Consider the following 49,774-nt stretch of genomic DNA (forward strand, 5'->3'; position numbering starts at 1 on the left):
TCGCCGCTATGCATTGCTGCACCGCTCGACTTGCATGTATAAGACACGCCACCAGCGTTCGTTCTGAGCCAGGATCAAACTCTTCATTAATTTTTAAAGTCTTGGTCCCGTTAATCACGTTCGTATAATTGACTATTCCAAGAAATCTCTTGGACCCGTCACTAAGCACATCTCCGATTCCTTCAATCTTCCCGGCGGCCTCGCGGGCCTCCGTTCTCGTCCGTTTGAGCTTTTCGGCTCTCTCGTTCGAGGGTGAGGCCAATTATAGAACTTTACGCCGTGTCCGTCAAGGGGTTAAGGAAAAAAATTTTGTTTTTTTTCACTTTTTTCGCTAATGACTAGCTATAGTCTGCGTCGATCACTAGTTATCAACAATCTATAAACCAAAATTTTCCCTGAACTACAATTCCACCGTCATTCCGGCGTGCATTTGTTCGGCGCGGTCGCCCAGGACCTCGTGCAGGATTTCAAATGCGCGATTTCCGGTGCAGTGCCCGGTATAAATCTTCTGGACATCCAGTTCGCGCAGGCGCTCGGCAAAGGCGCGCACGACTTCATCTTTATAGCGGAACAAATGGAATCCGCCGAGAATCGCATAAATCTTTTTGCCAGGGAACATCGCCTCAATTTCTTTGACAATGTTGTCTGCGCCGCCGTGGCTGCAGCTGTTCATGACAAACAAACCCTTGGGCGTATCGAATACGAGACTTTGTTCGTGATCGAAACTATCATAGCGATACTTGTCATTTTCCTTAACCGAAAGATGCGCACGTTCGCCAATGCTTTCGAGCCCGGGCGTCTTGTGCGGCACCAAGTACACATTCGGTGCAATCTGCATATCGCCTTCAGCAAAGCGGATGCGGTCTGCGAAACGCTTTAAAAAGCCCTTGTGGATTCCAATGTATTCGTGGTAAGTAAATCGCCCCAGCAATTTGTGTGCATGGTAGCAGTTTTCGCCCGCACCCTTGCGCAAGTAAAAAGGAGCAATCTTGTTCAGCGCAAAGAACCTGGCCATGCCATCGCTATGGTCAAAATGCGCGTGACTCAAAATGCCCATGTCGATCTTCGAAAGGTCCACGCCCATTACGCCCGCGTTTTTTGCAAACAAGTGCGACGCTCCCGTATCGAGCAGATAACGCTTGCCTTCGAATTCCACGTACACCGACAAGCCCCATTCGCCAAAGAGCTTGCGGGGGCCACAGCAACTAGCGATGTTATCGATCAGAACTCGAATTTTCATATTGCAAAAGCCGGATTATTCACAGTCGAGGCAAGTCCATTCAATGACGCCATCGCAGCCGTCTTTAGTGCCGGAAAGGCGTTCGCAGGTATAGCTTTCGATGTCGATAAGGAACCCGAGTTCGCCCGCGTTCTGGGTGCAGCACCCGTCGCAATCGCTATCGGCGCACTTGTCATAGACAACGGCATCTATAGTGCGGTCATTCTGGCGGAGTCTAAAAGTCTTCAACTTGTACTTGCCAAAATCCTTTTCGTGAATGGATATGATATTGTGTTCGCGCACCCATTCTTCGGTTTGCTGGTCAGACAGCGCTGCAAAATACCCGGACCATTCGCAACCATTGTACACCACGCATTCTTCGCTGCCCGGATCCGGCCACGATATGTACCAGGTAAGGTTCGCCTTGTTCCACACCGTGTCAGTAGCGGGCTCGACAGCTGAAGACTCCATGGCAGAACTTGACTCCGGAGCAACCGCTTCGGAGCTGCTGGATTCTACAGGTTCGTGCGATGTGCTAGAGGTACCACCGCAAGCGCCCAGCAAGGCAACCACCGCAACACACAAAACATAATGAAGACTCTTCATACTCCCCCTCAAACTAACCCAATAACTTTCCGTCGCTAAAGGCGTTGCCTACGCGGCGTTCCATTACATAGTAACCGTGGCCTGCGGAATCGTAGCACACCGGCGCGAGCTTTTCAACTGAGAGCTTGCCGGATTCATCGAGTACGGAATCGTCGACAGACACATTCACGATTTCCCCGAGCAAAAGTTCCGAATCTTCGTTGTAGCTTACGAACTTGCATTCCAATGCGAGCGGGAGTTCTGCAATCAGCGGGGCATCGACATGAGCACTCCTGATAGAGGTGAGTCCAGAATGTGCGAACTTGTCGGCGACCTTATTGCCCGACGTAATTCCCAGGTAATCGATGGCCTTGATGTTCTTTGCCGTCGCCATGCTCACGGTAAACGCCTTGCGGGCCAAAATATTCGGCATGGTCTTATGGCTGTGCGCCACGTAAATGGCAACCTGGTTCGTATCGCTAATGGAACCCCAAGCAGCGACCATCGCGTTCGTGGAGCCGTCTTCGTTATACGTCGCAATCACCAAGGTAGGCTGCGGGTACAAGTAAGCTTTAACACCGAGATCTTTACGCATTGTTTACTCCTTTTAAGTTCTTGATTTACAAGATATAAAAATTTTCTGATTTCATCGCTATTTTTCTCTATAACACAAAGTGTGTTATTTAGAATCAAAAACTTGAATTAACCGACTAAAAATCAGTGATTTTCGTAAAATTCAGCGATTTTTGTGTTATAAAAACATTGACTTTTGCAACTGCAGAATCTAGTTTTATAGATATGAAGTCGGTCCTCGAATACAGAGATTACCACGCATTTATGCAGGATTACTACGATTCCCGCAAAAAAAGCGGAGCATTTTCGTGGCGTGAATTCAGCAAGAATGCCGGTTTTTCGTCTTCAAACTACATGAAACTGGTTTGCATGGGCAAAAGCAAACTGAGCAAAGTCAAAACAGCCCAAGTTGCCAAAGCCATGGGGTTGATTGGTCACGAAGCCGAATACTTTGAGCAACTCGTTATTTTCGGAAATGCCATAAAGGATAGCGTCAAAAAAACAGCTTTCTTGGAAATGTCAAGGATTGCCCAAGAGCACAAGGTTCGCGTTATCGATAGCGATGCATTCCAGTACTACGAATCCTGGAAATACCCCGTCATTCGTGAACTTGCCCCCATGATGCCCGACGCTCAGCCACGAAAAATCGCCGACGAATGCAAAGAGTATGTTTCGGCTGAAGAGGTCCGCGACATTCTCGCTTTCTTAGTGAAAGCAGGATTCCTCAAGAAAGACGGCGATAAAGTCTATTCGCAAACTGAAAAAGCAGTCGTCGGTTCGCCAGAAGCCCTCCCGATCGCCATTCGCGAAATGCACAAGGAAATGGGCAGCATGGCCGTGCGTGCAGTAGACCGATACAACGCAAGCGAGCGCTACTTTACTGGAATGACGATCGGTGTTAACGAAGAAACCTATTCACGAATTGTTGACGAAATCAACATTTGCGCCAAGAAGATTGCCGCCATTGCAAATGAAAGCGATAACTTAAACCAAGTCTACGGACTGAATCTTCAACTTTTCCCTTTCACAAATAAGATTGAAGGAGAAAGCCATGCTTAACATTAAACAAAATTTCTACATGGCGGGAGCAATTGCCCTTATTGCGCTGGCCGCCTGTTCCTCTGACAGCCCTACCACTGCGGGCTCCACGACTATTCCGAATGCGACCGCCGAAGTCAGCAGTTCTTCGAACGTCACATCCTCAAGTTCGTCTGATGCAATCATCAATGGGCAAGACATCGTTTTCACAACAACAGCAACCGCAAAAAAGGCTATCCCCCAAGGAGAAATCACCATCTATGGTTTGGAAAACGGTGCACAAGCATCATGTTCTATCGGTAAAAATGCCAAAACAAAATCATACACAGCAAAAATTAGCATCATTAACGGGAACGCCATGGAGAGCACACTCTCTCTGCGAAACTTCGGTGATACCTGTAAGGATCTCCTGAAATCATTCAAAGAGTCCTGCTCTTCAGGCGTGGCATATGCAGCCCCCGATGCAGAATGTAATCAAAGAGGGGACCTAAAAATATTCTGTAACGCCTCCAAGACCAATTCCGTAAGAATATGCAATGGTTCCGACGATAACTGCGCCACTGCAGAAGCAGACTCTACACTCAACTTCAACGATATCGTTGATGAATTCTCAAGACAAGCCGGCGCAATATGCGAGAGCATTGCAGATGGCTTTGACACTGCCACATACAACCCGCAGACATCGAATTCCGACAGCAGCCTAGAGGTAATCGAAGATTCCCTTCCCACTTTACCCGTGGCAGCAGACGTTCCCGTATTTCAGAACCTCCTCGCTCCTTTTACAGCCAACAACGAAAAGGTTCTCCAATTCGACAGTCACGTAATCGCATATAATACGGCTCTTTCTCCCAGTTGCGAAAACATCATGGTTTCATACGACGAAAATGAAATGATTATTCCCGTGAAACCCATCTCCGGCGAAGCCATTGCCGAATGTTTCCCCAAAACAGCACCGGTTCTAGAAGAGAACCATCTGACTGAAGACGGAAAGACAAAATTTTACGCCGTAATCACCAATATGGGCGAATCTCCGCTGGTTCTGGTTTTGAACAAATTTACAGCCGAAGAAATCAACATCTATGTGGTGTATCCCGGGAACAACTGTTTCCTTAACGCAACCGGTCCCATTGTCATGTACCTAGTCGCCGACACCGAAAATACCGCCATAAATAAAAACATAATTATAACCGGCAAAGAACTCCATAGCGAATCATGGAATTGCGACGAAAAGGGAAATTTCCCTGACAATGTCAAGCCTTACGGCGAATGGTACCGAACTGATTTAGCCCTTTAACTACCTAGAGCCATCCCTCAGTCTGAACGCCACGCAGGCGATGTCGACGACACGCGGCAGGCTCATTTCGCGGCTCATGCCCTGCGGCAAGTTTCGGAAGCCCACGTTCTGAATTTTTTCGTAAAGCTTCTGGATAGTCGCAGCAACAGAATCACCAGCGGCAGAGGCATCGGACGATTCCGAATTACTGGCCGCGTTCTGCAACAGATTCAAAAGCACAAAGCCCGCCCCCAGGCGCTGCTGCTTGTCGACAAGCGTGTTGAGGCGAGAGGTGTCGGACACCAGGAACCCGATTTGCAACAAAGTATCGCCCGCGAGTTTCACCTTGACCTGGCGCTCGACCGGCGAGGTGGGGCGCACCGATTTTTGCAAAGGTTGCATGTAGGCTACAAACGGACGCGCACTTGAGGCCGCGACTGTAGACTGTTGCGATTCCGGCGACTGCGAAGACTTTGCGCATTCGGCCTTGTAGTTTGCCATGATGACGATGTTGTCGGCAAGGTCGAGGTAGTCGCCGCAAGCACCTGCCACTAGAATAAAACTGTAGCCCTGCGCCGAAATTTCGCGGATGCGGTCAGTCAAGGGAATCAAAGGTTCGCGGTCATCGCCCAGGAGCTTGCGCACGCGAATGTCGCGAATCAGGAAGTTCACCGCCGAGGAATCTTCGTCGATCAAGAAGGTGCTGGCCCCCGCTTCCATAGCCTCGAGCAAGTTCGCGGCTTCGCTTGTTGAGCCCGACGCCGAAAGCGTATTGAAATTCTTGGTGGAAACGCCGCCCGGCAAGTCTCGCACAAACATCGACAAGTCTGTGCCACGCACGCTGCGGCCGTCTTCGACGCCCACGCGGAGTGCAGATTCATCAATCACGATTCCTTCGCGGCCATCACCCGGAATATGCGGGTAGACCGCGCGGGTCAAGGCCTGCAGCAAAGTCGACTTTCCATGGAAGGCGCCACCGGTAATCACCGTGATTCCCTTTGGGACTGCCATGCCGCGGATACTGCGCCCGCACACGTTCAAAGTCACCGCCATCTGTTCGGGAGCGGTAAACGGCACCGCGCCCTCGAGCGGCAATTCGCTCAAGCCCGATGCTCGCGGAAGCACAGCGCCATCGGGCACGAATGCACACAGCCCGCGGGCTTCTAGCTCGGCCAGAATCTCCTTGCGTTCGGCAAGTACGCGGTAATAATCTTGCAAGGCAGCCTCGTCGGACTTGCTGTAATAAAGCCCTGCCGACACCAAGTCCGGCAAAACCATCGTCAAAATTTCGGCAGCGGTTTCGGCCTGGATCTTGCGACCCTCGCCCGGGAGCCTTACCTGCAGGCAAGCCCGGAGTTCGCCGTTGTCAATCCACAAGGAATTTCGCACCAGCATCTCGGGTCCAGCCGTATCGAACACAATTGCGGCGTCTTTCTCCGGATACTTTTCTTTAACCAGTCGCGAAAGCTTGCGGTGCAAGAAATCGCTTAGCGCCAGGCGACGCTCAAAGGTACCGCCCCATTCGCCCGCGTAACCGAGCATCGAAAGATTCGCCTTGATCACGACTCTAGAGGCCGGTGCATACGGGTCGCCCTGCACATGCAGGAATTCCAGCGCAAAGTCGCCAAAATCCCAGGGTTTATCTGCAAGAGACTTGTAGAGGCCATAATTTTTGCCGTTTAAAGTGCGAATTTTCTGGTAAAGGGCTTTCATGCGATTGAAGATAGAAATTAGTAGAAGTTGGTAGAGCTTAGTTGGTAGAACTTAGAGAAAAGAGCATATTCCTAAGATCTAAGTTCTAAGCTCTAAGCTCTTTTTTGCCTTATTTTCCCCAGGTATCCAAACTTTTTCATAAAAAAAAATTAAATTCCTTGAAAACTTTATATTTTTAGAACAAACAAACAGGAGAAATCCATGAAAAAGCTTTACGTTTTTGCGCTTTTGGTCGCATTCCTCTTTACCGCCGCCGTCGCTGACGACGATCCACCTCCGCGCGGTAAGGCCGCAACCATCACCATCATCACCAACCCGCCTAACAGCGACGTGTTCCTCGGTGGCGAACCCCTCGGCAAGAGCCCGATCGAAAACGTGAGCGTCAAGTCTGGCCGCCAGACTCTCGTGGTGATTGACCAGGGTTACGAACTGGTGAACCAGCGCGTGAACATTTGGCCGGGCAACGACAAGCGCAATGTGTTCGACTTCGGCACCAAGATTCCTAAGGGTGCTATCAAGGTGACCACCATTCCGGGCAAGTGCCTCATCTACATCGACGGTGACAACGCCGACAAGACCGACGGTGCCGCACTCACCATCAACAACCTCGATGCCGGTGACCACGTGATTCGCGCCGAATGCTCCAACCGCAAGTCTGCCGAAGCTCTCGTGACCGTGAAGGGCGAAGAAACTGTCGAAGTGACTCTCGACGCCTCCGGCAAGAAGAAGAAGAAGTAATTTCTCTCTCAGTGGTTTATGCCATCAGGCCTCCGACTCGAAGTCGGAGGCTATTTTATTTATATTTAATTGCAGATTCATTTCTGGAGTTTTCATGAAACGCCTTTTATTGCTCGCAGTATCTGCACTGCTTTTGTGTTCTTGCGCAAACAAGTCCATGACTCGTTACGAAACGCTCGCCCCCGTCCTTAAAAAAGAAGGTTTCGAGGGCACTATCGAAAAAATCGAAAAAAAGAAAGACGACCTTTACGGCGAAAAGAGCGCTTTCCTTTACCATTTTGACGAGGGAATGCTCTACCATTACGCCGGCAAGAACCAGGAAAGCATCAAGCACTTTGCACAGGCCGAACAGATTTACGAAGACCTGTACACCAAGTCGGTTACTAACGAAGCCGCGGCGATTGTCACCAACGACAACATTCGCCCCTACCGCGCACGCCCCTTCGAAGTACTGATGATGTACCAGTACCAGATTTTGAACTACCTCGCCATCGGTGATTTAGACGGAGCCTTAGTCGAAGTCCGCAGGGCGCAAATCGCTTCCGAAGCCCTTTACCAGAAAGACAAGGAAAAAGTGAACGACAACGGCTGGCTGCGTTACCTGAGCGCTATCGTTTACGACATGGCCGGCGAAGAAGATGACGCCGCCATCGCCTACCTGAAGGCAGCCAAGGCGTTCGAAGAGGGCAACGTGAAGATGCCCAAGGAAGTCTGGGAATACATCAATGAAAGCCTCACCAAAATGGACCGCGCAGACGACCTGAAGAGTCTCAAGACCGAAGCGCTCACGAGCACGCCCAAGGCAACAGCCGCCCGCACCAAGGGCCAAGAAATCATCGTGGTGGGTTACGCTGGCCACAGCCCCATTTTGGGCGAAATGTACCTGTCAGGCACCTATGTGAGCGGCACCGCCATGAACCTCACCTATAAAGACGGCAAGACCGGAAAAATCAACTCGTTTACCGTTTTCGCACCCCCTGTTGCAGGTGCCGGCAGCAATACATTCCATGTCGGGTTCGCCCTTCCCGAAAAGAAGGAATTGCCCCAGCGCACAAGCATGTTCAGCGTAAATCTGGACGGAACCATGCGCGTCACGCCCGAAAAAGTGGCCAATATCGATTCTGAACTCGAGCAGAACATGAAAGACGAGAACGCGACCACCGCGGTCCGTACCATTACCCGCGTAGTGCTCCGCACCATCGCCGCCCAAAAGGCCAAGTCGGCAACCAACACGGGCAACGGGATCTTCGACCTCGTGAAAAACATCGCCGTAGACGTGGGCCAGAGCCAGTTGGAACAGGCAGACCTACGTATCGGTCTATTCATGCCCAACACCATCAACGTGACCCGCATTCCGGTCGATGCCGGGGACCACGACGTGACCATTTCTGCTCTGGACAGTCAGGGAAGAGTCATCGGGGACTACAAGTTGGGCAAAATTAAGGTCGGTAAAGGGCAGAAAAAAATTGTCGTCGTTCCCTCGATTGACTGATTTTAGTATTTTATGAAAAAATAACATCCGCTTTTTGAAATAATAATGTAGTTTCAAAGGCAAAGTTTAAGGAGCAAATATGAACTTAAAAGCTTTAGTCGCTGCTGGCGCTTTGCTCGCCACCCAGTCCTTCGCCATTGTGGGCGTCGGCTTCCACTATGCCCCTGGTTTTGGCACCAAGATGAAGTCTGCCGAACCGGCTCCTATCGCCAACAACATTAATCTGAGCCACGACGGCTTCGACGGCATGATGCAGGGCTTCGGCTTCAAGGCATGGATTGACCTCCTCCCGGTGATCGACATCGAAGCTACCTTGAATATCCAGTTCGGCTCCTACGACGCATCTCTTTGGGTCGATAATCCGGCAGACGGAACCGTCAACGAAATTCCTCTCGAAATTGAACTGGGCGGCACCCCGTTCGGCAAGGCAAACCCGAAGTTTGTCGCCATGACCGGTGACCTCTCCATCACCTACCCCATTACGACTTTGCCTATCATTCGACCCTACATCGGTGGCGGTCTTTCTTACCACCTGAACAGCTTTGTCTTGAACCAGAAGTTCGCTTCTAGCTTTATTCAGCCGAGCACCTTCGACGAAGTCGCAGCAATTGTGCTTGACCAGACTATGGACAACGACGCCAAGTCCCAGGCTCTCCAGGCCAAGGGTCAGGAAATGAAAGCCCAAATCCAGGACAAGGCTCTTGACGAAGGCCTGAACACCAGCATCGGTGGTCACATCTTGGTGGGCCTCCGTGCCAAGCTCCCGATTATCCCGATTGCCGCTTACGGCAACTTCAAGTACTACATCGGCGGTGACTATCCGAGTGAAGTGGATCCCGGTAACATGACCGTTGAATTGGGTGTCGGACTCGCAATTTAATCATAATCCCAGGTAAAATAAATGACGACTGAAAACACTAGCACGACCAAGATTCTTATCATCGAAGACGAAATCGCCATTGCCGAAGGCCTGATCGACCTTTGCAAGTTGAATGGCTACAACGTTAAGCATTGCGCCGACGGCGAAAGCGGCCTTGCCGAAGCCCTCTCCAAGCAGTACAACCTGGTTCTTCTGGACTTGATGCTCCCTGGCATGGACGGCTTTACCGTCTGTGACAAAATCCGCGAACAGGACAAGAGCCTCCCGATTATCATTCTTTCCGCAAAGAACGCCGATGACGATATCATCAACGGTCTCAAGTACGGTGCAGACGACTACATTCCGAAGCCGTTCTCCGTCCCGATGCTTTTGGCCCGTATTGACGCCGTGCTCCGTCGCAGCCGTCAGACCATGGAAAACGAAGGCAAGCTCGTCGCTGGCAGCCTGCGCGTGAACTTCCGCGAATACACCGGCACCCGCGGTACCGAAGAGCTCGCCTTTACCCGTAAGGAAATCGAAATCCTTGAATACCTGTGGCGCAACCGTGACCACGCCGTTCCGCGTTCCGAACTGCTCCGCAAGGTCTGGGGTTACGAAAACGCTGATTCTGTGGACACCCGTACCGTGGACATCCACATTACCAAGCTCCGCAAGAAAATCGAAGACGATCCTTCGCATCCGAAACTCTTGGTCACCTTCCGTGGAGAAGGCTACCAGATGCGTTCTGCACCTGAATGCGACAAGTAAAAGCTAAAGTAGCTTCGGCTCTAACGTACTTTAAAAAACACCAGGCAATCATCATGGAACGCCTGGTGTTTATTTCCATTTTCTTGGTCATCGCAATTCCTCTGACCATCTTGTTCATCAAGACTTACGAGCAATCCACGGCACTCGAAGAAAAGAAGGTGGAAGAACGCATTGACTCTGCCTACGAGAGCCTTCGACTCAGACTGTCTTCGGACTTCAACCTGGAAAACAGCCGTTCCTACAAGGACTACGGCATTTTGAACTCGATTACCGTGATTGGCGGCAACAGCCGACTCTTCTCGGAATTCTTCTCGTTCCCGGATTCCAGCGGACCGTACTGCGACTTCGACTCGCTGTACCGCCAGTGCCGCAAGGGCCTGCTCGGACACTTCCAGATTTCGCACAGCGGCGAACTCCTGACGCCGTTCTACCCCGACACCAGTACCGGTATCGGCAAATCCATGTGGGACAACTTCTCGTTCGACGACCAGGAACAACGTAAAAAGACGCGCGACCTGATCCAGTACTTGCTCATAAAGCTCGACATTCGAAACGGGCTTCCCAAGCGCACTGTGCAGACGGTGGACTCTACCGAAGCGATTGACCAGCTTTACGACGAGATTCCGGACTTGCAGATTCCCACCCGCGTGGAACTCACGTCTGAAGAAGAAGCCCTGACTTACATGGCCGAAACTGCCAAGAACGATACGACCATCACGCCGGACATTCCCGTATTTACCGGTAGCAACACGAACGTCAACATTAGCGACCTGAAAATTCGCATGACGTCGGACTACATCGTGTTCTTCCGTACGATTTACATCGGCATGCTCCCGATTGTGCAGGGCTTTGTCGTCGACAAGAACATCTACCTGAACTACATGACTCAGGAAGAACAGATTGCGTATGCCAAGTTGCCTTACGCCATCGAGCTTGTTTACGAAGACAACGTGCTCTTGACTATCGGCAAGAAGAACGCCGAATACGAGCTTAGGACCAAGCGCCCGCTGCCGCCGCCCTACGACAAGATTCTGTTCAAGATGTACTCCAGCGAAATCAGCGGATCTGCAGACTTGACAATCCTGTTTAGCGGCCTGATTCTCTTGATCGTGATTGCGGTATGCCTGATTACCATTTACCGCTTTACGCAGAGCAAGGTGGCCCTTGCCGCCAAGCGTCAGGACTTTGTGTCGGCCATTACGCACGAACTCAAGACTCCGCTTACCGCTATCAAGATGTACGCCGAACTATTGCAGAATTCCTGGGTGGCAAGCGAAGAAAAGAAGCAGCGTTATTATGGCCAGATTGCAAGCGAAGCGGACAGACTTTCGCGCCTGATCCAGAACGTGCTTAATTTGTCTAAACTCGATGGCAACCGCTGGAACGTACAACTGCGCAAGGAACGCCCGAAGGCCGTGCTTGACGACTTTGTGGCGACCTACAGCAAGAACATCGAAAAGCAAGGGTTTGAGCTTACGGTTTCGACCGATACGGATGCCGACAACGTGGCGCTCCTGATTGACCGCGACGCCGTGATGCAGATTCTGATGAACCTAGTGGACAACTCGCTCAAATTCTCGAAGAACGCAAGCTACAAGATGATCAGCATCGAGCTGCGCGTGAACAACGGCGACATGTACCTTGCCGTACGCGACTACGGCCCGGGCATTCCGGCTTCCGAAATGAAGAAGGTGTTCCAGGAATTCTACCGCGTAGAAAACGAAATGACTCGTTCTACAAGCGGAACGGGTATCGGCCTTTCGATGGTGAAGAAGCTCTGCACGCTCACCAACATGAAGATCGAAATCGAAAACGCGGGTCCTGGTCTGCGCACCAAGATTCACTTCCCGCCGCTCGACATCTATTAATTCCACAATTTGAACATTATTTAACAAGCATTGTAAAATTCGCCCCGGATTTATGTCCGGGGCGTTTTAAGTAACAATTATCTAAAGAAAATATTTCATCGCGGCGATGCAATTTTTAGTATTTTTTAGGACGCCAAAATACATTCTTATGGCAAACCGAGGAGCATGTCATGACTCAAGAAGACATTCTTAATAATCCGGAAAAGTACGACCTTTCCATCGAAACCGTTGGCAAGGGAACTTTAAAATCGCCCATGAAGGGCGTTCCGTTTGTTTCGGAGTCTGACCGAGTAAGCCTTACGGCCGACATTGGCCGAATCCAGAAATTCTGCGAATGCGGAAAGGCGATTCCGTCGCTCGAAGCGGCCGGCCCTCGCGAAACGATTTTCCACGACCCCGCCTGGACCCGCGCAGGCATCGTGACTTGCGGCGGCCTCTGCCCCGGTCTTAACAACGTGATCAAGGGTCTTGTTCAGGTACTGTGGTTCGACTACGGCGTCAGAAACATTTTCGGCATTCCGTACGGCTACCGCGGTTTGAACCCGGCCTACGGATATTCCCCGATGATCCTGAACCCCGACGTGGTAGACGCCATCCAGGAAGACGGCGGTACCATTCTCGGGAGCTCCCGCGGAAACCAGGACGCCAAGGTCATGGTCGACACCTTGATGCGCCTCAACATTAACGTGCTGTTCTGCATTGGCGGTGACGGCACGCTCCGCGGCGCCCATGACATTGCCGAAGAAATCAAGAAGCGTCACCAGCCCATTTCGGTGATCGGCATTCCGAAGACTATCGACAACGACTTGAATTTGATTGACCGCACCTTCGGTTTCGAAACCGCCGTGCTCAGCGCCACCGACGTGATTACCAGCGCCCACAACGAAGCCAACGGAGCCTTTAACGGCCTTGGTCTCGTGAAGCTCATGGGCCGCGACTCCGGCTTTATTGCCGCCTACGCCGCACTCGCCACGACGGTCGTAAACATTTGCCTGGTACCCGAAGTACCCTTTACGCTCGACGGACTCTTCAAGGCACTCGAAAGCCGCTACAGCAGCGGCAAGACGCATGCCGTGATCGTTGTTGCCGAAGGCGCCGGACAGGAACTGTTCAAGGACCAGCCCGAACGCAAGGACGCGAGCGGAAACATCTTGAAAAACGATATTGGTGAATTCCTGACACGCAAAATCAAGGAACATTTCGACAAGGTCGGCAAGGAAATAAACATCAAGTACTTTGACCCGAGCTACATGGTCCGTAGCATTCCGGCCCAAGGTACCGATGCCATTTTCTGCTTCCAGCTCGCCGAAGCCGCCGTACACGCCGGCATGGCCGGCAAGACCGACATGGTCGTCGGCAGCATGAACAACGCATTCTCGCACGTTCCAATCGAATACGCCGTCAGCGAACGCAAGAAGATCAACCCGAACGGAGTGCTCTGGCACGCCGTTCTCGGCATCACGCGCCAGCAGGACTACTTCTCCGGTAAGGGGAAGGGGAAGTAACCCTTCGCGCATTCCTGACCCCGGCACCTCACGCCGAAGTCACGGAATTTGATGTTTGGACAAAAAAAGAGGAAACAAAAAGCAATGCTAAAGCAAGAAGACAAGGTGTTAATCCGCACTGCACTCATGGAATATCGCTATCTTTTATTCAAGACTTACCACGGTACCGACGACGAAAAGTCGCGGATCGCCCAATTGAATAAAGTACTGCAAAATTGGCGAGTGTAGTTTCTGTTAAGGGGAAAATGAAAAAAATCCTGGTCACATTGCTGATGTCTGTTGCAAGCGTCGTATGCCTTGCAAACGAAGACCTGCGCATTGCCGATTCCTGCTATAACGCCCGTGCAGAACATGCCATTGGCGACAAAGCGAATCCCAAGAACGCAAGGCTCATGATTGACAGCTACCGCAAAGCCATGAACGACGTCTCCGTCGAAGAAAAGGCTACCGAAGGCTACGTGAAGAGCTTGTTCTTCGCATTCCGCTTTGTGCATTTCGAAAAGCACCAGCGCAAGGCAAAGCTCGACAGCCTAAAGACTATCAGCGAATCCGCCTACCAGAAGTTCCCGAAGAACAGGGAAATCGCCCACGTATACGCAAGCGCCCTTTCGATGTGGGGCAACGAGCGCGGTGCCCTCACCTCGGTCAAGGAAGGCGTGGCTACCACCGTGCGCGATGTGGCCATTATGGCCGAAGACTACCAGGTGCTGGGGCGTGCCCACTTCGTACTGCCCTACGTGCCGCTGGTGCTTTCATGGCCCGACAAGAAACTTGCCGACAAGTACTTGAGCCTCGCACTCGAAAAGAACCCGCGCGACTTGTACAACTATTACTTTTTGGCAGAACTGCGCTTTGACCAGAAGCGTTACGCCGACGCGCTGAACATTATTGACCGCGGCCTTTCGCGCGGAATCCGCACCAACTTTTTTCTTGAAGACAAGCGTGGCCGCTGGCACCTGAAAGAACTCCAGAAACAAATCAATGCCAAACTCGACAAGAAATAACCTAAATCCTTTAGCGAAATATATAACGCAAGAAGGCCGCACCCCCAAAGGTGCGGTCTTCTTTTTGCCGAGAGAGTTTCTTTGTTCTAATACAGGGACCTAGAGGCCCAAGTCAAGCGCGTTTGCCTTGCCGCGGCGCACACCCCACAGGAAATCCTGCGTGCGGTCTACCACGGTCTTGCTGCCGACCTTGATGCGGTACGCAAGTCTTGCAATGTACACGCCGGTCGATACCAATCTGCCGTTCTTGGCGCGCATGTTCCAGGCGAGGAACAGCTTGCCGTTGTTTTCGAGGCAGGTGCCCTGGCCATGATTTTTGAACACGTCGTCATTGCAAGTAATCACGTTAGAGTAGCTGTTCACAAATTCACCGAGGCTAGAGTAGTAGGTCGCTTCGTAGCGAAGTTCCGTACTCTGGGCCACTGCCTCTACGATTTCCTGAATGTCCCTTTCGCTTCCGCTGTTGTACTTGCTGACATTCTTGGAATCGATCATGTGATTCTTGTAGGCGTCGACAATGACCGGGTCAAGGTCGAATTTCTTCTTGGCGTCGTCAATCGACATCTGGCCCGCATCGACGGCGGCGATAATCTGTTCGATCGAGTAAGACTGCGTGGCGCCGGTTGCCTGGTCGACGACAATCACCTTGTCTTCGAAATTCTGGACGGCGTTCTTGATGCCTTCGATTTCGTTTTCGACCAGTTCGGCCATGTTCAGGTCACCCAAGAAATGCCCCTGCGTGCCGTAAGCGGCTGCGGCCTGTTCTGCGTTGAGAATCGAGGGATCCTGAATCACCTTCGGCACGGTTGCAGATTCGCTCGTGATAATCGTCTTTGCACTGTCGTAAGAGGCTGAACCAGGGTCAACCTTCACGACACCCGGGCTGGTCACATTCACCTTCTGTTCGCCGGTAATGCGTACCCACGGGTTGTTTGCGTGCGGCCCTACATTCATCATGTCCAGAGCGAAAGCGGCGCTCATTGTCGGAGCGAAACGCACGGAGTCGCCCACGGCCGGAATAAAGTCGTTATCGTTTCCCTTCGGGAAGATGAGCGTCCACTGGTTCGGAGCAGTCGCAGAGATATCACTTGCAGACTTGACGGCGGTGCTCATGATTCCGTTATTCCATATATGGAAATTAAAGATGTCAGAAGTCTTTTCCTTGTTCTGAATGGCTTCGCTGAAACTGAGTTCGAGCTGCGTGTTGCCATCCTTCATGTAAGAAACTTCAGCCTTGGTGACGATAGGTCCGATCTGGTCTTGCAGCGCGCCATCTGCCGGGAACACGGAGCGCTTGCCGTTGTCGGTATAGGTGTACCAGACCTTCACAAGGCCGGTGTACACCTTACCGGTGGAATCACCCGTAAAGATTGCGCTGTTGAAGCCGCTGCCATTTGCAACGATAGAAGCTTCGTTAGAACCGTCCCTGTAAATAGCCTTGTAGGCGTTGCTGAATCTTGCGTTCTTGGCAGAATTGAAGATGAACTTGACAGAGTCGAGCGCATTCTTGCCACCGAGCGTGCCATCAAACTTCATCCAGATACTGTCGCCGCGACCATCGCCGTCGCGGTCAAAGATTTGCGCAAGCTCGATCTGCGGTACCGGCGGCAGCTGGAAGTTGATGCTGTTCCAGATTGCAGTGTTACCTGAAGCCTGGCCCTTCACATACAGGGCGCCGCCCCAAAGTTCGCCGACAGCCTTCACGTAGAACGAACCCTTGCCGTTTACGAGCTTGACTTCGGTAATCGGGTTACCCAGCGAGTCGCAAGGAATCAAGGCGGCATCGTTGGTGGTCGGGTAAACGATATTGTCGTTGGCCCAGTCTTCGGCATATTGCACATAGACCTTGTAAGACTGACCCACCCACATCACAACATTCTTGTTCATGTTGAGCGGCAAGGAATCGCTACGAACAGTAGAACCGAGGACCTTGCCAGTGGAGTCGGTGTACACGATGTTCGGCAACGCGTAGGCGCCCACCACAAAGTACACGTCCTTGTACTGGGTGTTGTCGGAACGCAGCGTTACGCGCAGGTAGTACGTGCCCGGAGCAAGTCCGCGGTTATCCTTGATGGATTCCTTGTCGATTCTGAAGGAATCGAATTCCTTGTTCACGGTAATACCGCCGAACCACATGCCGGCCGTATCGAGTTCTACACCGTTAGAGGGCAGGTTACCGCCGAACAGCGTAAAGATGGAAGAACCGCGTTCCAGCGTGAGTTCCTTTCCGCCTTCGGTAAAGTCGCAGGCGAGCTTGTTCTTGCGGATCTTCTGCCAGACTTCCCTGTCGATCACGGACGGGTCGTTGGTCGGGTTCTTGAGCATAATGCTTGCTTCGGTCTTCAAGTCGATCGAAGTGTGCATACGGAAGTTCGAAGAACTGGTATGGCGTTCAGCGTAGAAAATATGGAAGGGATAGGTTTCACCCGGAGTAAGGCCGAGGGTATCCAGATCCACGGCACCGCGCACCTGTGCGTGCTGGCCGCCAATGTCCACCACCAGTTTGTTGTTAATGAACACCCACACGTCGTCATCGCCCAGGAAGTCGAAGTACTGGCCCGGAATGTATTCGAACGTGGCGTGTACCTTCATGGTAAAGCCGAAGTTGTGACGCTTGTTGTCGCTACCGCCAGTCAACTGGTCGAAATAGGGGTTCGGAATGGTACCGGCCTCGTCGAGGTACTGGAAGTCGTCGAGCAGGAACATGCCGCCCCTGTTGGCTTCGTTACCCTTGGAAATTGCATCCTTCGAAATTTCGGCCAGCCAGAAGCCCTCTTTATCCATAGAGATGTAGAGGTCGCGGCAAGTCATGTTGGTGAGCTTGTTGCCCTGGGCATCGACTGCCAAGGATTCCGGCACAAACCAATAGGCCAAATGATCGGTAATCGTACACTTTTCGGGGAACGGAGTTGCCGGAACCGGGACGCCGTTCGGACCGAGCTGGGTGTCGACCATGCCAAGCATGGGGCTACCGCTACAGCCACCGGAACCGAAGTCTGCGCTAATGCCGTATTCAGGGTTTCCGTTACCACGGACGCCATCGCCCTTGCTGCCATGCAGCCAGTCGAACATCATGACCGGGAGTTTCTTGACCGGGCAGTCACCCAGAATGCCGGCAGGGTGTTCCGCGTAAACGCCGGGTTCGCCTTCCTGGTTGCCCTTGACCCAAACGGTATCGCTGAGGGCGGCCACGGAGTCGAGCTTGATTTCAGTTGCAATGGTGGGTTCAGTAGCCGTAAGACCATTCGCACCGACAAAATTGCCGCCGATGGTCTGCTTAAAATAAACCCCAAAGTTTTCGGCGGGGACCTTGACAGCCGCAATAAACCATCCGCAGTAGTTGTCCAGCGGAATCATGGCAGTCGGGGCGCCATCCACGTACACCTGCGCGTTGGTGTTGGTCCAAGGCGTAAAGAAGGCGACAACCTTCATGCCTTCGCCAACGGTGACATCGCCACCCGGATTGTCTCCTCCCGGGTTGCCCGGATTGTCGCCGCCCGGAATGCCCGGATTAACGCCGGGGCCAGTGGGAGTACGGCCACTGGTGAACGACCAGGTACCATCGTTCGAAATGGTGATTCTTGCCTGCTGCGAAGTCGGGTACAAGTCGCTAAAGGAAATGCCCTCCGGGACTAAAAGGGTCTGGCAGTCGACATCGCTAAAGACATACAAGTCGTAATTAGGCAAGGTCCTGCGACTATCAATATTGAATCGTTGATCCCGCTGAAGGCTAGAGCATTCCTTGACCCAAGAATCTTCTACATTGTTGTAAATAGCGTAATAAAGTTCACCTTCGTGAGTAGCTGTAAGCGTATACGTCGCCGCGAAAGTCACGGGGACAAGCAAAGCGAGCAACTGAGTTGCTCTCTTGAATAAATTACACCTCATCCACATCTCCTAGGGCCATAGGCCTAACTGTACGTACTTTTACAATATTGTATTGTAGAAATAAATTTTTTTTTCAAAAAAATCAACTGGACGAGAACGGAAAAGAGTTAATTCTGCTTAACAATCGTGTAAAGGGCGTGTTTTGGGGACAAAATTCCCGAAAAAGACAGCGTTTTTTTTTGAGAACAAAAAAACGCCCTTTCGGGCGTTTTCCAAAAAATTTGCGATTTTAGCCTAAATTCCGAGGTCGATAGCGTTCACCTGGCCGCGGCGCACACCCCACAGGAAGTCCTGGGTGCGGTCGGTAATGACCTTGGTGTTCACCTTGATACGGAACTTGAGGCGGGCGATGTAGACACCCGTGGCAGCCAGCCGGCCGCTATCCGAACGCATGTTCCAGGCCAAGAAGAGCCTGCCCTCGTTTTCGAGGCAGTTCTTGGAACCGTTTGCCTTGAAGATGTCATCGTTACAGGTAATGATGCCGGAATGGCTGTTCACGTAGTGACCGAGGCTAGAATAGTAGATCGCTTCGTAACGCAATTCGGTCTTGTCGGCGACAGAGCTTACAATCTTCTGGACATCGGCCGGAGTGCCGCTCTGGTAGTTCTTCAGGTTTTCCTTGTTCAAAAGGCCGTTTTCGTAGGCGTCCACGATTACCGAGTTCAAGCCGAACTTCTTCTGGGCATCCTTGATCGACATTTCGCCGGATTCCACCTTGGCGATAACTTCTTCGATGGTGTAGGTGCGCGGAATTGTACCTTCCTTTTCGGCAGCCTTGGCTTCGTCCTTGTTGACGAGCTTGCCGTTGTCCGGATTCTGGACAGCCTTCACGATTTCGGCGATTTCGTTTTCCACGAGTTCGGCCATGTCGAGGTCGCCCAGGTAATGGCCCTGCGTGCCGTACTGTGCAGCCACCTGTTCGGCGGTAGGCACCGTTTCACCACCCACCAACTTGGGCACGGTCGCCTCTTCGCTACGGATAATGGCGCGGGCGCTGTCAAAGGCTTCAGATTCTGTCGAGAGGCTTACCACCTTCGGGCTGGTTACCGTCACCTTCTGTTCGCCGGTAATGCGAATCCAGGGGTTCAGTTCGTGCGGGCCGACCCCCACAAGGTCAAGCGCCATGCCGAGCTGAGACGGCGGCATAAAGCGCACGGAGTCTCCCACGGCGGGCACCACGTCGGTATCGAGGCCCTTCGGGAAAATCAACTTCCACGCGTTTTCGGGAGTGGTCAAGATATCGCTTGCGCTCTTGACGGCGCTGTCTTGCACGTTGTTTTTCCAGCAGTGGAAGCGGAAGAATTCGGTGTTTGCATCGGAGCCGTTAACGCCTTCGCTAAATTCAAGGGCAAGTTGTGTGTTGCCGTCCTTAAGGTACGAGACTTCGGCAGCGACAATAACAGGGCCGACCTGATCGGTGAGCGAGCCGTCTACCGGGAATATGGAAGGCTTGCCGTCATCGCCGGTATAGGTGTACCAGATGTTGACCAGGCTGAACAAGTCGCTAGAGTTCGTCCTGCGTCCGGTAAAGATGGACGGTTCAAAACCAGTCCCTTCGGCGGAAAGTGAAATGGAAATATCACCGACCTTGTATTTGCTGATCTTGTAGGCGACCTTGGTCTTCTTGTAGTCTTCGTTTTCTTCTTGGAAGATATACTTGACAGAGTCGATGACCGTGCGGTTGTCGATAGCCTTGTTCAGCTTGATCCAAATGCTGTCGGCGCGGCCATCGCCGGTGCGGTCGTAAATGTAGGCGGCCTCGATTTGCGGAACCGGGGGTACGGCAATATTGATCTTGGTCCAGTGAATTTCCTTATTCTTGGCGCCGGCAGTAGTCAGGGTAAGCACGCCGTCGACCACTTCGTCGGTCGCCTTTACAAAGAAGTTTGCGCGGCCTTCCATCAACACGATTTCGGTAATGGGCTTGCCAGTAGAATCGCAAATGGTCAGATTCGGAGTCGAGGCCTTGACTTGCACCGCGATGCCGCTGTAAATGGAGGCCCATTCTTCGGCGTACATGATGTGCACGGGGTAAGAGCGGCCAGCCCACATTTTTTCGGTCTTGTCGAGGTTAATAGGCAAGGTATCGCTAGACACGTCGCGGCTGAGTTCGTTACCGAAGGCACTCCAGTATTCCGTAAAGTGAATCGTATCTTGCGTGTCGAAGTCTACGATAAAGTAGGTGGAATCCTTGACGCTTGCAAACGCGAGGTTCGGCAGTTCGTAAGGTTCAATGGTAAACGGAATATCCTTGTAGTCATCCGGATTGCTCTTGAGGCGAACGCGAACATAGTAGTTTCCCGGCGGCAGGGCTTGCGCCTTCGTGATCGCCTTGGTATCGATGGTGATCATGGTGAAGTCGTTTGTCACGGTAATGCCGCTGTAGTAAGCGGAATCGAGTGTCTTGAGGGCGACGCCGTTCTTGTCGAGGCTCTTGCCGTAAAGGGTAAAGTTAGACGGGCCGCGTTCGGTGTGCTGCTTTTCGGGGCTTGTAGAGAAGTCGCAAGCGAGAACCGTTTCGCGCACGATCTGCCATACTTCCTTGATAATCAACTTCGGGTCATCCGAAAGGTCGGTCAGGAACATGCTGGCTTCGGCCTTCAAGTCCATGGAGGTACGCATCTTGAAGTTCGATTCGTTGCGGTGACGTTCGGCGTAGAAGATGTGGAAGGAATACGTTTCGCCAGGAATTAACTTGTCTGCAGGATTGTTCTTGCCGATGGTGTCGAGTTTGACCTTGCCCTCGATCTGCGTATGCTGACCGCCGATGTCCACCACCAGCTTGTTGTTGATGAACACCCACACGTCGTCGTCGCCCAGGAATTCAAAATACTGACCGGGCACGTATTCAAAGGTGGCCTGGATCTTCATGGTGAAGCCGTAGTTGTGCGTCCCATAGTCAGAGGAAATATTGTCGTACATGGGGTTCGGCACGGTACCGGCCGAATCGAGGAACTGGAAGTCGTCCAAGAAGAAAAGACCTCTTTCAGGGCTTTCCGTATTTTTCTGGCCGAACCAGAATCCGTCGTCGGTCAAGGAAAGTTCAAGGTCACGACAGGTGGCGTTGGTGTAGCTATTGCCGGCGGCATCGGTTGCGACAACTTCGGGCAAGAACCAGTTGCCGAGGTGTTCTGTAACTTTGCAGTTGCTCGGGAAGTTTGCAGCAGGAACAGGAACGCCGTTGGGGCCCAGTTCTCGTTCGACCATGCCCTTCATAATCTGGTGACCATTGTCATTCTTGCATCCACCGGTACCGAAGTCCTGGCTTGTGGTGCCGGCCTGGGCCTTGGTGTTTTCTTCGTCGCTGCCATCGCCATGCAGCCAGTCGAACATCATGACCGGGAGCTTCTTGATGGGGCAGTCGCCGAGTTCGCCAGGGAATTCCGTATAGAGTTCGGGTTCGCTGTACTTGGAACCCACAATCCAGACGGTATCGGAAATTTGCAGCAGGGAATCCAGCTTGATTTCCTGTTCCACGGGGATTTCTTCCTTGGAGGCGCCTTCGGCACCGATATGCAGGTCACCGATGGTCTGCTTGAAAGAAACAAAGGCGTCTTTGGGGGTCAGTACGGCGCGGTATTCGAACCAGCCGCAGTAGGGACTACCCACCGGAGTGGTATAGTCGGCCTTGCCGTTCAGCATGATGACCACACCCGTATTGCTCCACGGAGCAAGGAAACGGATCGTCTTCTTGGCAGGTTCCACAATGACCGGTTTGGTCGTTGACTTTGTCAACGTGCCGTCGGGGTTAATCTGGAGCCAAACCTGGAACACCTGCTGGCTGTCTACGCCGTTCTTGTACTCGGGGAACAGTTCGGCGAGGAAGGGTTCATGGCCTTCGTTCAAGTACGAGGCGCAGGTATCCTTGCCCTCGGCGCAGAAAGATCCGAAACGCAACTGGCGCACGTCTTCTCTACCCTGTCGGTCGGAACCTTCAAGACGTTCCTGAGTGAAGCAAACTTTAAACGTACCGTCGTCTTCTTTGCTCAACTGCTTGTACTTGAAATTGGCTTCGTTATCGGCGTAGAAAAGGTTATTGCCATCGTAAATAACATGGGCTATGGCAACACAGTCCTGCGCAAATGTGTTAACAACTAAAAGGGCCAAGCATAATGCTAAACCCCGGAAAAAGTTTTTGCACTTCATCCGTTCTCTCCATAAATGTCCCACACACAAGACACAACCGACATAAAAATAGGTTTTTTCGCAATACCTATCTGCAAATATTCCTTTACTAGGTGGTCTTTTTGCGAATTCTATAAGATTTATTGAGAAAAGTTCAATAAAATCCACTAATTAAATACAAAAAGCGAGGCCTGCGGGGTATCAAAATCCTAATTTTTAGGAGGAATTTACAAATCAACAGGAGTTTTTTATGAATCGAGTTTATCTGGTCGCCTCCGCCAATATGGAAGCCAAAGTCAAGGAAGTCATGGACGCAGTTGCCGGTGCCGGCCTGATTGCCGCAGCCTACAAGCCTTGCGTAAACGGGGCAGACGCCGTCAAGGAACTGAAGGCCCACAATTCCGCCGTGCTTATGGAAAAGATCGCGGCCGACTTTCTTTCGCAGGACTTTGATTCCGTAGACGCCGTGGTTGTCGAAGGTGCCCAGGGTATGAGCGATGTGATGGCCCAGAAGTACAACGATACGCTCGCAACCGCCCTCGATGCAAAGATTTATTCCGACAACGAAGACGCTGACCTGTTCTGCCCGAACCGCATTCTCTTCTGCCCCAAGTGCCTCGCCAAGGACCTGGCCGCAGAACCCGCCGAACGCAAGACCAGCCAGGCCATGTTCCGCGCAGGCCTTCTGTTGAAGGCATCCAAGGCCAAGAAGCGCATTGTGCTCCCCGAAGGTTCCGAGCCGCGTACCGTGCAGGCCGCCAAGCTCGTGATCGACCGCGGCATTGCCGTGCCGGTACTCATCGGCAAGAAGGACGAAATCCTTGCCGTCGCCAAGGAACAGGGTGTAACCCTCCCTGCTGATATTGAAATTATTGAACCCTCTGCAGAACTTGCCGAAAAGTACGTGCCGACTCTCGTGGAACTCCGCAAGTCGAAGGGCATGACCGAAGACCAGGCCCGCGCAGCCCTCGCCGACAACGTGATGCTCGGCACCATGATGCTTAAGATGGGCGAAGTCGATGGCCTTGTTTCTGGCGCCATCCACTCCACCGCCGACACCTTGCGCCCGGCCCTGCAGGTGATCAAGTGCGCTCCGGGCGTGAAGTCCGTGAGCTCCGTGTTCTTTATGTGCATGCCGGACAAGACTTACATTTACGGCGACTGCGCCATTAACCTGAACCCGACCGCCGAAGAACTCGCCGGCATTGCCCAGCAGTGCGACGACACCGCCAAGGCCTTCGGCCTCCCGAGCCGTGTCGCCCTCCTCAGCTACAGCACTATGAACAGCGGCAAGGGCCCGGATGCAGACCTCGTGCGCGAAGCCACCAAGATCGTGAAGGAAGCCCGCCCCGAAATGCTGGTGGATGGCCCGCTGCAGTACGACGCCGCGACCGTGCCGAGCGTCGGCTCCCTCAAGGCCCCGGGCAGCACCGTCGCCGGCAAGGCAACCGTGTTCGTGTTCCCGAGCCTCTCTGCAGGTAACATCGGTTACAAGGCGGTGCAGCGCAGTGCCCATGGCACGATTGCCATCGGCCCGATGTTGCAGGGTCTCGCAAAGCCGGTGAACGACCTTAGCCGCGGCGCCCTCGTGGAAGACATCGTTTACACGATTGCTTTGACCGCTGTCCAGGCGGGTTAATTAAAAATTTAATTTACATACAAAAGCAAGGACAACTCTATTGAGCGGTCCTTGTTTTTTCAGAATCCAATCAAAATTTAATCCCTTATGCAGCGGATAGACAAATAATCCCAGGTATCGTAGTACGTCATTGTCCGCGCCGTCAAAGTCTGCGTTTCAAAAAACACGCCATTCATAGTATAATCATCATCCGTTCCGCGGCTACTTGTCCATAGCAAAGCAACGTAGCCATCATTTTTCTTTCCGCCAAGGCCGTTACTAGCAATCCCCGAAACAGGTATTGGCAGCAAAGTAAAGCCACAATCGTCTGTCCCATTAGAAAGTTGTCCCGGATTCATGGGAGTCCATCCGGCAGCAGCCTTTAGGCGCATACCTGCACTATCGGCGCTCCCAACGTTATTGAAAAGTTCTTTCCATTCATCGGAACTAGGCAAATGCCATCCTGTGGGACATGCAACCAACGCATTCTGCATCCCGTAAATACGACCCTTCAATGAACAAGTATCTTCTGCACACCAAGATCCATCGTCATAGTTCAGATTCTCGGCCATCCACACCTGATTTCCAATAATCGTGTACTTATACACTTGACCGTCTCGTACATCCGTAAACGTACCACGCATATTTTCTGGACAGACTACAGATGCATCGAATACATATTCCGCAGAGGAACCATCATCGGAACAAGCGGAATATAGCGAAGCAAACAACGCCGCAAAAGCAATTAAGCACTGGTTCTGACATTTCATATTATTCACCACGTCAAATATTTAAAAATCAAACAATGTATCAGGGGCCTTATCAGATTTTTGCATACGAAGGATTTCTGTTGTCACTACACTCTCGTACCCATTCACAATTACCGACACTTCCATCTTTTTCATTTTATTGTTAGCATCGTAACTAAAAACGGTCAAAGTGTTCGCCCGCCCCTTTACGGCCTCAACCTTCTCAATGCGATTCTTTTTTTTGTTATAATAAATCGTCCCAGCAGAACCTTGTATTGTATAAACATCTTCTGAATAAAACTTGGGTTCACTCCATTCACCAGAATCTAGCGGATTAAAATTAGCATAAGATTCAGATTTTAACGATTCTTCATTGTAATCCACAATTTGAGTCTTACTTGTTTTCAAATCTACGATTTTCATCTTGCCTTTATTCACAATGCTCCGTTTTTTTAAGAAATTGCTTTTAATTTCAGTGTAGCTCTTACCGGTCCCTTTTTTGACCATATAAACATCAGTCTGCTGATACACACTTGGTGCCTTCACCGTAACGCGAAGATTCATCTCAACAGAATCCTGCGGTATAGCATTCTCTTTAAGAGCAACCTTAACCTGTTCTAAAGTCAGAGCAAATGATTGAGTGGCTAGGAAAAGAAGAAGGAAAAGTTTTTTCATATTCAATCCTTTAAGCAACGAATGGACATTTTAGGATGAGTCCACCCAAAATTAAAACCATCTAAATCAAATACACAAGAATAAGAGAATTCCATATCATGAGCCACAGATGTCCAATATAACGAGAGTTCATATTCAAAAGAAAGATTTCCATTCATAAGCCAATACCCAGCAGGCAATGAACTGAAATCACAATCATTGCTCCCCGGCAAATAGCGCGGTCCAAAACTATCGGAACTGTATAATCTAGAAGCCGCTTTTTCTAATCCACCCATACTTTCTGCCAATTGAGTCCACTCTTCAATAGAAGGCACATGCCAACCAGCAGGACAAATTGTATCTAACAACTCTTGGTCAAAAAGACCCAAATTTTCAGCATCTTCATGCAACGAATAAAACCTTCCGAATGTATCGCAATATCCATCTATTTCATCGTAGCACAAACTGTAAGGTGCATCGAACTTCAGGTTTTCGGCCATCCATACCTGTTTGCCGATAGTCGTGTATTTATAAACCTGGCCATCGCGAGCGTCGGTAAAAGTTCCACGATTCGGTTCTCCGTAGGCGTTCATACCGTCTGCCGGGCAAACAATGTTTGCATCAAAGGTATCGGTAGGTTCATTTGCAGAAGAACTATCTTCAAAGCACGATGTTAACAACAAAGCCCACAAACCAACACCGATAAACAAGAAATTTGTTTTAATTTTCATTGTTATAACCTCTAAAGCAAATTTAACTTTTTTTTAATTTAATAGACTCCACGAGAGTATCTCTGTTCCCTTACGGAGTACAATGAAACTAGAAGGTTGCAGGCTATTCAAATCTATTGTCACAGAATGTTCACCAACATTCCATATACCCTTGTACAAAGTCTTCAGCGGAATACCGATGGCATTCACCGTTTCAAGGGTGTAGTAGCCGTTTTCCTCGATATCCACATAGATGACATCGCCATCTCTACGCACAAGGTCTGCATAAGTTTCTTTGGTCACATATTCCGCACTGAATTTCGGTTGGGGCACTCCACCCCACAGCAAGTTACCACGTCTATCCAACACCACTATAGAATCCGCTTCAACCATTCCGGAATTGTTCAGGTTATGGTGCGAGGGATCATCTGCAGCGTTAAAATCATTTGTCCTGTTCGGATGATGCAAGGCAAACTGAACGCCGCTACCATAATCGGACTTGTCACCGGAATTCAGAATAACATCGTACATGAACGAAATATAGTACAAATCACCACCCGCATTCACCTTACTGTTCGTGGCAAAGGCACTCCAGTTAATATCCAAATCCGTCTTTGCGGTATCCCTAAAGTAATAGCGCATCTCAAAGCCATCTACAGGGGCGTTACCGATATTTTCGACATACGCCGCAATATCGCTCACGCTAGACGAACCATAGCTGTTGTCTTTAGCCATTACGCGAACCTTGATTTTCGCCTTCTGCATCGGGCCGTCTTCATCGTAGCAAGCAAACTCATTGAGCAAGTTCCCTTCGCCATCCAGCAAGGCTACGCCTGTTGCCTCGACATATCCGGCTTCTGCACCATTGAGATAGCTCGGGTCATCCGTCTTGTCCCAATACGGGAAATAGTTGTTTGGCGCGGTAAGACGATGCAAGCCAATCAAGGGCCCCTGACCAGAATACACCGTACCGTATGCCGCAATGGCCTCCGGTAATGCGAATTCGGCATAGAATACAGAACCGGCATCGTTGACAACGCTCATAGGAGCGTTCGGATAGAACGAAACCGCATTCACGTTTTCACCTTCGCCCTTGTAATAATAACGGATTTTCGCATTTTCTAACGCTTGGTCAGTTTGGTTACGCATGTCGAAACGTACCTGAGCCCATTTCTTGTCATCCATGGCTTCGTATTTCATGAACACCTTGGCTTTAGGTTCCGGATTGGTCCAAGATTGCTCATTGTAACCAATCTGGTTGCCGTCAATATTCGCGCTTGTGCTAGCCAACGCCAACGCAGCAATACCGAGATTACCCAACGGACGAATACCGATTTCGTTGACGCCCGTTTTCAGGTTCAAGGTAACGCCTGCTACTTTTTCACTCTTCCACAAACCCGTAGAGGTCAGCTTATACGTTCCGGTACTATTCCCGTTGACAAAGATTTCCACCTTAGAATCTTCAGAAACGTAGTTCCGATGTAGTATGTAAAGAGAATAATTGTCAGATTTTAAATCCGCATGCCAAGTCATTACACCACTGTTGTCAGCCGACTTCTGGCGGAGATAAGCCTTACCTGGAGCCGAGCAGGACTGATCAACAATCAGGCCATTCCTGTCGGCAAGCGCCACAGCACGAACAGCCCCAATATTGATTGTTTCATCACTAAGAATTCCATTATAGATACCCTGAATTTGAGTTGCCGTAAGAGCAGAAGAATAGAAGCGCAAATTGGAAATATTACCCACAGCACTGCGCAATTCTCCACGCGCACCGATAGAAAGTCTTCCGCTTCCACCATACAGAAGTTCACTACCAAGTCTTACAGTCTCAACATATTCGCCATTCTTGTACAGACTTACATTTTTCCCGTTTACGACAACAGCAAGGTGTGTCGGGATATTGGCATCACGCTTTGTATTGAAATAATACAACTCGTCACCAACCTTAAGGAAATAACGATTATAGGTTCCGACGCCAAACGTCCATTCATTTTTTCCAACAAAGCTAAGAATAGCCCAATTAGCATGCTGAGTGTTACCGGCACTATAATTGAACTCGAATGTAAACGGACGCAGGGAATCCAACTTAGCCAATTTGTATTGACGACTACTTGCAGAATCCGCAGCCTTGAACAAATGCACCCCATACCGGCCATTCCACGGATTGTCAACAGAAGTAAGGTCCATATGCAGTCTTTGAGGTTTATCCTTCGTCATCAACTCATAACCAATTTTACCCGATCCTTCGGCAAACGGATACCACAACACCAAAGACAACGGGTAAGGATACAGTTTTTCGGTCTGCTTCACAACTTCGTCCGAATTATGCCCCTTGTCCTCTACGATAACCTTGATTGTGGCCATGCATCCAACGCAGCTGTACAGGCTTTGCTTATCCACCATAAAGTCGTACACCGGAGCTTGATTTTCTGGAATAGTCACACTGTGCAGGAGGTTTCCACCCAAGAACAATTCCATGGTAGTCTTTGAAACACCACTGCCAGATTCTTCTATTTCCGTTTCCACATGAACGACACGTGAACCATCCTCATTTTCAGAAACTGAGGTTTCCAGGTTTTCAATAACAGGGGCAACAGAATCAAGCCTTACGACCGGACCAAGTTTTTGTTCCGTATTGCCATCGATGCCATAGAACACGACAGAGGACTGATACATAGAATCCAGAGCATACATGTCCGTATTTTTCGCGGTCCACACAATCGGCCTAGTAGAGGCACCACGATGTTCCGCAGACACATTACCTTTTGCGTTTAACTGTAAAAGATAGTTGCTCCTTCCCGTACACAGATACGGGAATTCAAGCCATCCATTTGCAGTACCCATCCAGAGTGTATCCATCCAAAGAGTGTCCATTTGGCTACAAGAAAACTGCTCTATCTTTTCAGGAATGGAATCAGCGACCATAATGCTATCCGCTTTCAACGAATCCAAGATTACGAACTCTGAGAAAGTCGGCGTCTTAGCATTGATTCTCACAAATTTGCAAGAATGCTGCCAATCGGAAGAGTCACAACGATTAAGATTAGCATCAAGTAGTATTTTTTCATTGCCAATTTCTAGCGGAACAATTTCCGGTTTCCGAGGATCCAACTTGTAAATTTTCAAGTTGCTATAATCGATACCATCATCCACCAAAGTCTTTACAGAAATATCCACCGTAACAAGCGGTTCCTTTCCTTCAGGGAACTTATGCGAAGGCTGTATCTCCAATACCGGCCCCACAGGCACCATGTTCCGGAACAAATCGCAATCGTAACATTCCTTCGGATCCATGGTGCGTACGGTAACATCTTCATCCTTTTCCCAAGCATTTTTCTCAAAATGGATATTGACATTGCCGTACATGGAATAGACAAAACCGCCATCGCTAGCCACAACGCGATTACCGACATGAACATCCAACTGACGATAATAGGTCATATCACCCAATACACTATAAGTCAGGAAGAAAGACGTATTACCCTGGAGTTCATTCACGTTCATCGTCGCCTCTATCGGCAATTGTTTGCCATCCCCAACCTTGAAGCGCATTCCATTCCGGATGTAGGAAATATTCCAATCGCTGATGTCGTATGGGACACTGCCGCGAAGAGTCACGATTTCGTCTTCGCGGGAAGCATAGATATCCTTTGAATTGCGATTTATGGAGAACTGCTTGGCGGCAGAGTTATAACTGGCTTCAAGATACGGATGTGGCGTCAAGGAAGTGTCTCCCAGCATTTTTCGCTTGTATATACCAACCGAAACCGACTGGTTTTTCGCCCACTTTGATACAAGGATTGTATCAGCAGGATCCTCACTCTGGGCAACAACACTTGCAAGCGGAATATTTTCACTTCGCTGACCATCGTTCAAACTTCTCTTAGATGTATAAACTGTATCATTGGAACGGAAGAAATTAACCAGCGTTGGTCCAACCGCTTCACCTTTATTGAATATCGTATATAGGCCTTCTTTAGGGTTTGACTTTGATGTATCGATTGTCCAAGTAGAATTCGTGCCAAGTAATTTAAGAATATAAGAATCAATATTGACTTCACGGAACAGTTCTCCACTGCCAACGACATTACTCTTATCGATGTCGATTCTCCAATCATTATTTTGATCGTTCCAGTCTTTTTGACAGTCCACCTTACGCGACCCCTTACCAACCACGGAGGCATTCCTAGGAGCAGCAATTCCAGTCAAGCCGAAAGAATCAACACTTGCATCTGTAAGCGGATTGCGGATATGTCCAGTCCCTGTAGTCAGGGTATCTATCCATTGCGACTCGTTCCAGTCGTTTTGACTATAATGAACATAGGACACCCACTTGTCACAGCCATAGAATTTATAACCACCGGACGTATCCGAAGAACAACCTTCTGATTTGAAAGGATACGGAATTGGACCAGGAGCATTTTGTACAATTTGCGCACGCTTGGCATCGGGCAACTTAATCTCAGGAGCCACTTCAAAATAAATGTCGAGGGGATTCTCCTTTCTTCCTATGGTCTGATCACCACCATTTTGTGCAATTTTACTATCGCTATTGAACCTAGACCATATTGACCCATCCCGATTCTTGGCAACAGCCTTATAGGGAACTTTACATTTAGCGCAATAAAAGCGCCATGTATACAAAGACGGATAATATTTCACCACAGAATCCACATGGTTATGAGCGCCAAGTTCGTCATTAAAGAGCAGAGGATTCTCAGGAACCGTATCCATAGGTAAGCGTAACGCTTCAAATACCGTCGGCCCATTGTTAAAAGACCCGTCAGGAACCCAACTTGTACCATTGTAGAAATTAAGGACACCACTGTTTGCAAGTTTCGTTATATAGCCGTTATTTCCATACAGCGTTGTACTTAGTGGATCAAAACGAACATAACGGTTCGCAAGATTGTTTGTACCCCATGCAGGAGGATTCCAATAATTAGAGTCTATTTGAAGCACAAACTTAACTTTTATGTCTGTGCCCGACCCATGATACGAACTACAACCTTCTTCATAATAATTTCTATTGACAAAGTCTGTTTTTCCTTCTACGGGAACAGCTCGAACCTTCATCATAAATGCATGTGGTTTGAATTGTGCGACAACATCTTTATTTACCTCTTTAAACGCTTGATCTGCCCCGCATACAAAATGGGAATCATTTTTGGCCAAAACTGTATCCAAAACATCATCTGTTTCACAGGATGGTTCTAAGTCAGCAGAGTTAGTCAAGCCAGCAATATTTGCCAAAACCTTAAAATTCTTGTTCACGGCTTCATAATATAGTGTTTGGCCCCAATTGTTAAACCAATCTCTCATATAGTTCACAATATTATTGCTGTTCATATATGAACTTTTTTTGTATACACCATCCCACGAGAAGTCACTTACATCAGTGTCAAAAATTGCATTCCATGACACCGATGTTTTATTACCACCAAAACTCGCAACAACAGCACCAAACGAACTCGCGGGCAATATTTTAATAGCAAGTAAAGCATTCAGATTCAAAGTATCATAGCACAACCTATTCTGATTGTATTGGCCTACAGAAATACAAGTATGTCTAAATCCATAAATACGTCGTGCATCTTCGAGCAGTTCGTTCTCCGGATCCAAGTCCATACCAAACTCAATATTCTCACCTTTTTTGAAAAGTTTTTGCTGAACTTGAATATTGTAATGATATTGCTTATTATCTGGAAGATATTTACACTCTTGCGATCCAGCCCCATATTTTTTATAGCGGCCATTATAATCCAAAGTTTCTCCCATTACCAGCGTCACCACTGTCGCCCAGAATTCATCCCTATGTCTACGGATTCCAAGGCTCGGTCGAGTTTTCTTGTACCTCAAGGGATGTTGTAATCCATAAATGTCCCACTCGTAATCAATCGTTCTTTCATTTTCCTGCAACACTGTAGCGCTGATGTTTGCTTTAAGCAAATAGTCGGGCCGTCCCACATAACGGTATTCCCCATTGGAGTCTCGGAACGCTTCATCCATCTTTAATTCGGCAATACGACCCACCGAATCAATTCTGGCTTCCTTAATATTTTCGCCCAAACTTACTTCAAATGGGTACAGCGTATCTATAATTACCCCAGTCTCGTTTTCTACAAGAACATGAACATTGTATGAACCTTCCTTGTAAAAATGGTCCTCTTTTTCACCATTCCACCGAAGAGTCTTCCATTGGTTTGCAGTTGTCGCCACGACAAGTTCACTATCCAACAGCGTACACACTTCCCCGTTTGCAGAATCAAGAATTTTAGCAGTCACATACGCAGAGCGACCCGTCAATTTGAACTGGAATCCATAATCAGCCATTCTTATCGCAGCCGAATCCGAGCCCGAGCCCAAGAAGTTGATGTAATATTTCTCCAGGTTATTGGAAGAAAACTCGATTCCCGTTTTTTCGTATTCTAGGTACCAGGACTCACTACCGCTGACAATATTTCTTTCGTTTCCTTTTTCGTAGGCAACCACGTTTACCTTTGCAAGGCTGCCACTGGGAACGGCGCCATTCACCAAGCCGTTCCAGGCAACATGAGCCTTGTATTTTTCTGGATGGATATAAACAACCGGAGAAAGCGTATCCCTGAACATTACCGAATCAATCGTGGAGGCATCAACCGTAAAGGGATGAGCCGTCTTAAAGATCAAGTGAACACTATCCGCCCCTACATTCCAGATTTTGGTTGTATTATAACGGGGAATAACCACATCTACATACTCATTCTGGACCTTCACACTATCCATGACGAAACCCAAATATTTTACAGAATCGGGCTCCAATGTAGAAAGCCAGTCAATTTCCTTATCGACATATCGAATCGCCAAACAAGGCGTTCTCCTTAAACCAGTTGAATCCGCCCCCATTTTTACACCATGGGCATTTCCTACATAACGGACATGCCATTTATCACCATCATTTTCCTGCCAAATGGAAAGTCCCGTATCCGAAGCTACTGCAGGAGTTCTAAATGGAGAAACCATCATTGGATCAAAAGTCTTTTCAACAGTCCGTACATAAACAGAAGTATCCTTCGGGGACGATGCTTCGATAAAAGCCTTTACTACCCATTCAGATGTATCCGGGACATTCTGCAATTCGACAGAAACATCCTTGACATGACCAGCCACATGGCTTCCAACTGGCGGAACAATCACCAACTTCGGGGAATCCGCCGAATCCGGTAACACGAAGTCATCTACAGAAACAATACGATCACTGGAAATCCATTTGCAGCTATCGCAGCTCCTTACAGAAAGTCTCAAGACATAGCTACCCTTGTCCAATTCGTCCAAGTTCCATACGGCAAGATCCCTTTCCGAAGGCAAAAGGCTCCTATCATATACCAAGTACTCAACGCCTTTCTCTGACCACGCCGTATCCACGCCTTGTTTTTTCCAAAAATTACGGAATTCCCCATTATTGTCGTTACCATGAACTTCGGGATTCGGGGCAACACCCTTAATCAGGATTCGACCCGTATAATAATCAGAACCACCTTTGGGATAGGTAATTTCCGGATAGCGGGTCCCCTTTCCCAAAAAATTCATGTTCTTTCCAAAATTCCCGGCTCCGTCAAAGCACCCGAAATAAACGTACCAGAAGCCATCACTCGTATCCGAGACGGCACTCCTATAGTCAAACTCATAGTTGGAATTCTGACCGTCCTTGCTTGTCGTTTCTGCAACAGGACCTATCCATTTTCCTTCCTTATTATCAACATCCACTTTTACATAGCACGCTAGGTCAGAGCGGTTTCTCGCATCGTCTAGACTTTGCATCAGATGAGCCGTACCATTTCTTAATTCAGCCACATTTCCATACGCAACATCACCAAGAGTTATACCGCGTACCTGCGGAGGAGTTCTGTCTACACGCAACTTGTCAACAATCCGTTTGGAACTCTTGTTACCCGCTTCATCGGTAAGATTCACCTTCAAATCGTAGGTACCGTCTTCAAGCCTGTTAATATCAGGTTCTTCAAAAACAAATCGCCTCAATGATTTTGTCACCACAAAATCCGAGAGGAATCTTTTTGACTTTACATCACCGCTACCAAGTGAATCCTTAAAAACTAATTCTACAACTACCGTTTCAGAATCCCGCCCTAACAGGTTTTCATCAATATCAAAGGATACAACCAAGGTGTCCGTCGCGTTCAAGAGAATCTGAGATCCAGTTTTCTGTTTGGAAAATACCGGCAAAGTCGAATCTAGCGATTCCTTGACGGTTACGCCCTCATTGATAACCTGCGGAGTTTCATTATCAACAAGGATCGTCTTGTGTATAGACACCCCATTGATTCCCGGCTTAAAGCTCGTATCGCCCACCATCACAAGTGACCACGAACTCTTGGCACTATCCTCTACGACATGCGAAAGTGTGTCCATCATCAAGCTGTCCGGATTTGCAAAGTCGTACGCCTGCACATACAAGTCTACCAGACCACTCCACGAAACAAGATTGCCGTTCCATCCGATTCCATAGGAAGATTCTCCTTGATGAGCGCTATTAAGAAGTTGCACCATATCCTTCGTGTTTTTACGAACCATAAAGCTACGTATACCACGCAATGAACGATTGTCCAATGAATCCATGTTCAACACATAGGCAATAACATCTTGATTCGACGAGACAACCTGCGGAGCAAAAACGGAATCAAAGACCAACTTCGGTGCGGAGGTATCCCCCATACAACAACCTGCGGGTTATATATTACATCCTGTTCTCCTATCGAGCCATCATCCTTCAAAGTTTTCACCTTAAAGCCAAGATCCCATTTAAGAGTATAAACAGCATCCTTCAGTGGATGTTTCTTCCATACAGGCGACAAGTCCGCCCAGAACCTATATCGTACGCCATTACCAGGCAAGCTATCCAGCAAGCTATCCACAAACACCTGAACAGTGTCTTTATTCAGCGAATCTGATACAATCAGGCGATATTTTCCCAACGAAGCCCCATATCCCCAGTCATTCGAATAGAAATCCACCGTATCCATTCTAGATACCCGTTCAAAGGATCTGGGCCACCCTTCGTCCATTATGTAATCAACCGCCTGGAACTTAAATATAATCCGCTGGTTGTTGGCCTTGCCAACCTTGTTGACAACATAAATATTGACACTGTTTGCACCATCTTCCTGGATTGCACTAAGCAATATACTGTCCTTCGCATCGACAACACCCCTATTCAAGACATCCTTAGGCCGGAACACAAACACTCCGTCTTTTTGAACCGGCGATTCAAATAATGTATCAATAGCAAATGAATCCCAATTGTTATTTTTCCCACGATAGATATACCAACGGTCCCCGTCGCGTTCAAAAGCAATCTGCATCCGTGCGTTGAAATCCAGCTTAATCAAGCGTAATTCATCAGGCTGGAAATCGTCTATTACAAATCGGTACTCTTCAATAAAATTCCTTACCGTAAACGCATCTAACGCCGCATATTTAGCGTTCTTATAAGTAAAGCCGCCCTTTTGTTCATATTGGACATCTTTAACCATCACAGTGCTGCTATTAGTCAAAGAATTACGGCTGATTTCAGCAAATTCCGATATAGGGAACTGGTAGCCATAAGGAATAGAGTCTCCAGAAATATCATTATAACTCTTGACTTCGCTGAACGTCCTGTATAACGCCAAGGGAACAATATATTCTGCAGGCCCATCAACCCTTCGCACGCTCTGCAAGGATACAACGGGAACTCCAAACAACATACTCTCCACATCAGAACACACAATATCATGAGAAACTCCCTCATGATTATGCCAGGAACACTTCTGCGCCCGTTCCATGGATTGCTTTATGGCAACGTTCTTGACGGTTTTTAAAGAACTTACTTTTTTTACAGCACTTTCTATTTTTGAGGAAATATCTGCTATCAAGGCCACGTTCGCCATGAATTGAGCAGCACGGCAAGCCTTTTCCGCAGCCGGTGTAGCAATATTAGCCGCCAAACAGCCATATTTAAGTCCCTCGTCTATATCCTGCCTTATTTGCTCCAGCTCCCCAACTTTTGAGACGTCCCTCATGTAAGCATTCAATTCCGAATAATCTGACGCTTTCTCCTGAACATAACCACTTAAAGAATACCCTTTACTGAAGACGCTTGATTCCTTGAAAGCCTGGACATTTTTTCCAATAGCACTAAAGGCGGGAACATCAAACGTTCCTTCGTCAAAGAAATTGATTGCATAGTTGGAGAGATTGCTGGAAACCAAGTCCATTCCCTTTTTTAGCTCGCCCTTAATAGACTGCGCACTTTCGCGAAGTTCTGAAATTTTTTCGGAATATTCATCAATAAAGGTCGAATATAGTTCCGACTTATATTTTTCTGGCAAGTATTTATTTGCTATACGTATCACTGTCAATACGGATTTTGACAAATTTTCTTTATTGAACTTCAATTTGCTCAAAGTAGATACATCTCGAATACATTCAGAAATCTGGCCTACGGCGATATTATACCTTGACGCAATTTCATTCGCCGTCTGCATCATGTCTGATGCAAAATCGCCCTCTAGGGCTTTCGAAATAATTCCATCTATTTCTTTCTTTGCTTCGTCCTCAATATTCTTTCCTTTTTCATTAAGCGTACTCACAACCGATTCCGTAAGAACTTTCTGCAATCGCTTTTTGTCAACATGGTTTTTAGCCTGATCAGCAAAATCGGCCAATGTTCGCCGGCCATTGCCTATTGTCGGAAGTCCGTATGAATAAACGTTATTGTACGCCGGATGATCAAACGAATTCAATTTGGAATAAGAGTTAAGCAATTGCGTACTTCCGGCAAAATCGTTTAACTCCAGTCCTTTTTCTTTAGCCTTCTTTTTTACATCATTATACGCACTATCTGTCAAATCTAAATCCTGGGCAAGATACAGCAAGGACTTGTAGGAGTTTTCCTTGTCTTCAAAATATCCCTTGAAGTTCTCTTTTATATTTCCTGCATCTTGGGCCATTCCAAGAACGGCTTCCTTAAGAAGCGACATCATCAAGTTTTCCACGGCATCTCCGCCACCCACAAGATATACCGCCAGCGCCAACGGAATGATATCACTATAATCAGCCACAGATTTAGACTTGTTTAAAACGGAAGACTCGTTTAACAAGGCCTGGTCCGCAAAACCTGTTCCCTCATGTGGCGTATTAAAGAAAATAACATTATCTATCTCTCCTTGATAATCCTTACTCTGGATATACTCGCGAACAGCAAGACCAGCAATGCCTTCTGCAACAATAACAAACCTGGTCGGAGTCATTTCTGAACTCAGGGGGCCTGCGCTTTTAGCCCATTTACTCAAAGCTTCATTAAATACTGATTTTTGCCCCTTGAAAAGGCTATCTGCAGCCTCCGCAGGGCTCATAGAGGCATCATAGGAGTGACAATGAACAGAATTTGCATTTCCGTAGAAACCGTATTCTTTCAAGAACCTATCCATCTGCATTTTGTTCCAGGAATCGGGAGATTCCTCTTTGCACAAGCCAGACGCATCCAGCAATATAGCAAGAGAAGATTGCGATGGACTGACTACAGCGCTAAAGGAACATGCCGCCAACGCCAGCAGAATGTAAACTATCTTTTTCATTTTACGCATATTATTTTTTCATTTATTAATTTGTCAGAATATAGAAATTTTGTACAAAGTACTTTGAGTCCGATTTAAAATAAAAAGACATAATAAATGTCATGAAGGACAAATGTTGCTATTTTTAAAATAGACTTAGCAATTAATCAAAAGGTCCCCTTTATGAAACATAGATTAGGCATCTCATTTGTTTACACAGCATTCCTCGCACTATTGCTTTCCGCCTGTGACGACGGTTCATCCGCGCCCGAGGAGCCCGTTGACACCTTCGATGCGGCGGTGGTTTGCCCGGCAGATGGTATGAACGCTTACGGAGAACCGAACCGTGGCACCTTTACCGATGCCCGCGATGGTCAGGTTTATAAGTACACGACTATCGGCAACCAGGTATGGATGGCCGAGAACCTGAAATTCAACGCACCCTATAGCGTCTGCTACGACAAGATTGAAGGATACTGCGAAACATTTGGTAGATTTTATTCCCTCCACGAAAATGGTGAGTGGTTTGATTTATTTGACCAGGAATTATTGGATACGATTTGCCCCACAGGGTGGCATGTTCCGTCTGTAGACGAATGGAGTGCATTAGCCAATAATATGGGTGAAGGAGCAAAAGCCGTTTCTAGATTAAATAGTTTCAAAAGCTTTGGGGAACACTACACACCTGGTTCCGATAACTGTGGATTCAACTCTTTACCCGCGGGTGCGTTGCTTGAAAACGGAGATCTTGAAGTTGTATATGTAACTTCCGTTTATTGGACTTCCACCGCCAAGGATTTGAGTTCTTCTTATTGCAGTTGGTTTAGTTCAAATGAAATTTCATTTGGAATAAACAGAGCCAAAATGACAATCCGTTGTGTAAAAAACTGATTTTGGCAACCATTCAATCTTATCCGCTTGCAAGTGTTCTTTTACAATCGTTTTGTCACACAAAACAAGGCCGCTCGGTTGAGCGGCCTCGTTTAATTGCATGACGAACAAATTACACGAACTTGTAGAGGTCGGTAATGTCTTCGTTGTTCTTGTCGTAGAACCAGAACTGGTTGATGTGAGCGTGTTCGTCTTCGACCAGGCTGATGCTCATGCCATGCTTGTATTCCAAGTAGTTGAACATGCGGTTGTGGTCCTTGCAGAGCACGTCGATTACCTGGGCGCTTACCACGAGGGTCACTTCGCGGAGCTTGCCCTTGGCCTTGGCGCGTGCCATCCAGCGGTCGATCATGCCGAGCGTGGATTCGAGCGTTGCAATGCGGCCATCGCCGTCGCACACCGGGCAGCGTTCGGTCTTTTCAGTCATCAGGTTCACGCGGACGCGCTTACGGGTGACTTCCATGAGGCCAAACTGGCTGATGGGAGCGGGGCTGATGGGGGCCTTGTCGCGGCGGATTGCCTTGCGGAATTCCTGGTAGACCTTTTCGTTGTCTTCTTCGGATTCCATATCGATAAAGTCGATAATAATCAGGCCACCCACATCGCGGAGCCTAAGCTGCTTTGCGATTTCGTAGCAGGCGTCGATGTTCGTTTCGAGGATGATCTTGCCCTGGTCCTTGCCGTGCACCTTGGGACCGGTGTTCACGTCGATAGAGACGAGTGCTTCGGTCTGTTCGATGACGAGGTTGCCGCCACGCGGGAGCGGTACCTGACGCTGCAGGGAACGTGCGTAGTCGTTTTCGATCTTGAAGTATTCGAACAGGCTTTCGTTAGAGCTCCAGAGCTTCACCTTGTCGAGCTTGTCCGGCGAGAGCACCTTGAGGTATTCGCGCAGGGCGAAGTATTCGTCGCGGTTGTCGATGTACACGTAGTCGGTGTTATCGCTGAAGTATTCGCGAACGGTCTGTTCAATAGAATCGGATTCTTCGTAGATGCAGGTTTCGGCAGGCTGGTTTTCGAAGTTGTACTTCGTCTGTTCCCACTTGCTTTCGAGTTCGCGCATCTGCTTGTTGATTTCGAATTCAGATTCGTTCAGACCGTTGGTACGAACGATGTAGCCCACGTCGCGACCTTTCAGGCGGCGGACCACCTTCTTGAATTCGCGGCGCTTGGCCGGGTCGCGTTCACGCTTGGACACCCCAATGAAGTTGGTGCCCGGCATGCACACGAGGAAACGACCTGCAAAGCTCAGGTGCGTGGTCAGACGGGCACCCTTGGTGCTAATCGGTTCCTTGACCACCTGAACCATGATTTCCTGGCCTTCTTGCAGGATTTCGTCAATCGAGACTTCCTTGGAAGAACCGTCCTCGTCGTCATCGTCGCCATATTCGCGGCGGAGGAGTTCGTTTCTGTCCATGGCGTCTTCTTGATGCAAAAAGCCTGCCTTTTCAAGGCCAATATCAATGAACGCAGCCTTGAGTGCCGGAAGCACCTTCTGGACCACGCCCTTATAAATATTGCCCAGAACTCGGTTAGAAGATACACCCTCGACGACAAGTTCAACGAGTTCGCCGTCTTCCATGATGGCGATACGTTTTTCGTAAGGGGTCTTACTAATCAAAATTCCGCGCTTGCACTTATTTGCCATTAAAGCTCCTAAAAGTAAGCAAAACTTGTTGGACGTCCCTAAGAAGCTTTCCAAAAGTATGGACGCTTCCGAACCCACGTGCTTCTTTTACGGAAAGTACCGCATTTCCACAGCGTAAAGTCTAGGGAACATAAATATAATAAGTTCGTAACCCCATTTCGGATTCCAAAAAATGAAATAAGGCGGAATTTCAAGAAAAAAAGGCAAAAAAGACAGAAAATTACATATATTATTAAACAATAAGAAGAGAGGAATATATGGGATTTAATTTCCGCGGGCTCGCTTTTAAGCAATCCTTGATGATTTTGGCCGCCATCACAATCGTGTTCGGCTTGATTTTTGGCATCATGAGTTACAAGACTCAGAACATGCTAAACAAGATGACTGTCGAAAACGGTGAAGAGACCAGCCGCGCCAACGTGAACTACATCGACAAGCTCTTTAACGCAAGCAAGCTCATTGGCGAGGACTTGTCGCACAAACTGACCGATCACCCCATGACCAAAAGCGACATGGACGACTTTTTGCTGCAGTCGCTCTTTAACGCCCGCAACCTGGTGCCCCAAGTGGTCGCCGTGGTAGTCGCCTACGAACCGGGCATGGGCCCTGAAACACCGAAGGGTGAATACATGAGGCTCGCCCGCTTCAATCACACCGATACCAAGCTCGTGACCGGCGCCAATTACCAAGACAAGGAATGGTACGCCAGCACCAGGGACGGCAAGACATCGCGCTGGCAGGAACCGTTCATCGGTGAATTTGTTCCGGAACCGATCGCCGTCTACACCGTTCCCCTTTTCAAGAAAGACAAGAATGGCGAAGACGTGCTAGTCGGCGTGCTTGCCGTTGACATGTCCATCGAATTCCTGAAAGAAGAAATCGGATCGATTCCTGTTTCGAACTCCGGATACGCCTTGGTTACCACCGCCAAGAACTTGGCTGTGGCGTACCCCAAGGAACTTGCCCAAGGAAAAAGAAACCGCGACATTATTGTAAGGGAAAAGCGCGGACAGAAGCTAATCGATTTTGACCGCAAAGGCCGCGACAGCAGCGGGCTGTTTATCGGTACGGTTGCCGACGGCGAAGAATCGGCCATTTACTACACCACCATCAATTCGACCAACTGGACATTCATGGTCGTGTGGCCCATTCAGAAATACCTGAAAGACCAGAGCGCCATGCGCAGGCTATTCCTGCTGATGGCTCTCGGCGGCTACGGTATCATATTCGTGATTATCTTGCTGATTTCTTTCCGCGTGGCAAAACCGCTGAAGGAACTGGCCTTGGCGGCAAGAAAATTAGGACGCGGAAACTTCGACGTCGCCATTCCAAAAATGAAAGGCCGCGACGAGGTTGCAGAATTTGCATGGGCATTCTCGAATATGCTCACCGAACTTAAGGACAACATCGAAAAGCAAAAAGACATGAAGCGCATCGAGCGCGAATTGGACCTTGCAAGAAACATTCAACTTTCGATGTTGCCCGGCGAAGAACGTGACGAAAACTCCGATGATGACCGACATGAACTGGCCCCGTTCCTGCTACCGGCCAAGGAAGTGGGCGGCGACTTCTACGACTTCTTTAAAATCGACAACGATCATTTGTGCGTAGTGATTGGCGACGTGTCCGGCAAGGGCGTTGCCGCAGCCCTGTTCATGATGGTTGCACGAATAATCCTCCGCACCATGACCAAGAACTTGAAGTCTGTCGTTGACGCTTTCAATAAAACCAACTACGCTCTCGCCAAACGCAACCGGCTGAACATGTTCGTAACGGTCTGGGCAGGCATTATCGACCTGCGTACAGGACATATTGACTTTGCCTCGGCGGGCCACAACCCACCTGTCGTACGACATAATGACGGCTCCGTGGAATTTATTCCCAGTAAGGCAGGGCTCGTGATGGCCGCCATGGAAGACACCGTTTACAAGCAGCAGTCTTATGAAATGAAAAAAGGCGATACGCTATTCCTTTACACCGATGGCGTGACCGAAGCAACCAACAGCGAGAACAAACTGTTCGGAGACGACAGGCTGCTCGAAACAATTAAGAAAAGCGGCGACTTGGACACCGCCAATACATGTACCTTTGTCAAAAAAGAAATCGACAAATTCGTACAGGATGTTCCTCAATTCGACGACATCACCATGCTCGCCGTCAAATTCAACGGAAGCGACGAACCCGTGTGGGAACGCTACGAAAAAACGATTGACGTTTCGGGCAACAACAAGGGTGAACTCAAATCGTTTGTAGAAGACATCTTGACACCAATGGATGGAGCAAAGAAAATGCAAATGCAAGACGCTTGGGAGCGTTATGAAAAGATAGTGGACGTAATCCCCGAAAACCAGGACATATTGACCGCGTTCGTCGAAGGAATTCTTGCGCCCATGGACGGTTCCATGAAGTCGCAGATGCAGATCAACATCGCTATCGACGAAATCTACAGCAACATCGTGAAGTTCTCGGGCGCAACCCGCGTGACCTTGATCGTGGAAGTCAGAAAGGCGACCCTTACCGCAAGGCTCACCTTTATCGACAACGGCAAACCCTACGACCCGATTAAGCAGGCCGATCCCGACATAACGCTTCCGGCCGAAGAACGTGAAATCGGCGGACTCGGAATTTTCATTGTGAAAAAGACGATGGATAGCGTGAGTTACCGCAGAAATGGTGAAAATAACGAACTCGCCATCACAAAAACCTTGTAATATTCTGTAAACTTTTTTAAATTTCTAAGAGAAAGAAGGATTAACCATGCAGATTACAAAGACTAACGATAACGATTCTTTGACCATTGCTCTCAAAGGAAGACTGGATACCTTGACTGCTCCGCAGCTCGATGCCGAAATCCAGGGCAAGCTTGACGGCGTGAAGTCGCTGGTGTTCGATTTCAAGAGCCTGGACTATATCTCTTCGGCAGGACTGCGCATTCTGCTGATGGCCCAGAAGGTGATGAACAAGCAAGGTTCCATGGTCGTGAAGAACGCAAGCTCCGAAATCAAGGAAATTTTCGAAGTGACCGGGTTCTGCGACATTCTGACTATCGAATAACCAACCTATTTAATAAGATTGGTCCGCAAGACTTACCCCCGACCCCGGTCGGGGATTTTTTATTACCGGGGCCGTTGACATGTTTTATGCATATAACTATATTTATGCATAAAAGAAACATGGGGCGCAAAATTTGTGCCAAAGGATATAATAACATGGAATACAAAATTAAGGACATTAACCTTGCAGTGGAAGGCCGCAAGGAACTCGACCTCGCCGAAACCGAAATGCCGGGCCTGATGGCGCTGCGCAAGGAATACGCCGGCAAGAAGCCGCTCGCTGGCGCCCGCATCATGGGTAGCCTCCACATGACCGTGCAGACCGCCATCCTCATCGAAACGCTTGTGGACCTCGGTGCCGACGTGCGCTGGGTGAGCTGCAACATCTTCAGCACGCAGGACAACGCTGCCGCCGCCGTCGTGGTCGGCAAGAAGGGCACCGTAGAAAACCCGCAGGGCGTGCCCGTGTTCGCCTGGAAGGGCGAAACCCTCGAAGAATACTGGGAAAACACCGCCCGCGCCCTCGTATGGCCCGACGGCAAGACCGCAGACCTCATCGTGGATGACGGCGGCGACGCCACCATGCTCGTGACCTGCGGCGCCGAATTCGAAGATGCTGGCAAGGTGCCCGAATTCAACCCCGCTACCGACAGCGAAGAATGGGGCGTGTTCCTCGCCACGTGCCGTAAGATTTTCGAGAAGGACCCGAAGCAGTGGACCCGCGCCCGCGAAACTCTCCGCGGCGTTTCCGAAGAAACCACTACCGGCGTGCATCGCCTGTACCAGATGGCCCAGGCCGGCCGCCTCAAGTTCCCGGCCATCAACGTGAACGATTCCGTGACCAAGTCCAAGTTCGACAACCTCTACGGCTGCCGCCACTCCCTCATCGACGGCATCAACCGCGCCACCGACGTGATGATGGCTGGCAAGATTGCCGTGGTGTGCGGCTACGGCGACGTGGGTAAGGGCTGCGCACAGTCCCTGCGCGGTCAAGGCGCCCGCGTGATCATCACCGAAATCGACCCGATTTGCGCACTCCAGGCCGCCATGGAAGGCTACGAAGTCAAGACCCTCGACGAAGTCGTGAGCATGGCCGACATCTTCGTGACCACCACCGGCAACACCGGCATCATCAGCGCCGCTCAGATGAGCAAGATGAAGCACCGCGCCATCGTCGGTAACATCGGCCACTTCGACAACGAAATCGACATGGCAGGCCTCAAGAAGATTCCGGGCATCAAGAGGAACGAAATCAAGCCGCAGTACGACGAATGGATTTTCCCCGACGGTCACAGCATCCTCGTGCTCGCCGAAGGCCGCCTGCTGAACCTCGGCTGCGCCACCGGTCACCCGAGCTTCGTGATGAGTGCAAGCTTCACGAACCAGACCATCGCCCAGATCGACCTCTGGCTCAATGCTCAGGGTAAGCAGACCGTCGCCGGTATCAAGTACGAAAGCGGCGTCGTGTACACGCTCCCGAAGATTCTCGACGAAAAGGTCGCCCGCCTCCACCTCGAAAAGCTCGGCGTTCACCTGACGACCCTCACCAAGGCCCAGGCCGACTACATCGGCGTGCCCGTCGAAGGCCCGTACAAGGCGGATCACTATAGGTACTAATGAGGTCGCGCTTCGCGCTTTGGGGTCGCTGCGCTCTGAGGCGTGAGCACGGCACTTCGTGCCTTTGAGCTGTCATCCTGAGTCCTTCGACAAGCTCAGGATAAACTCCGTCGAAGGATCTCCCTTAAAAGAACACCCCCGTGCAATTAAAATGCGCGGGGAATTTTTTTCCCTATAATATCAGATCTCGTTTCTTTTCAACAATCTGCCAAATTCCATCATTCTTGACTAGGCGAATAGGAAATCGCCGGCGGCTTTTTATATTTACGCCATGCAGCCATACATCCATCAGTTTGCAAACTTTTTGCGCTTGCACATGGATTCCATTTCAGTGGGTCTTGTCGCGACATTGCTCATCATTTACGGCGGGCATATCAACGCCTATTTCAAAAAGATAACCAAGAGCGTCCCTTTTCTCGGACGATTTGCACTTTTCGTGGTGCTTTGCAGCGCGGGCTATGCGTTCATGTCATCGCAGCTGGTGAAACTCCTAAAGATGTTCCTACGCAGTCAGGCGGACTTACCGCTCATCGGGATTGTCGCGGGAGCTTTTGTTGTGCTTGCGTTCTGCGCCCGCAGCGGAAAAGACATTTAGTCTCGAAAACGCTACCTGTTCCAGCCGGAATGCCCTTCGCCGTAATAGAGGGCGGCGTCTTCGGGGCCAAAGTCGTCGGCCACGGTATCGCGCGGAGAAAGCCACCCGCGCATCTTCTTGATGCGTGCCTTGCGAGCCTCGGCAGCGGTGTCTGCTGAAGTTCGGGCAGCGGGGGCTGCGGCAGGAGTCGCAGCAAAATTCGTGCCAGTTTCATTGTGCTTTTCGTCAAGTAAATCGGCCATACATTAAAAAGATAGTTTAATACCAGCCAAAAAAGATTATTTTAAAAGCATGAGCGCAAAAATTCGTAACACCTTTTCTGCGGCGATGTTCGCCGTCACGGCTACCACCTCCGCCGCGCTTGCCCCGGCTGCCTTCGCACAGGCAGCATCCGACACCGTCTCGTTCGTGAATTTCGAGAATCGCGAAGTCGGCGTGTACGGCAATGCCGAAGCCAAGGAAGACTTCAAGCGTAACGACTACGACAAAAGCTGGTGGTACGCCATGGACAAGAACAATGGCGAAAATTCCAAGGTCGTGTACGACGGCGAGGAACACGGCAACGTACTACAGCTCAAGTACCCCAAGGGTTGCGTGGGCCCGAACGACAACGACACGCCCGCCTGCGCCGGGCAAATCATCCAGCCGCTCGTGAAAACCGCCGACACCATGTGGAGCGCCTACGACATATTCTTCGAAGACGGGTTCGAGTTCCAGCTGGGCGGCAAACTCCCCGGCCTATGCGGCGGCAAGTGCTACACCGGCAACGCCATGCCCGAAACCGGCGACGGCTGGAGCGCACGCATCATGTGGCGCAAAGATGGCAACGCCGTGCAGCTCATCTACTTTATGGGGCAAGAGTCCGTATACGGCGACGACTTCAAGTGGGACTTGAACGGCACCATTCCGCAAAAACAGTTCACCACCGGCACCTGGCACCGTATTGTAAACAAGGTAAGTATGAATACCATCGCCTCTCCCGGCAACGGCGACAAGAACGGCCGCGTGCAGACTTGGTTAGACGGCGAACTCGTGCTGGACGTGGATACGCTCAGGCTCCGCGACTACGACACCGTGAAAGTCGACAAGTTCTACCTCTCCACATTCCACGGCGGAAGCAGCGCCGAATGGGCCCCCACCCACGACTGCTTTATCCGCTACGACAACTTCACCGTATCGACAGATTCCATCGCAGTAAAGGCGGGCGCACCGGACACAACCGCCCGCGACTCCAGCGGCACCGAACGAATTTGGACGCATCGGCAGGACCGCCTAAACGCGACACCCGCCAAGGCATACCGCATTGACGGAAGCTTGATTGGCAGGAGAAAAGCGAATTACGAAGTGAAAGTGGGAAGATAGGTTACACGATTTTTGATCACTTCGCGTAGCCGACGGGGTTGTTCAGCAAGGGCACCTGCGAGTCCGAAAGCTTGAGAAGCTTCTTGATGGCGGGAACGTCCATCGTCATGCGCGGACGGGTCACCAGGCCCATGCCGGCACAGAACAAATTAATATTCTCGCTCACGATTCCCGCGTCGGTTCCCATCGTCACCTTCGCGCGGGCGTCGCTGCTGCCGAACTTGGTCTCGTCCGCAACGATGAGGATGCTGACCGGGGCCGCCTTCGCCCAATCCTGACGGTCGGCAACAAGCCCCCTGTGGTCACCCTTCGCCACCTGCTTCAGGGCGTTTTCCTTGTTCAGGTATTCCGAGACGCCCTTGCTCGTGAACACGAACACGCGGATTTCCTGGAAGTTGCGGGCAGTCGGCGAAGTGAGCTTGCCGTCGGCAGGGCGGTTCACACCGATAGCCGCAAAAAGCAAATTCGAAAGATCCTGGTCAGAGAGCATCTTGTCGCTGAACTCCGTGCCAGAAGCCCTGTCCCAGAGCGCCTCCATGACAGGCTTGCCGCCGGTCTTTGCCGGAGCGGGGAGCTTTTGGAGCTGCGCCATGGCAAGCGTACTGCAGATGAGCGTTGCCATAAGCGTGAGTGCAAAACGATTTTTCATAGGGTATTCCTTGAGGTGATACTCTTAAAAAATAACTTCCCAATAACCAGTTTTGTCACTGCCAACACGCTTCAACACACCTAATCGTTGCAATTTCAATGTATTATCTGCAATTGTCGATCGATTCAAACCCAACAAGCCAGCTAGTTCCGTTAACGTTATTTTGGAGTTTTCAGTAATTTTCACCAAGATATCCTTTTGATTCTTTGACAATTTTACAGTCGGGTTTACAGTCGGGTTTACAGTCGGGTTTACAGCATCCTCATATGGAATGATTTTCCCCTGTTTCCTTTCGGCATCAAGATATTGCCTGCTCGGCGGGCATTCCACCACCAGACCGCCAGAATTCTCTTCGGGAATAGGCAATTTTGCCTTGCGAAGCTTGCAGACGTCGGTGATGTTCTTGTAGCCGCGACCCCAGCTTTCGACATAACCCGCCTTAAAGAACACATTTGCAATATTAGGGTTGCGCGGTTCGGAAGAATGCGGCTTGAACAATTTTTCGACAGGAACATCAACGGGCATCTTTCCGATATTCCAAATGCGAATCTTGTGAGCATAAACGCGAATCTGAATTGGCGTGGGCCTAGTATAATCACGATGAATCACAGCATTCAAGAGCAACTCACGGAATGCCTCCTTCGGGAAAAAGAATGTTTCTTTGCGATGAATGCCGTCATAGCTGATGAGAGCCTTCATGTACTTCGTATAGATGAGATCCATCGTCTTTTCAACCTGCATCACAAGCGAACCGTGAACCTCATCCTGATAGATAATATCCGCATCGTTATCGGCGAAGAACCCAATTTTTATATAAGCGCACATGACCCACTTTTCGGGATCCGGGTGAAAGCACATGACAGCCGCCCTCGTCAAGTAATCATTCTCGAACAACCGCAAGTTTCTCAAGAGAACATCCGTCGAAACATCCAGCGCCTTGCTATCAAGACGATTATGGTCAAGCGCCATTTTCTTGAAAAGCTTGATAGAATCATTATCCAAGTCTGCAACATCCACATGCGGCACAGGAACACTATCCCACGTGCGCCCCTGCACGGCAAGAATCATCTTGTCCAATTCATTGTCCACAACCTCTTGCGTCGTTGAACCGCTCCGCTTATAATATTTTCCGTGATAACTGACCGGGAACGGATATTTCTCCACATCGATTCGAAAATACTTCTTTCCACCTTCGTCAAGAAGGTTCACTTCGCAAATCAAGCCCATGGCTTGCAAAATCTTGTTCGGAATATCCTCCGAAAGCTTGCGGTAATCCTTCACTCCGCAAATTTCGCCATTATCCTTTACGCCTATATAAAGCGAGCCACCATGCGTATTGGCAAACGCGCAAATCCACTTGAGATATTCATCACGCCAGTTCTGTTTGAACTCAAGGTCGTGCTTTTCGTCTTTATCAATTTTCTTGACTTTCATACAGCCTCCATTTAATCGCTTTGGCGGCAGGTTGATGTTAGAGGCATCCCCTTTATTCCGAAAGTCCAGAATAAAAAAGACGCATTTTTCCATTAGACGGAAAAACGCGCCATGCATTAATGTACCTAATATTCAGAAACTTGGCTAGGGGAGCAAGTGATTATTCCGGCGTACTTTGAGCCACCAGTCCGGTGCTAGAGAGCCACCTTTCCGGAAAATGCGGAGCCACCGTTCCGGTCGAAAAGAGCCACCCCACAAACGGTCAAGAAAAACTCTATAATGGGATAGCCCGTCGCAATGCCGCGACGGGTTTTCCAATGGAGGTCACATGACCAAATACCGCGAAATCCTCCGGCTGAAGCATCTCGGCTTCAGCGAGAGGAACATCGCAAGGACGGCGGGCGTATCCCGCAACACGGTGAAACGTGTCGTGGAGGCGGCGAACGCGGCCAGGATTGACTGGACGCATGCCGAGAGCATGGATGACGCGACAATCGAGAAGGCGCTCTTCCCCGACAGGAAACCGGCACAGCCTAGCCACACGATAGA

Annotated in this window: 32 protein-coding genes, 1 rRNA gene and 1 pseudogene; 18 read left to right on the top strand and 16 right to left on the bottom strand. The window is 49.6% G+C overall.

The window, feature by feature from the left end; translation table 11 throughout:
* The 4 genes from BUC02_RS14185 to BUC02_RS14200 form a co-directional block, all read right to left on the bottom strand.
* Positions 1–90 (bottom strand): 16S ribosomal RNA (locus BUC02_RS14185); the annotation flags it as partial.
* Positions 91–400: 310 nt separating this feature from the next.
* Positions 401–1,240 carry an MBL fold metallo-hydrolase gene (locus BUC02_RS14190; protein ID WP_073323636.1) on the bottom strand — a complete coding sequence of 280 codons (840 nt, stop codon included), beginning with the start codon at positions 1,238–1,240 and terminating at the stop codon, positions 401–403.
* Between the two features lie 15 nt (positions 1,241–1,255).
* On the bottom strand, positions 1,256–1,825 hold the full coding sequence (locus tag BUC02_RS14195; RefSeq protein ID WP_073323638.1) for a hypothetical protein: 570 nt from the start codon (positions 1,823–1,825) through the stop codon (positions 1,256–1,258).
* Between the two features lie 13 nt (positions 1,826–1,838).
* Positions 1,839–2,399, bottom strand: a complete 561-nt coding sequence (locus BUC02_RS14200; RefSeq protein ID WP_073323640.1) for a flavin reductase family protein — start codon at positions 2,397–2,399, stop codon at positions 1,839–1,841.
* A gap of 203 nt (positions 2,400–2,602) precedes the next feature.
* On the opposite strand from BUC02_RS14200, the gene BUC02_RS14205 reads away from it, so the two are divergent.
* The gene (locus BUC02_RS14205) at positions 2,603–3,436 is read left to right on the top strand and encodes a TIGR02147 family protein (protein ID WP_073323642.1); all 834 of its coding nucleotides are present in this window, start codon (positions 2,603–2,605) and stop codon (positions 3,434–3,436) included.
* A complete protein-coding gene (locus BUC02_RS14210) occupies positions 3,429–4,709 on the top strand; it encodes a hypothetical protein (protein ID WP_073323644.1) in 1,281 nt (426 codons plus the stop codon). Before BUC02_RS14205 ends, BUC02_RS14210 begins: the two co-directional genes overlap by 8 nt.
* Here the strand turns inward: BUC02_RS14210 and BUC02_RS14215 are convergent, their stop codons facing one another.
* Positions 4,710–6,401 (bottom strand): ABC-ATPase domain-containing protein, encoded by a 1,692-nt coding sequence (locus BUC02_RS14215; protein WP_073323646.1) that lies wholly within the window; start codon positions 6,399–6,401, stop codon positions 4,710–4,712. It abuts the gene before it with no gap.
* Positions 6,402–6,602: 201 nt separating this feature from the next.
* Here BUC02_RS14215 and BUC02_RS14220 point away from each other — a divergent pair, with 201 nt between their 5' ends.
* The 8 genes from BUC02_RS14220 (at position 6,603) to BUC02_RS14250 (ending at position 14,635) form a co-directional block, all read left to right on the top strand.
* Positions 6,603–7,139: a PEGA domain-containing protein gene (locus BUC02_RS14220; RefSeq protein WP_073323648.1), complete on the top strand. Its 537-nt coding sequence runs from the start codon at positions 6,603–6,605 to the stop codon at positions 7,137–7,139.
* Positions 7,140–7,233: 94 nt separating this feature from the next.
* Entirely contained in the window at positions 7,234–8,631 is a 1,398-nt protein-coding gene (locus tag BUC02_RS14225; protein WP_139261196.1) for a COG3014 family protein, read from the top strand.
* 79 nt (positions 8,632–8,710) lie between these two features.
* Positions 8,711–9,511: a hypothetical protein gene (locus BUC02_RS14230; protein ID WP_073323652.1), complete on the top strand. Its 801-nt coding sequence runs from the start codon at positions 8,711–8,713 to the stop codon at positions 9,509–9,511.
* A gap of 21 nt (positions 9,512–9,532) precedes the next feature.
* Positions 9,533–10,258 (top strand): response regulator transcription factor, encoded by a 726-nt coding sequence (locus BUC02_RS14235; RefSeq protein WP_073323654.1) that lies wholly within the window; start codon positions 9,533–9,535, stop codon positions 10,256–10,258.
* A 53-nt stretch (positions 10,259–10,311) separates the two neighbouring features.
* Positions 10,312–12,126, top strand: a complete 1,815-nt coding sequence (locus tag BUC02_RS14240) for a sensor histidine kinase (RefSeq protein WP_254794236.1) — start codon at positions 10,312–10,314, stop codon at positions 12,124–12,126.
* A gap of 170 nt (positions 12,127–12,296) precedes the next feature.
* Positions 12,297–13,631 carry an ATP-dependent 6-phosphofructokinase gene (locus tag BUC02_RS14245; protein WP_073323658.1) on the top strand — a complete coding sequence of 445 codons (1,335 nt, stop codon included), beginning with the start codon at positions 12,297–12,299 and terminating at the stop codon, positions 13,629–13,631.
* An 84-nt stretch (positions 13,632–13,715) separates the two neighbouring features.
* Positions 13,716–13,859, top strand: a complete 144-nt coding sequence (locus tag BUC02_RS16340; RefSeq protein WP_158212933.1) for a hypothetical protein — start codon at positions 13,716–13,718, stop codon at positions 13,857–13,859.
* 17 nt (positions 13,860–13,876) lie between these two features.
* Positions 13,877–14,635 carry a hypothetical protein gene (locus BUC02_RS14250; RefSeq protein WP_073323660.1) on the top strand — a complete coding sequence of 253 codons (759 nt, stop codon included), beginning with the start codon at positions 13,877–13,879 and terminating at the stop codon, positions 14,633–14,635.
* 99 nt (positions 14,636–14,734) lie between these two features.
* Here BUC02_RS14250 and BUC02_RS14255 read toward each other — a convergent pair whose 3' ends face one another.
* Both BUC02_RS14255 and BUC02_RS14260 read right to left on the bottom strand, forming a co-directional pair.
* Positions 14,735–18,523, bottom strand: coding sequence for a fibro-slime domain-containing protein (locus tag BUC02_RS14255; RefSeq protein ID WP_175549884.1), 3,789 nt, complete (start codon positions 18,521–18,523; stop codon positions 14,735–14,737).
* A 234-nt stretch (positions 18,524–18,757) separates the two neighbouring features.
* Positions 18,758–22,630 carry a fibro-slime domain-containing protein gene (locus BUC02_RS14260; RefSeq protein ID WP_254794237.1) on the bottom strand — a complete coding sequence of 1,291 codons (3,873 nt, stop codon included), beginning with the start codon at positions 22,628–22,630 and terminating at the stop codon, positions 18,758–18,760.
* A 268-nt stretch (positions 22,631–22,898) separates the two neighbouring features.
* On the opposite strand from BUC02_RS14260, the gene pta reads away from it, so the two are divergent.
* On the top strand, positions 22,899–24,287 hold the full coding sequence (gene pta / locus BUC02_RS14265; RefSeq protein ID WP_073323666.1) for a phosphate acetyltransferase: 1,389 nt from the start codon (positions 22,899–22,901) through the stop codon (positions 24,285–24,287).
* Between the two features lie 77 nt (positions 24,288–24,364).
* Here pta and BUC02_RS14270 read toward each other — a convergent pair whose 3' ends face one another.
* The 5 genes from BUC02_RS14270 to BUC02_RS14290 are packed head-to-tail and all read right to left on the bottom strand — an operon-like array spanning position 24,365 to position 38,006.
* Positions 24,365–25,036, bottom strand: coding sequence for an FISUMP domain-containing protein (locus BUC02_RS14270; RefSeq protein ID WP_083564615.1), 672 nt, complete (start codon positions 25,034–25,036; stop codon positions 24,365–24,367).
* 21 nt (positions 25,037–25,057) lie between these two features.
* Positions 25,058–25,690, bottom strand: a complete 633-nt coding sequence (locus BUC02_RS14275) for a hypothetical protein (protein ID WP_073323670.1) — start codon at positions 25,688–25,690, stop codon at positions 25,058–25,060.
* Positions 25,691–25,692: 2 nt separating this feature from the next.
* Entirely contained in the window at positions 25,693–26,400 is a 708-nt protein-coding gene (locus BUC02_RS14280; RefSeq protein WP_073323672.1) for an FISUMP domain-containing protein, read from the bottom strand.
* A gap of 33 nt (positions 26,401–26,433) precedes the next feature.
* Positions 26,434–35,094 carry a LamG-like jellyroll fold domain-containing protein gene (locus tag BUC02_RS14285; protein WP_083564616.1) on the bottom strand — a complete coding sequence of 2,887 codons (8,661 nt, stop codon included), beginning with the start codon at positions 35,092–35,094 and terminating at the stop codon, positions 26,434–26,436.
* Positions 35,001–38,006, bottom strand: coding sequence for a hypothetical protein (locus BUC02_RS14290; protein WP_073323676.1), 3,006 nt, complete (start codon positions 38,004–38,006; stop codon positions 35,001–35,003). The genes BUC02_RS14285 and BUC02_RS14290 overlap by 94 nt, the downstream gene beginning before the upstream one ends.
* 153 nt (positions 38,007–38,159) lie before the next feature.
* Between BUC02_RS14290 and BUC02_RS14295 the strand changes: the two genes are divergently transcribed.
* Positions 38,160–38,867: an FISUMP domain-containing protein gene (locus BUC02_RS14295; protein ID WP_073323678.1), complete on the top strand. Its 708-nt coding sequence runs from the start codon at positions 38,160–38,162 to the stop codon at positions 38,865–38,867.
* A gap of 112 nt (positions 38,868–38,979) precedes the next feature.
* On the opposite strand, the gene BUC02_RS14300 is transcribed toward BUC02_RS14295, so the two are convergent.
* On the bottom strand, positions 38,980–40,515 hold the full coding sequence (locus BUC02_RS14300) for an Rne/Rng family ribonuclease (protein ID WP_073057475.1): 1,536 nt from the start codon (positions 40,513–40,515) through the stop codon (positions 38,980–38,982).
* 257 nt (positions 40,516–40,772) lie between these two features.
* Here BUC02_RS14300 and BUC02_RS14305 point away from each other — a divergent pair, with 257 nt between their 5' ends.
* The 4 genes from BUC02_RS14305 to BUC02_RS14320 all read left to right on the top strand — a co-directional run bounded on the left by BUC02_RS14305 (position 40,773) and on the right by BUC02_RS14320 (position 45,780).
* Positions 40,773–43,226 (top strand): SpoIIE family protein phosphatase, encoded by a 2,454-nt coding sequence (locus BUC02_RS14305; protein ID WP_073323679.1) that lies wholly within the window; start codon positions 40,773–40,775, stop codon positions 43,224–43,226.
* Between the two features lie 46 nt (positions 43,227–43,272).
* Complete coding sequence (locus BUC02_RS14310; RefSeq protein ID WP_073323681.1) at positions 43,273–43,569, top strand: STAS domain-containing protein; 297 nt, start codon at positions 43,273–43,275, stop codon at positions 43,567–43,569.
* Between the two features lie 155 nt (positions 43,570–43,724).
* Entirely contained in the window at positions 43,725–45,185 is a 1,461-nt protein-coding gene (gene ahcY / locus BUC02_RS14315; protein ID WP_073323683.1) for an adenosylhomocysteinase, read from the top strand.
* Positions 45,186–45,456: 271 nt separating this feature from the next.
* Positions 45,457–45,780 (top strand): DUF3392 family protein, encoded by a 324-nt coding sequence (locus BUC02_RS14320; RefSeq protein WP_073323685.1) that lies wholly within the window; start codon positions 45,457–45,459, stop codon positions 45,778–45,780.
* A gap of 11 nt (positions 45,781–45,791) precedes the next feature.
* Here BUC02_RS14320 and BUC02_RS14325 read toward each other — a convergent pair whose 3' ends face one another.
* Positions 45,792–46,022, bottom strand: a complete 231-nt coding sequence (locus tag BUC02_RS14325; RefSeq protein WP_073323687.1) for a hypothetical protein — start codon at positions 46,020–46,022, stop codon at positions 45,792–45,794.
* A gap of 49 nt (positions 46,023–46,071) precedes the next feature.
* On the opposite strand from BUC02_RS14325, the gene BUC02_RS14330 reads away from it, so the two are divergent.
* On the top strand, positions 46,072–47,142 hold the full coding sequence (locus BUC02_RS14330) for a polysaccharide lyase (RefSeq protein WP_254794238.1): 1,071 nt from the start codon (positions 46,072–46,074) through the stop codon (positions 47,140–47,142).
* A 16-nt stretch (positions 47,143–47,158) separates the two neighbouring features.
* Here the strand turns inward: BUC02_RS14330 and BUC02_RS14335 are convergent, their stop codons facing one another.
* Both BUC02_RS14335 and BUC02_RS14340 read right to left on the bottom strand, forming a co-directional pair.
* The gene (locus BUC02_RS14335) at positions 47,159–47,791 is read right to left on the bottom strand and encodes a nitroreductase family protein (RefSeq protein WP_073323689.1); all 633 of its coding nucleotides are present in this window, start codon (positions 47,789–47,791) and stop codon (positions 47,159–47,161) included.
* Positions 47,792–47,815: 24 nt separating this feature from the next.
* Positions 47,816–49,225 carry an RNA-binding domain-containing protein gene (locus tag BUC02_RS14340; protein WP_073323691.1) on the bottom strand — a complete coding sequence of 470 codons (1,410 nt, stop codon included), beginning with the start codon at positions 49,223–49,225 and terminating at the stop codon, positions 47,816–47,818.
* A gap of 328 nt (positions 49,226–49,553) precedes the next feature.
* Between BUC02_RS14340 and BUC02_RS16445 the strand changes: the two are divergent.
* Positions 49,554–49,774, top strand: a pseudogene (locus BUC02_RS16445) (IS21 family transposase); the annotation flags it as partial.

The organism is Fibrobacter sp. UWOV1 (assembly GCF_900142495.1).
In the GTDB taxonomy this organism is placed as follows: Bacteria; Fibrobacterota; Fibrobacteria; order Fibrobacterales; family Fibrobacteraceae; genus Fibrobacter.

What these genes read in the sequence shown, in the direction of transcription:
- BUC02_RS14335 (WP_073323689.1), bottom strand. Translation starts at nt 47,791, where the DNA reads ATGAAAAATCGTTTTGCACTCACGCTTATGGCAACGCTCATCTGCAGT.
- BUC02_RS14280 (WP_073323672.1), bottom strand. Translation starts at nt 26,400, where the DNA reads ATGAAAATTAAAACAAATTTCTTGTTTATCGGTGTTGGTTTGTGGGCT.
- BUC02_RS14300 (WP_073057475.1), bottom strand. Translation starts at nt 40,515, where the DNA reads ATGGCAAATAAGTGCAAGCGCGGAATTTTGATTAGTAAGACCCCTTAC.
- BUC02_RS14225 (WP_139261196.1), top strand. Translation starts at nt 7,234, where the DNA reads ATGAAACGCCTTTTATTGCTCGCAGTATCTGCACTGCTTTTGTGTTCT.
- BUC02_RS14200 (WP_073323640.1), bottom strand. Translation starts at nt 2,399, where the DNA reads ATGCGTAAAGATCTCGGTGTTAAAGCTTACTTGTACCCGCAGCCTACC.
- BUC02_RS14210 (WP_073323644.1), top strand. Translation starts at nt 3,429, where the DNA reads ATGCTTAACATTAAACAAAATTTCTACATGGCGGGAGCAATTGCCCTT.
- BUC02_RS16340 (WP_158212933.1), top strand. Translation starts at nt 13,716, where the DNA reads ATGCTAAAGCAAGAAGACAAGGTGTTAATCCGCACTGCACTCATGGAA.
- BUC02_RS14305 (WP_073323679.1), top strand. Translation starts at nt 40,773, where the DNA reads ATGGGATTTAATTTCCGCGGGCTCGCTTTTAAGCAATCCTTGATGATT.
- BUC02_RS14285 (WP_083564616.1), bottom strand. Translation starts at nt 35,094, where the DNA reads ATGGGGGATACCTCCGCACCGAAGTTGGTCTTTGATTCCGTTTTTGCT.
- BUC02_RS14255 (WP_175549884.1), bottom strand. Translation starts at nt 18,523, where the DNA reads ATGAGGTGTAATTTATTCAAGAGAGCAACTCAGTTGCTCGCTTTGCTT.
- BUC02_RS14320 (WP_073323685.1), top strand. Translation starts at nt 45,457, where the DNA reads ATGCAGCCATACATCCATCAGTTTGCAAACTTTTTGCGCTTGCACATG.
- BUC02_RS14295 (WP_073323678.1), top strand. Translation starts at nt 38,160, where the DNA reads ATGAAACATAGATTAGGCATCTCATTTGTTTACACAGCATTCCTCGCA.
- BUC02_RS14215 (WP_073323646.1), bottom strand. Translation starts at nt 6,401, where the DNA reads ATGAAAGCCCTTTACCAGAAAATTCGCACTTTAAACGGCAAAAATTAT.
- BUC02_RS14190 (WP_073323636.1), bottom strand. Translation starts at nt 1,240, where the DNA reads ATGAAAATTCGAGTTCTGATCGATAACATCGCTAGTTGCTGTGGCCCC.
- BUC02_RS14230 (WP_073323652.1), top strand. Translation starts at nt 8,711, where the DNA reads ATGAACTTAAAAGCTTTAGTCGCTGCTGGCGCTTTGCTCGCCACCCAG.
- BUC02_RS14220 (WP_073323648.1), top strand. Translation starts at nt 6,603, where the DNA reads ATGAAAAAGCTTTACGTTTTTGCGCTTTTGGTCGCATTCCTCTTTACC.
- BUC02_RS14245 (WP_073323658.1), top strand. Translation starts at nt 12,297, where the DNA reads ATGACTCAAGAAGACATTCTTAATAATCCGGAAAAGTACGACCTTTCC.
- BUC02_RS14270 (WP_083564615.1), bottom strand. Translation starts at nt 25,036, where the DNA reads ATGAAATGTCAGAACCAGTGCTTAATTGCTTTTGCGGCGTTGTTTGCT.
- BUC02_RS14290 (WP_073323676.1), bottom strand. Translation starts at nt 38,006, where the DNA reads ATGCGTAAAATGAAAAAGATAGTTTACATTCTGCTGGCGTTGGCGGCA.
- BUC02_RS14195 (WP_073323638.1), bottom strand. Translation starts at nt 1,825, where the DNA reads ATGAAGAGTCTTCATTATGTTTTGTGTGTTGCGGTGGTTGCCTTGCTG.
- BUC02_RS14275 (WP_073323670.1), bottom strand. Translation starts at nt 25,690, where the DNA reads ATGAAAAAACTTTTCCTTCTTCTTTTCCTAGCCACTCAATCATTTGCT.
- ahcY (WP_073323683.1), top strand. Translation starts at nt 43,725, where the DNA reads ATGGAATACAAAATTAAGGACATTAACCTTGCAGTGGAAGGCCGCAAG.
- BUC02_RS14310 (WP_073323681.1), top strand. Translation starts at nt 43,273, where the DNA reads ATGCAGATTACAAAGACTAACGATAACGATTCTTTGACCATTGCTCTC.
- BUC02_RS14330 (WP_254794238.1), top strand. Translation starts at nt 46,072, where the DNA reads ATGAGCGCAAAAATTCGTAACACCTTTTCTGCGGCGATGTTCGCCGTC.
- BUC02_RS14250 (WP_073323660.1), top strand. Translation starts at nt 13,877, where the DNA reads ATGAAAAAAATCCTGGTCACATTGCTGATGTCTGTTGCAAGCGTCGTA.
- BUC02_RS14325 (WP_073323687.1), bottom strand. Translation starts at nt 46,022, where the DNA reads ATGGCCGATTTACTTGACGAAAAGCACAATGAAACTGGCACGAATTTT.
- BUC02_RS14340 (WP_073323691.1), bottom strand. Translation starts at nt 49,225, where the DNA reads ATGAAAGTCAAGAAAATTGATAAAGACGAAAAGCACGACCTTGAGTTC.
- BUC02_RS14205 (WP_073323642.1), top strand. Translation starts at nt 2,603, where the DNA reads ATGAAGTCGGTCCTCGAATACAGAGATTACCACGCATTTATGCAGGAT.
- BUC02_RS14235 (WP_073323654.1), top strand. Translation starts at nt 9,533, where the DNA reads ATGACGACTGAAAACACTAGCACGACCAAGATTCTTATCATCGAAGAC.
- BUC02_RS14240 (WP_254794236.1), top strand. Translation starts at nt 10,312, where the DNA reads ATGGAACGCCTGGTGTTTATTTCCATTTTCTTGGTCATCGCAATTCCT.
- pta (WP_073323666.1), top strand. Translation starts at nt 22,899, where the DNA reads ATGAATCGAGTTTATCTGGTCGCCTCCGCCAATATGGAAGCCAAAGTC.